The 57,450-nt window shown below is 62.4% G+C and carries 53 protein-coding genes (2 of these 53 cut by a window edge); 16 read left to right on the plus strand and 37 right to left on the minus strand.

All coding sequences use genetic code 11. From position 1 onward, the window contains the following. Positions 1 to 334: the 5' portion of an aspartate--tRNA ligase gene (gene aspS / locus PV760_RS06125; protein WP_018777750.1), read on the minus strand. Its footprint begins 1,460 nt before the window's first position; the window shows 334 of its 1,794 coding nt (coding positions 1-334); the start codon lies at positions 332 to 334; its stop codon lies off the left edge, out of view. 110 nt (positions 335 to 444) lie between these two features. Beyond that, positions 445 to 1,800, minus strand: a complete 1,356-nt coding sequence (gene hisS / locus PV760_RS06130) for a histidine--tRNA ligase (RefSeq protein WP_055975950.1) — start codon at positions 1,798 to 1,800, stop codon at positions 445 to 447. Between the two features lie 206 nt (positions 1,801 to 2,006). Here hisS and PV760_RS06135 point away from each other — a divergent pair, with 206 nt between their 5' ends. The 3 genes from PV760_RS06135 to PV760_RS06145 all read left to right on the plus strand — a co-directional run bounded on the left by PV760_RS06135 (position 2,007) and on the right by PV760_RS06145 (position 5,060). Next, positions 2,007 to 2,801: a peptidylprolyl isomerase gene (locus PV760_RS06135; protein WP_026267165.1), complete on the plus strand. Its 795-nt coding sequence runs from the start codon at positions 2,007 to 2,009 to the stop codon at positions 2,799 to 2,801. A 66-nt stretch (positions 2,802 to 2,867) separates the two neighbouring features. Continuing rightward, on the plus strand, positions 2,868 to 4,355 hold the full coding sequence (locus PV760_RS06140; protein ID WP_018777753.1) for a DUF349 domain-containing protein: 1,488 nt from the start codon (positions 2,868 to 2,870) through the stop codon (positions 4,353 to 4,355). Positions 4,356 to 4,448: 93 nt separating this feature from the next. Then, complete coding sequence (locus PV760_RS06145; RefSeq protein WP_110504694.1) at positions 4,449 to 5,060, plus strand: hypothetical protein; 612 nt, start codon at positions 4,449 to 4,451, stop codon at positions 5,058 to 5,060. A gap of 10 nt (positions 5,061 to 5,070) precedes the next feature. Here the strand turns inward: PV760_RS06145 and PV760_RS06150 are convergent, their stop codons facing one another. The 9 genes from PV760_RS06150 to pdxT form a co-directional block, all read right to left on the minus strand. Further along, positions 5,071 to 7,464 (minus strand): RelA/SpoT family protein, encoded by a 2,394-nt coding sequence (locus tag PV760_RS06150; protein WP_018777755.1) that lies wholly within the window; start codon positions 7,462 to 7,464, stop codon positions 5,071 to 5,073. A 162-nt stretch (positions 7,465 to 7,626) separates the two neighbouring features. Further along, a complete protein-coding gene (gene secF, locus PV760_RS06155; RefSeq protein WP_354627356.1) occupies positions 7,627 to 8,616 on the minus strand; it encodes a protein translocase subunit SecF in 990 nt (329 codons plus the stop codon). Next, complete coding sequence (gene secD / locus PV760_RS06160) at positions 8,616 to 10,367, minus strand: protein translocase subunit SecD (protein ID WP_055975962.1); 1,752 nt, start codon at positions 10,365 to 10,367, stop codon at positions 8,616 to 8,618. Before secD ends, secF begins: the two co-directional genes overlap by 1 nt. A gap of 114 nt (positions 10,368 to 10,481) precedes the next feature. Next, positions 10,482 to 10,865, minus strand: coding sequence for a preprotein translocase subunit YajC (gene yajC, locus PV760_RS06165; RefSeq protein WP_018777758.1), 384 nt, complete (start codon positions 10,863 to 10,865; stop codon positions 10,482 to 10,484). 145 nt (positions 10,866 to 11,010) lie between these two features. After that, positions 11,011 to 12,087 (minus strand): Holliday junction branch migration DNA helicase RuvB, encoded by a 1,077-nt coding sequence (gene ruvB, locus PV760_RS06170; protein WP_018777759.1) that lies wholly within the window; start codon positions 12,085 to 12,087, stop codon positions 11,011 to 11,013. Further along, on the minus strand, positions 12,080 to 12,724 hold the full coding sequence (gene ruvA, locus PV760_RS06175) for a Holliday junction branch migration protein RuvA (RefSeq protein WP_110504696.1): 645 nt from the start codon (positions 12,722 to 12,724) through the stop codon (positions 12,080 to 12,082). The genes ruvB and ruvA overlap by 8 nt, the downstream gene beginning before the upstream one ends. Before the next feature lie 90 nt (positions 12,725 to 12,814). Further along, positions 12,815 to 13,384 (minus strand): crossover junction endodeoxyribonuclease RuvC, encoded by a 570-nt coding sequence (ruvC, locus tag PV760_RS06180; protein WP_275779926.1) that lies wholly within the window; start codon positions 13,382 to 13,384, stop codon positions 12,815 to 12,817. Positions 13,385 to 13,428: 44 nt separating this feature from the next. Then, on the minus strand, positions 13,429 to 14,184 hold the full coding sequence (locus tag PV760_RS06185; protein ID WP_354627357.1) for a YebC/PmpR family DNA-binding transcriptional regulator: 756 nt from the start codon (positions 14,182 to 14,184) through the stop codon (positions 13,429 to 13,431). A 3-nt stretch (positions 14,185 to 14,187) separates the two neighbouring features. Then, complete coding sequence (gene pdxT / locus PV760_RS06190; protein WP_018777763.1) at positions 14,188 to 14,889, minus strand: pyridoxal 5'-phosphate synthase glutaminase subunit PdxT; 702 nt, start codon at positions 14,887 to 14,889, stop codon at positions 14,188 to 14,190. 102 nt (positions 14,890 to 14,991) lie between these two features. On the opposite strand from pdxT, the gene PV760_RS06195 reads away from it, so the two are divergent. Together PV760_RS06195 and PV760_RS06200 are read left to right on the plus strand one after the other, a co-directional pair. Then, positions 14,992 to 16,320, plus strand: coding sequence for a MurT ligase domain-containing protein (locus PV760_RS06195; protein ID WP_354627358.1), 1,329 nt, complete (start codon positions 14,992 to 14,994; stop codon positions 16,318 to 16,320). Next, a complete protein-coding gene (locus PV760_RS06200; RefSeq protein ID WP_039241699.1) occupies positions 16,317 to 17,090 on the plus strand; it encodes a type 1 glutamine amidotransferase in 774 nt (257 codons plus the stop codon). Before PV760_RS06195 ends, PV760_RS06200 begins: the two co-directional genes overlap by 4 nt. Positions 17,091 to 17,093: 3 nt before the next feature. Here PV760_RS06200 and PV760_RS06205 read toward each other — a convergent pair whose 3' ends face one another. Next, positions 17,094 to 18,359 (minus strand): CapA family protein, encoded by a 1,266-nt coding sequence (locus PV760_RS06205; RefSeq protein WP_354627396.1) that lies wholly within the window; start codon positions 18,357 to 18,359, stop codon positions 17,094 to 17,096. A 72-nt stretch (positions 18,360 to 18,431) separates the two neighbouring features. Between PV760_RS06205 and PV760_RS06210 the strand changes: the two genes are divergently transcribed. Beyond that, complete coding sequence (locus PV760_RS06210; RefSeq protein ID WP_354627359.1) at positions 18,432 to 20,444, plus strand: M3 family metallopeptidase; 2,013 nt, start codon at positions 18,432 to 18,434, stop codon at positions 20,442 to 20,444. A gap of 58 nt (positions 20,445 to 20,502) precedes the next feature. On the opposite strand, the gene pdxS is transcribed toward PV760_RS06210, so the two are convergent. From pdxS to PV760_RS06245, 7 genes are all read right to left on the minus strand, one after another. Further along, complete coding sequence (gene pdxS, locus PV760_RS06215; protein WP_020608520.1) at positions 20,503 to 21,429, minus strand: pyridoxal 5'-phosphate synthase lyase subunit PdxS; 927 nt, start codon at positions 21,427 to 21,429, stop codon at positions 20,503 to 20,505. Positions 21,430 to 21,642: 213 nt separating this feature from the next. Beyond that, complete coding sequence (gene pgsA, locus PV760_RS06220; protein WP_354627360.1) at positions 21,643 to 22,269, minus strand: phosphatidylinositol phosphate synthase; 627 nt, start codon at positions 22,267 to 22,269, stop codon at positions 21,643 to 21,645. After that, positions 22,259 to 22,852, minus strand: coding sequence for an HIT family protein (locus tag PV760_RS06225; RefSeq protein WP_055976090.1), 594 nt, complete (start codon positions 22,850 to 22,852; stop codon positions 22,259 to 22,261). The genes pgsA and PV760_RS06225 overlap by 11 nt, the downstream gene beginning before the upstream one ends. 18 nt (positions 22,853 to 22,870) lie before the next feature. Continuing rightward, positions 22,871 to 24,880: a threonine--tRNA ligase gene (thrS, locus tag PV760_RS06230; RefSeq protein WP_018777771.1), complete on the minus strand. Its 2,010-nt coding sequence runs from the start codon at positions 24,878 to 24,880 to the stop codon at positions 22,871 to 22,873. Between the two features lie 128 nt (positions 24,881 to 25,008). Next, complete coding sequence (locus PV760_RS06235) at positions 25,009 to 28,509, minus strand: DNA polymerase III subunit alpha (protein ID WP_306877347.1); 3,501 nt, start codon at positions 28,507 to 28,509, stop codon at positions 25,009 to 25,011. A 3-nt stretch (positions 28,510 to 28,512) separates the two neighbouring features. Then, the gene (locus PV760_RS06240) at positions 28,513 to 28,845 is read right to left on the minus strand and encodes a DUF6504 family protein (RefSeq protein WP_039241704.1); all 333 of its coding nucleotides are present in this window, start codon (positions 28,843 to 28,845) and stop codon (positions 28,513 to 28,515) included. A gap of 81 nt (positions 28,846 to 28,926) precedes the next feature. After that, positions 28,927 to 29,982: an FAD-dependent monooxygenase gene (locus PV760_RS06245; protein ID WP_354627361.1), complete on the minus strand. Its 1,056-nt coding sequence runs from the start codon at positions 29,980 to 29,982 to the stop codon at positions 28,927 to 28,929. A 58-nt stretch (positions 29,983 to 30,040) separates the two neighbouring features. Between PV760_RS06245 and PV760_RS06250 the strand changes: the two genes are divergently transcribed. Together PV760_RS06250 and PV760_RS06255 are read left to right on the plus strand one after the other, a co-directional pair. Continuing rightward, complete coding sequence (locus PV760_RS06250; RefSeq protein ID WP_354627362.1) at positions 30,041 to 30,577, plus strand: TetR/AcrR family transcriptional regulator; 537 nt, start codon at positions 30,041 to 30,043, stop codon at positions 30,575 to 30,577. A gap of 59 nt (positions 30,578 to 30,636) precedes the next feature. Continuing rightward, positions 30,637 to 31,026: a hypothetical protein gene (locus PV760_RS06255; RefSeq protein ID WP_018777776.1), complete on the plus strand. Its 390-nt coding sequence runs from the start codon at positions 30,637 to 30,639 to the stop codon at positions 31,024 to 31,026. A 3-nt stretch (positions 31,027 to 31,029) separates the two neighbouring features. On the opposite strand, the gene PV760_RS06260 is transcribed toward PV760_RS06255, so the two are convergent. Next, the gene (locus tag PV760_RS06260; RefSeq protein WP_018777777.1) at positions 31,030 to 31,776 is read right to left on the minus strand and encodes an SOS response-associated peptidase; all 747 of its coding nucleotides are present in this window, start codon (positions 31,774 to 31,776) and stop codon (positions 31,030 to 31,032) included. 168 nt (positions 31,777 to 31,944) lie between these two features. Between PV760_RS06260 and PV760_RS06265 the strand changes: the two genes are divergently transcribed. The 3 genes from PV760_RS06265 (at position 31,945) to PV760_RS06275 (ending at position 34,065) form a co-directional block, all read left to right on the plus strand. Further along, the gene (locus tag PV760_RS06265) at positions 31,945 to 32,202 is read left to right on the plus strand and encodes a mycoredoxin (protein WP_018777778.1); all 258 of its coding nucleotides are present in this window, start codon (positions 31,945 to 31,947) and stop codon (positions 32,200 to 32,202) included. A gap of 142 nt (positions 32,203 to 32,344) precedes the next feature. Next, positions 32,345 to 33,430, plus strand: a complete 1,086-nt coding sequence (locus PV760_RS06270) for an S-(hydroxymethyl)mycothiol dehydrogenase (protein ID WP_018777779.1) — start codon at positions 32,345 to 32,347, stop codon at positions 33,428 to 33,430. Continuing rightward, positions 33,427 to 34,065 (plus strand): MBL fold metallo-hydrolase, encoded by a 639-nt coding sequence (locus PV760_RS06275; RefSeq protein ID WP_110504704.1) that lies wholly within the window; start codon positions 33,427 to 33,429, stop codon positions 34,063 to 34,065. The genes PV760_RS06270 and PV760_RS06275 overlap by 4 nt, the downstream gene beginning before the upstream one ends. Positions 34,066 to 34,074: 9 nt before the next feature. Here the strand turns inward: PV760_RS06275 and PV760_RS06280 are convergent, their stop codons facing one another. From PV760_RS06280 to PV760_RS06295, 4 genes are all read right to left on the minus strand, one after another. Then, complete coding sequence (locus tag PV760_RS06280) at positions 34,075 to 36,402, minus strand: FdhF/YdeP family oxidoreductase (protein WP_354627364.1); 2,328 nt, start codon at positions 36,400 to 36,402, stop codon at positions 34,075 to 34,077. Positions 36,403 to 36,486: 84 nt separating this feature from the next. Next, entirely contained in the window at positions 36,487 to 37,236 is a 750-nt protein-coding gene (locus tag PV760_RS06285) for a lipoate--protein ligase family protein (RefSeq protein WP_018777782.1), read from the minus strand. After that, positions 37,236 to 38,039 carry a thioesterase family protein gene (locus tag PV760_RS06290; RefSeq protein WP_018777783.1) on the minus strand — a complete coding sequence of 268 codons (804 nt, stop codon included), beginning with the start codon at positions 38,037 to 38,039 and terminating at the stop codon, positions 37,236 to 37,238. The genes PV760_RS06285 and PV760_RS06290 overlap by 1 nt, the downstream gene beginning before the upstream one ends. A gap of 31 nt (positions 38,040 to 38,070) precedes the next feature. Then, positions 38,071 to 38,547: a DedA family protein gene (locus tag PV760_RS06295; protein WP_231375228.1), complete on the minus strand. Its 477-nt coding sequence runs from the start codon at positions 38,545 to 38,547 to the stop codon at positions 38,071 to 38,073. 92 nt (positions 38,548 to 38,639) lie between these two features. Here PV760_RS06295 and PV760_RS06300 point away from each other — a divergent pair, with 92 nt between their 5' ends. Next, positions 38,640 to 39,605 carry a coiled-coil domain-containing protein gene (locus PV760_RS06300; RefSeq protein WP_354627365.1) on the plus strand — a complete coding sequence of 322 codons (966 nt, stop codon included), beginning with the start codon at positions 38,640 to 38,642 and terminating at the stop codon, positions 39,603 to 39,605. Here the strand turns inward: PV760_RS06300 and PV760_RS06305 are convergent. Further along, positions 39,602 to 41,107, minus strand: coding sequence for an FAD-dependent oxidoreductase (locus tag PV760_RS06305; RefSeq protein ID WP_039241719.1), 1,506 nt, complete (start codon positions 41,105 to 41,107; stop codon positions 39,602 to 39,604). The genes PV760_RS06300 and PV760_RS06305 overlap by 4 nt on opposite strands. A 67-nt stretch (positions 41,108 to 41,174) precedes the next feature. Beyond that, positions 41,175 to 41,666: a DNA alkylation repair protein gene (locus tag PV760_RS06310; RefSeq protein WP_039241721.1), complete on the minus strand. Its 492-nt coding sequence runs from the start codon at positions 41,664 to 41,666 to the stop codon at positions 41,175 to 41,177. A 60-nt stretch (positions 41,667 to 41,726) separates the two neighbouring features. Here PV760_RS06310 and PV760_RS06315 point away from each other — a divergent pair, with 60 nt between their 5' ends. Further along, entirely contained in the window at positions 41,727 to 42,815 is a 1,089-nt protein-coding gene (locus PV760_RS06315) for a PDDEXK nuclease domain-containing protein (RefSeq protein ID WP_354627366.1), read from the plus strand. Positions 42,816 to 42,882: 67 nt separating this feature from the next. Beyond that, positions 42,883 to 44,208, plus strand: coding sequence for an HNH endonuclease (locus PV760_RS06320; RefSeq protein ID WP_502921427.1), 1,326 nt, complete (start codon positions 42,883 to 42,885; stop codon positions 44,206 to 44,208). 5 nt (positions 44,209 to 44,213) lie between these two features. On the opposite strand, the gene PV760_RS06325 is transcribed toward PV760_RS06320, so the two are convergent. From PV760_RS06325 to nrdH, 7 genes are all read right to left on the minus strand, one after another. Next, positions 44,214 to 45,380, minus strand: coding sequence for an ABC transporter ATP-binding protein (locus tag PV760_RS06325; protein ID WP_179128430.1), 1,167 nt, complete (start codon positions 45,378 to 45,380; stop codon positions 44,214 to 44,216). After that, a complete protein-coding gene (locus PV760_RS06330; protein ID WP_200942146.1) occupies positions 45,377 to 46,975 on the minus strand; it encodes an ABC transporter permease in 1,599 nt (532 codons plus the stop codon). The genes PV760_RS06325 and PV760_RS06330 overlap by 4 nt, the downstream gene beginning before the upstream one ends. Positions 46,976 to 46,979: 4 nt before the next feature. Further along, positions 46,980 to 48,038: an iron ABC transporter substrate-binding protein gene (locus tag PV760_RS06335; protein ID WP_018777792.1), complete on the minus strand. Its 1,059-nt coding sequence runs from the start codon at positions 48,036 to 48,038 to the stop codon at positions 46,980 to 46,982. 276 nt (positions 48,039 to 48,314) lie between these two features. Continuing rightward, positions 48,315 to 49,289, minus strand: a complete 975-nt coding sequence (nrdF, locus tag PV760_RS06340) for a class 1b ribonucleoside-diphosphate reductase subunit beta (protein ID WP_011775019.1) — start codon at positions 49,287 to 49,289, stop codon at positions 48,315 to 48,317. A gap of 121 nt (positions 49,290 to 49,410) precedes the next feature. Then, positions 49,411 to 51,552, minus strand: a complete 2,142-nt coding sequence (gene nrdE / locus PV760_RS06345; protein ID WP_018777793.1) for a class 1b ribonucleoside-diphosphate reductase subunit alpha — start codon at positions 51,550 to 51,552, stop codon at positions 49,411 to 49,413. 11 nt (positions 51,553 to 51,563) lie between these two features. After that, a complete protein-coding gene (nrdI, locus tag PV760_RS06350; protein WP_018777794.1) occupies positions 51,564 to 52,034 on the minus strand; it encodes a class Ib ribonucleoside-diphosphate reductase assembly flavoprotein NrdI in 471 nt (156 codons plus the stop codon). 63 nt (positions 52,035 to 52,097) lie between these two features. After that, positions 52,098 to 52,340: a glutaredoxin-like protein NrdH gene (nrdH, locus tag PV760_RS06355; RefSeq protein ID WP_011775022.1), complete on the minus strand. Its 243-nt coding sequence runs from the start codon at positions 52,338 to 52,340 to the stop codon at positions 52,098 to 52,100. Positions 52,341 to 52,736: 396 nt separating this feature from the next. On the opposite strand from nrdH, the gene PV760_RS06360 reads away from it, so the two are divergent. Together PV760_RS06360 and PV760_RS06365 are read left to right on the plus strand one after the other, a co-directional pair. Continuing rightward, positions 52,737 to 53,702 carry a LysR family transcriptional regulator gene (locus PV760_RS06360; RefSeq protein WP_018777795.1) on the plus strand — a complete coding sequence of 322 codons (966 nt, stop codon included), beginning with the start codon at positions 52,737 to 52,739 and terminating at the stop codon, positions 53,700 to 53,702. Between the two features lie 50 nt (positions 53,703 to 53,752). Then, entirely contained in the window at positions 53,753 to 54,256 is a 504-nt protein-coding gene (locus PV760_RS06365) for a DUF2004 domain-containing protein (protein ID WP_079582192.1), read from the plus strand. Between the two features lie 92 nt (positions 54,257 to 54,348). Here the strand turns inward: PV760_RS06365 and PV760_RS06370 are convergent, their stop codons facing one another. The 4 genes in view from PV760_RS06370 to PV760_RS06385 are tightly spaced (each overlapping or abutting the next) and all read right to left on the minus strand, a layout consistent with a single transcriptional unit that may run on beyond the window. Continuing rightward, on the minus strand, positions 54,349 to 55,059 hold the full coding sequence (locus tag PV760_RS06370) for a hypothetical protein (RefSeq protein ID WP_354627367.1): 711 nt from the start codon (positions 55,057 to 55,059) through the stop codon (positions 54,349 to 54,351). Beyond that, a complete protein-coding gene (locus tag PV760_RS06375) occupies positions 55,059 to 56,096 on the minus strand; it encodes a vWA domain-containing protein (RefSeq protein ID WP_018777798.1) in 1,038 nt (345 codons plus the stop codon). Before PV760_RS06375 ends, PV760_RS06370 begins: the two co-directional genes overlap by 1 nt. Then, positions 56,093 to 57,088, minus strand: a complete 996-nt coding sequence (locus tag PV760_RS06380) for a vWA domain-containing protein (RefSeq protein WP_018777799.1) — start codon at positions 57,086 to 57,088, stop codon at positions 56,093 to 56,095. The genes PV760_RS06375 and PV760_RS06380 overlap by 4 nt, the downstream gene beginning before the upstream one ends. Then, on the minus strand, positions 57,079 to 57,450 hold the 3' portion of the coding sequence (locus tag PV760_RS06385; RefSeq protein WP_018777800.1) for a hypothetical protein. 90 nt of this gene lie beyond the right edge of the window; only the last 372 of its 462 coding nucleotides appear in the window; its start codon lies beyond the right edge, outside the window; its stop codon occupies positions 57,079 to 57,081. Before PV760_RS06385 ends, PV760_RS06380 begins: the two co-directional genes overlap by 10 nt.

Genomic DNA, 57,450 nt, shown 5'->3' on the forward strand with positions numbered 1-57,450 from the left:
CGTGCTCGTCGATCTGGAACGGAAGGGGCTCGGAAGTGTTGAGGATAACCACGTTGTCGGCGATGACCTCAATTTCACCCGTCGCCAGGGCAGGGTTTTCGTTGCCTTCGGGACGCTTGTTGACCGTGCCCGTCACCTGGAGGACGTACTCGTTCCGGAGGCCGTGGAAGACCTCCTCCTCACGGACAACCACCTGAGCAACGCCGGACGCGTCGCGCAGGTCAACGAATGCAACGCCACCGTGATCACGGCGCCGGCCCACCCAGCCGGCAAGGGTAACGGTTTGTCCAATGTGCTCGGAACGAAGTGATCCGAGGTCATGTGTGCGCAGCACAGCATTCCTTTCAGCATGAAATTTAGAAGGACCACTGCAAAGGCGGTCCCGTCCGAGTTTACCCGCCCCGGCCGCGGCTCCCGCCAAGGGTGGGAGAAGCTATGGTCGGATCAGGCCGTGGTCACCCGGACATGGAGGTCTTCCTCCGGAGGAGTCCAGGTCGTGGGATCGGCATCAACCTGCTCGCCGGAACGGATGTCCTTGACCTGATGTTTTCCGTCGTTATCGGTGAACCAGACGAAGGGGATGCCGCGCCGGTCGGCGAACTTGATCTGCTTGCCGAACTTCTCGGCCTTGGCTGCGACCTCGGTAGCGATGCCGCGGCCACGCAATTGGGCCGCGATGTCCTGGGCCGCAGACCAGCTGTCGTCGCTATTCAAAGCAACCAGCACTGCAGTCGGCACAGCGCGTGAGGCCGTGGCAAGTTCCTGGCTGAGGATGCGGGACACCAGGCGCGTCACGCCGATCGAAAGCCCGACGCCGGGGAACTTGCGGTTGCCCTTGCTCGCCAGGGCATCATATCGGCCGCCGGAACAGATCGAACCGAGCTGCTCGTGTCCCACAAGGACGGTCTCGACGACGGTGCCGGTGTAGTAATCCAGGCCACGGGCAATGCTCAGGTCAGCGACCACCTTGCCCGGGGCACGCTGAACGGCTGCTTCGATGACCTGTTGAAGCTCGCTCAGGCCTTCTTCGAGGAGGTCATCCTTCACCCCGAGTGCGCGGACCTGTTCGACGAAGGAGGTGTCCTCGGTGCGGATCGTGGCGAGTTGCAGGGCCAGGGCCGCCTGCTCATCCGTGGCGCCGAGCTCAGACTTGAGCAAACCGGCTACCTTGTCGGCACCGATTTTTTCCAGTTTGTCGATGCTGCGCAGCACGCCGGCGGTGTCCGTCAGGCCAATGCCGCGATAGAAACCCTCGGCCAGCTTCCTGTTGTTGATCCGGAGCCGGAAGTCCGGAATGGGAAGGGCGCTCAGGGCCTCAGCGATGACCAGCGCAATCTCAACGTCATAGCGGAACGGCAGTTCGCCGTCGCCTACCACATCGATATCAGCCTGGGTGAACTCGCGGGCCCTGCCTTCCTGGGGGCGTTCACCGCGCCACACTTTCTGGATCTGGTAGCGGCGGAACGGGAAAGCCAGATACCCGGCGTTTTCCACGACATAGCGCGCAAACGGAACGGTCAGATCGAAGTGCAGTGCAAGCGCGTTGGGGTCGGACTTATCGGAACTGCCCTGCTTCGCAGCCTCGCCCTCATCATCCTGGAGACGGCTCAGGCCATAGACCTCTTTATCGATCTCGCCCTTGCGGAGCAACTGGCCGACCGTTTCGACCGCGCGTGTCTCAATGGAAGAGAAACCATGCAACTCGAATGTCTTCCGGAGCGTATCCAGCACATGGAGTTCCACCAACCGTTCCTGGGGAAGCCACTCGGGGAATCCGGACAGGGAGGCGGTACGTGCCATGGTGGAATTGTCTCCTCGAAGAAAGCTGACCCGGGCCTCGGCGCCATGCTTTAAACGCCCGTTCGGCGTTTAGAGGGCGGGCGTCCAGCCGGTCATGCATAAACTATGTGCGGCAGCCAGTTTATGCTTTCCGCGCGTGCACATCTAATGCAGCATGCCGGGTTCCTGTCGGCAGCCATCCGAAGCGGACACAATCAGGAGGACTCTTGGCAACAAGGTCGCGGGATGACCGCGAAGCGAAACGTCGCATCAGGCAAATGGAAGCCAAGCGCGCCCTGCGGCAGGAACAGGGAAAGCGCCGCAAACGCGACAACATCATTGCCATCGGCGCCGGTGCTGCCTCCGTGGTCCTTGCCGTGGTGCTCCAGCTGACCGTCTTCAGCTCCAACCCCACGGAAGACGAGTTCGCTGCCGCAGAGGCGGGCCTGAATTCGCCGTCGGCATCCCCGGCAGCGTCCAACGGTGCCGACATTCCCAGCCCGGATACAGCAGCCGGCAAAACGTTCACGGGCGAGCTTGCCTTGAACAGCGGCGTCGTGGGAGTCGAATTGAACGGTACAGCGGCACCGCAGGCGGCTGCTGTCCTGAAGTCGCTCGCTGATGCCGGTTACTACACAGGGGCCAACTGCCACCGGCTGACCACTTCCGAGACCTTTGGCCTCCTGCAGTGCGGCGCTAAATCAGAGGACGGCGCAGACGACCCCAACTATCGCTGGGGTCCACTCGAAAACACGCCGGCAGACAACAAGTACCCTGCCGGAACCATCGCCGTCGCCCGTACGGGCAACAATGCCTACGGCAACGGGCACCAGTTCTTCATTGTCTATAAGGACACCACCATCCCAGCCGACACGGCTGGCGGATACACCGTTGTTGGCAAGGTCACCAGCGGGTTGGACGTCGTGACGAAGATCGCCGCTGCCGGCCTCAAAGCCGGCGGAAACAGCAGCGACGGCGCCCCTGTGGCACCTGTCACGATAGACTCGTTTTCTCTGAAGTAACCAGCCCCGGGCCCAGGCCCGGGGTGCATTGCCTTAGCAGTCCCTCCAAGCGAAAGACTTTTAGCGGTGACAGACAGTCAGAAATCCGACGAAACAGCAGCAGTGGCCAACGATGAAGCGGTCGAGGTGATCGAAGCCACGGATGCCGGCGCTTCCCCCGAAGCAACCCCCGCTTCGGCTCCCAATGAACCCGCGGCACCCCGCCCCGCGCCGTCGGCAGCGCCGTCGCCCGCGGCTTTTGCGGCACGCCCCAAGGCACCCGCTGCTGTTGTTCCTGCCGCACCCGCAGTATCTGCCGCGTCGCTGGCAGAAGCAGCAAAGTGGGGACGGGCAGAAGGCGACGGCCACGTCTTCCTCACGCTCGATGGTGAGGAAATCGCCGTCGGACAGTACCCGGGAGTCAGCCCTGACGAAGCCCTGGGCTATTTCGCCCGGAAGTTCGACGACGTCATCGCCCAGGTAGTCCTCCTGGAGCACCGGGTGGAGTCCAAGGCGCCGGCAACAGACATGCAGAAGACGGTCACGCACCTGCGCGAGCAATTGGCCGAGCGCAACATGGTGGGCGATATCCGTTCCGCCGAGGCCCGCCTGGATGCCCTGTCAACGCAGATCGTGGAATTGGAGAAGTCTGAGAAGGCTGCCCACGAGGCCGTTCGGGCCAGTGAGCTTGCCGCGCGGGAGGCCATCGTGGCCGAGGCGGAGACCATTGCCGGTCAGGATCCTGCGCAGATCCAATGGAAGACCTCCAGCGCGCGGATGAACGAGCTGTTCGAATCCTGGAAGTCCGCACAGAAGAGCGGCGTCCGGCTCGGCCGCAGCAACGAGGACGCACTTTGGAAGCGCTTCCGCTCGGCCCGCACCGTTTTCGACCGCCACCGCCGCGCCTACTTCTCCCAGCTGGACAGCAACAATTCTGCTGCCAAGTCCGCCAAAGAGGCCCTGATCGCAGAGGCCGAGGCTCTTTCCTCGTCCACTGACTGGGGCTACGCCGCCGGTGAATACCGCAGGCTGATGGACCAGTGGAAGGCCACCCCGCGCGCCAGCCGCAAGGATGACGACGCCTTGTGGGGCCGCTTCCGTGCCGCCCAGGATGTCTTCTTCAGCAATCGCCAGGCCGCCAATGACCAGATTGACCAGGAATACACAGCGAATCTGGCCGTCAAGGAACAACTCGTGGTCGAGGCCCAGGGCTTGCTGCCCATCAAGGACCTCAACGCCGCCAAGAAGGCCCTCCAGTCCATCCGTGATCGCTGGGAAGATGCCGGCAAGGTCCCGCGTGCTGACATGGGCCGGATCGAGGCAGGCCTTCGCAAGGTGGAGGATGCTGTCCGTGAAGCCGAGGAAGAGAAGTGGCGCCGGAGCAACCCGGAAACCAAGGCACGCACGAACAGTGCCCTGACGCAGCTCGAAGCAGCCATCGCGGGCCTCAAGGACGACCTTGACAAGGCTGAAAAGGCCGGCGACCAGCGACGCATCAAGGCTGCTCGTGAAGCTTTGGAAGCACGCCAGGCCTGGCTCGACCAGATCCAGCGTTCGGCCAGCGACCTCGCATAATTCCTTCTGACGCTGTTGCAGGCTCCGATCCGGTTATCCACATAGCCGGATCGGAGCCTGTACTCGTAGGGGGCCCCACGAAATGATCGGTGGATGGTCCCCGCTCTCACATCCCCGCAATTGCTGGACCCGGTTATTCCGGAGCTCTATGCCCCTGGCCGCATCTTCACGTGGAATGAACTGCAGGGCATGGCGTTCGACGGCATCCTGATGCCCCTCTACGGCAAGAACTATTCCTCCCCTGGTGTGGCCATCACCCACCGGCTGCGCGCCCGCGCAGCCGCACTGAGCGTGCCTGAACGTATCCGCACCAAAGTTGTGGCCGGCAGGCTCACTGCCGCCTGGATCTATGGCTGTGCCAAACCGCCGGAGAAGTTGTCCCTGCTTGTGGATGCCAAGCACCGCATTTCCAGCCTTCGCGGCACCCTGCCCTGCAGCCTCCATGAAGTACGGCTGGGGCAGATGGATGTCGTCAGTCTCGGCGGGATGCTGGTGAGCACCCCGCTGCGTACCGCGGCGGACATTGCGCTCCACGTCGAGTCTGAACGTGCCCTGCCGGTGCTGCGTCGGCTCCTGGACAGACAGGAACTGGGCGTACGGCTAAGACTTCTTGTCCTGGCAGTCGAGGCAGCTCCCCGGGTCCCCCACAAGAAGCGCGCCCTGGCCACCCTGGCACAGTTGATGCCGGCAAATGCTATCGGCTAGCAGCAAACCGCTAGCTCCGGCGGCGGTTACCCGTGGTGCGGTAGACGTCGAAAACACCGTCAATGCGGCGCACAGCATTCAACACGTGGTGAAGGTACTTGGGATCACCCATCTCGAAGGCAAACTTCGAGATCGCCACCCTGTCGCTGGACGTGTGGACCGATGCAGCAAGGATGTTGACGTGGTTCTCCGAGAGGATCCGCGTCACATCCGAAAGGAGCGATTTGCGGTCCAGTGCTTCGACCTGGATCTCCACCAGGAACACGCTGGACTGCGTAGGTGCCCATTCGACGTCGACGATCCTGTCAGGCTGGTCACGCAGCCCCGAGACATTGGTGCAGTCTGTCCGGTGCACGGAGACACCGGAACCGCGCGTCACGAAGCCAAGGATGGGATCCGGAGGCACAGGTGTGCAGCACCGGGCCAGCTTGACCCATACGTCGCCCACGCCCCTGACGATGACGCCAGAGTCCGAGAATTTGGACTTCGCTACCTGGGTCGGGATGCTGACTTCGTCAAGATCCTCATCCGGAGTCTCATGGCCGCCCAACTGCTCCATGAGCTTTTCCATGACTGACTGGGCCGAGGTATGACCGTCACCAACGCCCGCATACAGTCCGGAGATGTCGACGTAGTGGAAATCCTCGGCGACGGAAGACAAAGCATCATGGGTCATGAGCCTTTGCAGGGGAAGGTTCTGCTTCCGCATGGCGCGGGTGAGCATGTCCTTGCCGCGGTCGATCGCTTCTTCGCGACGCTCCTTGGTGAACCACTGCCTGATCTTGTTGCGGGCACGCGCGGATTTGACGAAGTGCTGCCAATCCTGGCTCGGACCGGCACCTTCGGCCTTGGAGGTGAAGATCTCCACCCAGTCGCCATGGTTCAGTTCACTGTTCAGCGGCACCAGTTTGCCGTTAACCCGTGCACCGATGGTGCGGTGTCCCACTTCCGTGTGGACGGCGTACGCAAAGTCCACAGGGGTTGAACCCGCTGGCAGCGCCATGACTTCGCCCTTGGGTGTGAAAACGAAGACTTCGCGGGCGTTGATCTCGTAACGCAGGGAATCCAGGAACTCGCCCGGATCGGAGGTCTCCTGCTGCCAGTCCACCAGGGAACGAAGCCAGCCCATGTCGCCGTCGCGCGGGCTGCCCGGGCCCTGTGCCGTCCGGTTGGGCTGGTCCTTGTACTTCCAGTGGGCGGCCACGCCATACTCTGCGCGGCGGTGCATCTCGTGCGTGCGGATCTGGATCTCAACAGGCTTGCCGCCCGGACCGATCACCGTGGTGTGCAGAGATTGGTACATGTTGAACTTCGGCATCGCGATGTAGTCCTTGAACCTGCCTGGCAGCGGGTTCCAGCGCGAATGCAGGGTGCCAAGGGCCGCGTAACAGTCGCGGACGGAGTCCACCAGCACCCGGACGCCCATGAGGTCGTTGATGTCGTCGAAATCCTTATCCCTGACGATCATCTTCTGGTAGATGGAGTAGTAGTGCTTGGGACGGCCCGTGATGGTCGCTTTGATCCTGGCAGTCCGGAGATCGTCGGCGATCTGGTTCCGGATGACGCTCAGGCTCTTCTCGCGCTCCGGCGTGCGGTCCCCCACCATCCGGACGATTTCCTCGTACACCTTGGGGTAGAGGGCTGCGAACGACAGGTCCTCAAGCTCCCACTTGATGGTGTTCATGCCCAGGCGATGAGCCAGCGGGGCAAAGATCTCCAGCGTTTCACGTGCCTTGCGGGAGGAAGACTCGGCTGAAACGAAGCGCCAAGTGCGTGCATTGTGCAGGCGGTCGGCCAGCTTGATCATGAGGACCCGAATGTCCTTGGCCATGGCCACGACCATTTTGCGGACGGTCTCAGACTGGGCTGCCTCGCCAAAGCTGACCTTGTCCAACTTGGTAACGCCGTCCACCAGCATGGCAACCTCAGGGCCAAAATCCCGTGTCAGGTCCGCCAGGGTGTATGGAGTGTCCTCCACGGTGTCATGGAGGAGGGCAGCGGCCAACGTGGTGCCTGTCATGCCAAGTTCAGCCAGGATGGTCGCCACGGCCACCGGGTGGGTGATGTAAGGATCACCGCTCTTGCGCTTCTGTCCCTGGTGGCTGCGCTCGGCGACTGCGAACGCCCGTTGGATCAGGTCAAAATCTTCTTTGGGGTTGTTGGCCCTGACGGTCCGCAACAGCGGCTCGAGGATCGGAGAGTACGGAGCTACGCCCCGCCCGGTCAGGCGCGCGAGGCGCGAACGCGTGCGTTCCCGCCGGCCCGGAAACGTGGGACGGGCTCCCGGCATGTCCACCGGCACTGCTCCGGAGGCCCGGGCGGGCACGCCCGTTACAGGGACCGCCACAGCTTTGCGGTCGTCTTCCCCGCCCGCCGGTGGTGCCGACGTCGCACGTTCTTCCACAGAAGTACCCCTCACAACCGATTTAATTCTCCCAGTCTATTCCCGGAAGCGAATGCTTCTGCAACTGGACAGCACATGACGATCGGGCCGGCAAGTCAAAGAGCCGGCCACCGCACTGTGGCGGTGACCGGCTCCCTTGGACAAATACAGCTCCGTTGCCGCCTAAACGGTGGCTTCGGCGCGTCGGTGGGCTACCTTCTTGGCCTGCTTGACGAGCTCGGGCTCACCCTGGCGCAGCCAGGCGTAGAGCGGGGCCGCGATGAAGATGGTTGCCGCGGTGCCAATGAGGATACCCACAAACAAGGCCAGCGACAGGTCGCGCAGGGTGCCCGCGCCCAGGAGTCCTGCCCCAATGAAGAGGATCGCGGCCACCGGAAGGACAGCCACCATCATGGTGTTGATGGATCGGACCAGGGTTTGGTTGACGGCCAGGTTGACCTCTTCGCCGAAGGTACGGCGGGTGGACGTTGTGATGTCCGACGTGTTTTCGCGGATCTTGTCGAAGACCACGACGGTGTCGTAGAGCGAGTAGCTCAGGACGGTCAGGAAGCCGATAATCGCCGACGGCGTCACTTCGAAATCGCTCAGGGCGTAGACGCCCGCAGTGGTGAACATCGTGACGAGCATGCCGACGAGGGCCGACAAGGACATCTTCCAGGTCCTGAAGTACAGGGCCATGAGGACCGCGGCCAATCCGACGAAGACCACCAGGCCGATGAGTGCCTGACGGGTCACATCCTGGCCCCAGGTCGGTCCGACGAAGTTGGAGGTGACTTCGTTCTCCGTCACACCATAGGCGCTTGTGAGCCCGTCCTTGATGCGGTTGGTCTCGTCATCGGTCAGCTGGTCCGTCTGGATGCGCATGGTGTTGCCGGCCACGTTTGCGACACGCGGAATGGCATCAGGCACGACCTCGTGGACTGCCCGCTCCCCCAGCGCTGCGTCTGTGGTGCTCACGTTTGAAACCGTGAACTCCGAACCGCCGCGGAATTCGATACCGAGGTTGAAGCCACCCTTGACCACCGGGATCAGGATGGACAACGCCACGGCGGCGGCCGCGATGATGAACCAGATCTTCTTTGAATTGACAAAGTTGTAGGAGCGTTTGCCCGTGTAGAGCTCATGGCCGAAGGTTGCGAAGCTCGTAGTCATTACTTCTCCTCCTTGCTGCCGTTGGAAGAACCAGTCAGTTGGCCCTTCGCGGCAAGCCGCCGTTCGGCGATGGTCATGCGTCGTTCCGCTTCAGCGGCCGCCCCGGCGTTGCGGGGGCGGACCGGCGTCGGCTTGTCATCCGGGGTCCGGAGCCGTCCGGCCCCCCGGTACAGCGGTACCGCGCCCAGGCGGTCGGGCGACAGTCCGGAGAACCGGTGTCCTTCGCCGAAGAACTTGGTACGGGCCAGGACCTGCAGCATCGGGTGCGTGAACATGAACACGACAAGGAGGTCGGCAAGGGCAGTCAGGCCCAAGGTAAACGCAAAGCCGCGGACGTTTCCGACAGCCACGAAGTACAGGACCAGCGCGGCCAGAAGGTTGACGGCTTTGGAAGCCAGGACCGTGCGCTTGGCGCGCTTCCAGCCGTTCTCGACGGCGGACACCAGTCCGCGCCCGTCGCGCAGTTCGTCACGGATACGTTCGAAGTAGACGATGAACGAGTCGGCGGTCTGACCGATAGCCACAATCAGACCTGCGACACCTGCCAGGGACAACCTGTAGTTCTCGGTCCAGCCGAGGATTGCGATGGCAAGGTACGTCAGCAACCCGGCCACTACCAGGGAAGCGATGGTAACGAGTCCCAAAGCCCGGTACTGGAAGAGCGAGTAGACAACCACCAGCAGCAAGCCGATCATGCCGGCAAGCAAGCCAAGACGGAGCTGATCTCCGCCAAGGGTGGCCGAGATTTGCTCCTGGGACTGGATCTCGAAACTGATCGGGAGGGCACCGTAGCGCAGCTGGTCGGACAGGGCCTTGGCACTGGCTTGGGTGAAGTTGCCGGTGATCTGGGGCTTTCCGTCGGTGATGACGGCAAGGGCACGCGGTGCTGAAATCACTTTGTCATCGAGGACAATGGCGAACTGGGACTTCGGGTCTTCCGTGCCTTGCGCCTGTGCGGCCACGTAGAACTGGTTGAGCCGTTCGGTGACTGCCTTGAACTTCGCAGTGGCGTCACCGTTGAAGACGATGTTCACACCCCAGGAGTTGGTCACCGAACCCTGTGCACCCTGAACCTGGGAGAAGGTGGAATCGCTGATGTCCTGGCCCTTGACCTCTACCGGGCCAAGAATGTACTTGACGGCGGGAGTCTTGTCCGTGGCAGGCTCACAGGCCACCAGCGGCTTGGCTGGATCGGAGCGGTCGCGCTTCTCCGTGGAGGGATTGACGCAATCCAGCGCTTCGAATTCCTTGACGACATCGCCCGTGACCCAGTTGTTGTCGCTGGCGTTGGCCGGCTCTGCGGTCGGCTTGGGCAGCTTGTCATCCGGTGTCCGCTGTTCTGCGGGAACGGCGGCGGGGTCACCAGCGGCGATAACGGGGCGGAAGTTCATGTCCGCGGATGCCTGGATGAGGTCCCGGGTCTCCTTTGAGGGAGTGCCCGGCAGGCTGACCACCACATTGCGGCCGGACTGCGTGCTGATCTCGGCCTCGGCGACGCCGGAACCGTCAACACGCTGGCGGATGATCGCCACAGCCTGGTTCAGCTGCTCCTCATTGATGTCGCTTGCACCCTCCACCCGGGGTGCCAGGATCATCTGGGTTCCACCTTCGAGGTCCAATGCGAGCTTGGGCGCCCAGCTCGCATGGCCGGTCATCACCCCGCCAGCCAGGACAGCGGTGAGTACAACGAAAATTGCTCCAAGCCAGGTCAGCACCCTGCGGGCTGAGTTTTTGGGGCCGGTCCGTGCCATTATCGATCTTCCTGTTATCGCCGGACAGCCGCCGGCGGACGCTGGTAAGCGTCTGCCGGCGGCTCTCCGCTGCCGTAGAAGTTTCCTTGCGCGGTGATGCCGCGACTGACGGTGCTAGTTGTCCTTCTTGTCCTCTTTGTTGAGGCGCGCGATGGTCTCTTCCGGAGTCTCGACTGCCGAAGGGGTTTCAGTACCCGCAACGGTCAAGGAAGAAGCGTCATCGGGAACCACCGGGGCTTCCTCAGGAGCAGCCTCAACCACCTTGGTGACAGCCTGGCGGTGCACTGTGGCCTGGTTGCCCGGCGAAAGCTCGATAACGACCTTGTTTTCCGCTTCGTCGATGGACACGATCCGGCCGAAAAGGCCGAAGCTGGTCATGACGTCGACGCCCGGAGCGAACTTGGACTGCATCTCAGCCTGCTGCTGCTGGGTCTTCTTGTTGCGGCGGAACATCATGAAGACAAAAAGTCCAAGCATGACGAACAGCAATATGGTCATTGGATCCACAGGGAAGTTCCGTTCTGTACTTACGTTTTGGTCCACGGCAACGTCCCTGGCAGATCCGCGAGGCTGGCGCATGGATCAAGGACTCGAACGTGCCGAGCGTCATACCAGTCTAGAGGGAAAAGCTGAACACAGCGTGTTAACCGGCTGTATCGATGCTTTCGGCGTGGTTTTCGTCCTCGTCAAAGAGCGCAAGCGTCTCTTGTCCGAACACGCCGGTCGGTACCGCGTACCCCAGGTGGGTCCAGGCCGAAGCCATGGCGATCCGGCCCCGCGGCGTCCGCCCCAGCAGCCCTTCCCGCACCAGGAACGGCTCCGCCACTGTCTCGACAGTCTCCGGTTCTTCACCAACAGCGATCGCCAGGGTGGACAGTCCCACGGGGCCGCCGTTGAACTTGGTGATCAGGGCTTCCAGGACGGAACGGTCCAAGCGGTCGAGGCCGCGCTGGTCCACCTCATACATATCCAATGCAGCGGACGCTGACCGGGCGTCGATCTGATCAATACCGTGGACCAAAGCCCAGTCGCGGACCCGGCGAAGCAGCCGGTTGGCGATACGCGGTGTACCGCGTGACCTGCCTGCTATTTCCGTGAACCCGGCCGAATTGACCTTGAGGTCCAGCAAACCGGCCGACCGGCGGAGGACAAGCTCAAGTTCAGCCACGGAATAGAACTCGAGGTGCCCGGTGAAACCGAAACGGTCCCTCAACGGGCCGGGGAGAAGCCCTGCCCGCGTGGTGGCTCCCACCAGGGTGAAGGGCGGCAGCTCCAGAGGGATGGCGGTAGCGCCGGCACCCTTTCCGACCACGATGTCCACACGAAAATCCTCCATGGCCATGTAGAGCATTTCTTCTGCCGGCCTGGACATACGGTGGATTTCGTCAAGGAACAGCACCTCGCCCTCCGACAAGGAGGAAAGGATGGCCGCCAGGTCACCTGCATGCTGTATGGCCGGACCGCTGCTGATACGCAGCGGCGCGTTCATTTCCGCCGCGATGATCATGGCCAAGGTGGTCTTGCCCAGGCCCGGTGGACCGGACATGAGCACGTGATCGGCACTGCGTCCACGCATTTTGGACGCCTCGAGTACCAAGGCAAGCTGTTTGCGGACCCGGTGCTGGCCCACGAAGTCATGCAGGTTCTTCGGACGGAGCGCGGCCTCAATGACCCGCTCTTCCGGCTCCTCTCCCCCGCTGACCAGTGACTGCTCAGCCACGGGAGCCTACGCGGTTACCGGCGCGTGCACCGTCCTGGCCAAGCCAACGCAGGGTGGCCCGGAGGATCTGCGCGACGTTGCCGGCCTCCACGAGTTCGGGCGAATCAGCCATGGCTTTGTCGATGCTTCCGGTGGCGTCCTTCTCCGACCATCCCAGGCTGGTCATCGCAGCAACAACCTGCGGCTTCCACTCAGCCTTGATGGCGGTTTCCGGAGCAGCACCACTTCCGGTACCGTGCGGGACCAGCTTCCCGGCAAGTTCAAGGACAATCCTGCCCGCAACCTTGGGTCCGATGCCCGGCACCTTGGTGAAGGCCTTGCTGTCGCCGGTATGTGCCGCGACGCGGATGGCTTCGGGCTCGTGCACCGCCAGAACAGCGAGGGCCAAACGCGGGCCGACCCCGCTGACACTAAGCAGGACATCGAAAACTTCGCGTTCGTCGTCGTCCGCGAAGCCGAACAACGTGAGGGAGTCTTCCCGGACGATCATGGAGGTAAAAAGTTTGGCTTCAGTGCCCACGTGGAGGTGGCTCAAGGTCTGTGGTGTGGCGTAGACGCTCATGCCGGCACCGTTGAGGTCAATGACGGCGGTGGACAAACCAACGTGGGCAACGGTTCCACGAAGAAAACTGATCAAGACCCGGCTCCTGAGTTATTGCAGCGTTATTGCGGCTAAAGCGGACTATCCGAACATATCTACGAATACCCTAGCAAGCGCAGCCGGCAATCACCGCTTGCGGCGCGCTTTCGCTTCGGCGTCTGCCCAGGCTTTTTGCGCCGGCGTCAGGGATCCGGCGCCGGAGGCAGCACCCATTCCGTTGCCTGCACGCCAGGCATGCGTCAAAGCCAACGCGAGTGCGTCCGCGGCGTCTGCCGGCTTGGGCGGGGCGTCCAGGCGCAGGATCTTGGTCACCAGCTTGGTCACTGCGTCCTTGTTGGCTGTACCGCTGCCGGTCACCGCGGCCTTTACTTCCGATGGGGTGTGCAACGCCACAGGGATACCGCGGCGGGCCGCGGCGGCAATGACGACCCCGGAGGCCTGCGCAACGCCCATGACAGTGCTGACGTTCATCTGGGAGAAAACCCGTTCGACGGCGACGACGTCCGGCTTGTGCAGGTCAAGCCACTCATCGATGGCGTGGGCTATGACCAGCAGGCGCTTGTCCAGCGTTAGTTCAGCGGACGTACCCACCACTCCGACGGCGACCATGGTGGCCCGCCGGTTCCGCTCGATGTCTACTACACCGATGCCGCAACGGGTAAGGCCCGGATCGACTCCCAATACGCGAAGAGTCAAGTCCGGGCCTTCCTGTTTGTCATCAAAATCGGGTGCTGCCACGCCTACTCGGCGTCGAGGGCAGCCTGCACTTCCTCGCTGAAGTCCGCGTTGCTGTAGACGTTCTGGACATCGTCCAGGTCCTCGAGCGCGTCGACGAGCTTCATGAACTTCTTGGCACCATCGACGTCCAGCTCCACCTGCATGGAGGGAACGAACTCTGCTTCGTCGGTTTCGTAGTCGATCCCGGCTTCCTTGAGGGCTTCACGGATGGCCTGGAGGTCCGAGGGTTCGGAATGGATCTCCCAGTTGTCCCCGCTGTCCTTGACCTCCTCCGCACCGGCGTCCAGGACGGCCATCAGGATGTCGTCTTCGCTGAGACCGTTCTTCGGCAAAACCACCACGCCCTTGCGGGCGAACAAGTAGCTGACGGATCCCGGGTCTGCGATGGTCCCGCCGTTGCGCGAGATGGCCAGGCGCACCTCGGAGGCCGCACGGTTCTTGTTGTCGGTAAGGCACTCGATCAACAAGGCCGAGCCCTGCGGCCCACGGGCTTCGTACATGATCTCGGTGTAGTCGACGACCTCGCCGGTGAGGCCGGCGCCACGCTTGATGGCGCGGTCGATGTTGTCGTTGGGCACCGATGTCTTCTTGGCCTTGGTAACGGCGAGTTCCAGGCCCGGGTTGCCGGCCAGGTCCGGTCCACCCATGCGGGCAGCAACTTCGATGTTCTTGATCAGTTTTGCGAACGACTTTGCACGCCTGCTGTCAATGATGGCTTTTTTGTGCTTGGTGGTCGCCCATTTGGAGTGGCCTGACATGCTTTACGCTTCTCCTCTGATCATTCGAATAAAGAGTTCATGCACACGCTTCTCCCCTGTCACTTCCGGGTGGAAGGAGGTGGCCAGCAAATGGCCGGAGCGCACTGCAACAATTCTAGCCACTCCATGCAAAGCGGCGGTGTGGCCGGCATGGTCAGGATCGACCTGTGCCAGGACGTCTACTCCAGGACCTACCCGCTCAACCCAAGGTCCGCGGATGAACACGGCATGGACAGGGTCCACTCCGTCCTCGTCGGCGCTGAACTCCAGTCCCTTGAAATCGAGGTCCGTTTCGAAGGATTCCCGTTGCCGTCCGAAAGCGTTGCGGCGAACGGTGATATCCAGGCCGCCGAACGTCTGTTGCGGGTTTCCCTGCAGGTCGGTGGCAGGGTCTGCGATCTCTTCGGCCAGCAGAATCATGCCCGCGCAGGAGCCGTAGACCGGAAGGCCGTCGGCTATACGCTTTTGGATGGGATCACGGAGTTCAAAGATCCGGGACAGTTTGTCGATGGTGGTGGATTCGCCACCGGGGATGATCAGGCCGTCGATCCCGTCCAGCTCGGCAGGCCGGCGGATACCCACGCCTACAGCTCCAGCGGACTCGACGGCATGAATGTGCTCACGGAAATCGCCCTGGAGTGCCAGGACGCCGATCCGGAGGCCTGTACCCACGCGTGACGAAGCGTCGGAAAGGGGGTTGGTCATTGGACCATCATAGTGCTCCCGCCCGCACGGCCGGCTTCGGTCAGTGCTCTGCGACCTGAGGCGACCCGGGTTCCATGCCGCGTCTGGGATATATTACAGAGCATGCTTTCCTTCAGCGTTCCCCTCGGCAAGCTGGTCCGCACTCTGTCCCGGCTGCGGGGCGGCGGGTCGGCGTTTCCCGGGCTTGTGGTCGAGAAGATCGACCCCCGGTTCATGCAGCGAACGCTGGCGTCACTGCCGCACGGTGTCGCTGTTGTCAGCGGCACCAATGGCAAGACCACAACTACCAAGATGGTGGTGGAACTCCTCGAAAGCCAGGGCCTGAAGGTCTTCACGAACCGTTCGGGCAGCAACTTCACCCGCGGAGTAGCTGCGTCCCTGCTCGGAGAGGTCGACTGGCGGGGACGGCTTGACGCCGATATCGCCATTCTTGAACTCGACGAAGCGCATGCCGTCCACTTCGTTAATAAGGTTCCTCCCCGTTACAGCCTGTTGCTGAATGTCCTCAGGGATCAGCTGGACCGGTTCGGCGAGATCGACAAAACGGCCCGGCTCCTGGAGCACATTGCATCCAAGACCACCGACACCGTCGTCCTGAACCGGGAAGACCCCCGCGTTGCGCGGATAGCCAACATCGTCAACAGCCTCGATGCCGTTCATCACCCCGAGGTGCGGTACTTCGGTCTGGACGAGTCACTCCGCAGCACCTTCCCGAACGACGACGAAATGCGAACAGGCAGTGGACCCTCACCGTCCGGCACGTCCGTGGCCGCAGCGTCCGGTGAGGCAGTCGACTTGCCGGATGCCGACGTCGTGCTTCGCCGGGTAGGTGCCCAGGACGCAGACTTTGAGTTCGACGGCAAGACCGTGACCACAACCATGAAGCTGCGCGGCGTTTACAACATCTTCAACGCTGCCGCGGCGTTGTCGCTGACCCGCGCAGTTCTGGGAACCGGCCCCATTGACACCCCAAAGCTCGTCAAAGCCCTTGGCGACGTCGCCCCGGCATTCGGACGCGGTGAAAGCCTCACGGTGGATGGCCAACCGCTCGAACTCGTGCTGGTAAAGAATCCCAGCGGTTTCCGGCTCGGCCTGAAGTCGTTCCCGGCCGGCGGCTACGCAACCATGATCGCGATCAACGACAACTATGCCGACGGCAGGGACATGTCGTGGCTGTGGGACGTGGAGTTCGAGTCCCTGCGCGAAGGCGGAGTAGAGGTCCTTACGGGGGTCAGGGCCTACGACATGGCCCTCCGGCTGCAGTACGACGACGTGCCCTTCGGCACCGTGGAGCCGGATATAACAGCAGCACTTCGGACCTTTATCGACGGCTCCCGCGGCAAGCCCAAGCGCATTTTCTGCACGTACACATCAATGCTGGCCATCCGCCGCGAACTCGCCAAAATCACCATAGTTGAGGTGGTCTCATGACCTCGGAAACCCAGCCCACCGCCCATTCACCGGAGGAGCGTGCCCAGTCCACCAAGGGCACTATCCGCGTCCTCCAGCTGTACCCGCGCGAAATGAACATCTACGGCGACTGGGGCAACGCCCTGGTGCTGAAGCAACGGATCAAGTGGCATGGCTACACGCCGGAGCTGCTGGAGTACAACGTGGGAGATGATTTCCCGGACGACGTCGACATCATTGTGGGCGGCGGCGGGCAGGACAGCGGCCAACTTGTCATCCAGGATGACCTTCAGGCGCGCGCGGAGCAGTTGAGGGAGCTGGCCGACAACGGCGCCCCAATGTTGGTGATCTGCGGCCTTTACCAGCTCTTTGGAAAGTTCTTCAAGACCAGCACCGGACCCACTATCCCCGGGATCGGGATTCTGGATGTCGAAACCCAGGGTACGGATGAACGCCTCATCGGCAACGTGATCATGAAGTCCGCCGAGTTCGGCGACATCATGGGCTACGAGAACCACAGCGGTCAGACCACCTTGGGTCCTGGCGTACAACCTCTGGGGACAGTGACCAAAGGTGCGGGCAACAACAGCAAGGACGGCCATGAGGGCGCCAGGTACAACAACGTCGTGGCCAGCTACCTGCACGGTTCATTGCTGCCAAAGAACCCGGCCATCGCCGACTTCCTGATCCGCACGGCTGCGGAGCGCAAGTTCGGCACTTTCGTGCCGGGATCGCCCGACGACGACTACGCCCGCCTCGCGCGGGAACACGCCGCCCGCCGTCCCCGCTAGGGGCTATTTCTCCTTGGTGATCAGCAGTTCATGTGCACCTGCACTGGCTGCGCCCATGGATTCGACAACGGTTTGGGTCCTCTGGCGGGTTTCGGCGTCGGCCGCGGGTGTGGCACACACGCCTTGCGGGGCATCGCTGGCCACTGAACACCAACGGTAGGGGTCCCGGACAATCACCGAGGGCGCCCACGCGAGGTCGGAGGCAGTCCAGGTGCCTGCAGCGTTTTGGCTGAACTGTGCCCTGACCAGCAGCCCTTCGTTGTTGACCACGTACCACGGTGACAATTCCGTGATGCCGTTGCCTAGCCCGTACACGATCCAGGTGCCTTTGTAGTTCTCGATGGGCAGCACGGAGTGGGTGTGATGCCCATAGATCATGGTGAACTGCCCGCTGTCCACGAGTGCATGCGCCACATCCTGCTGTTGGGCATTGGGTTCGCTCGCGTATTCGTCACCCGCGTGCATGACTCCCAGGACAATGTCAGCACCGAGGGCCCTGGCTTGGGTTGCCTTGGCAATCATGGTTGCAGGGTCGAGTTCGTCCACAAGCCAGGGGTATTCCGGAATCTGTCCGTTGTGGCCATAGGTTCCGATGATGACCGCGACCTTGGCCGCGTCGGTCTGGAGCATCAGGATTTCCTTGGAGGCAGCCTCCGTCCGGTAGGAGCCGGTGTGCTTCAGCCCTGCGGCATCGAGGGCATCAAGGGTCCTGAGCAGACCCTCCGTGCCGCGGTCAATGGTGTGGTTGCTCGCGGTGGTGCAGGCCTGGTAGCCAATGTCCTTCGAAGCGGTGACAATCTGCGGCGGTACATTGAACGACGGGTAGGCCGAGAAAGGCCCTTCGGGCGTGGCCACCGGAGTCTCCTGGTGGCAGATGGCGAGGTCGCTGCTGTTGACGTAGCGCCGCTGTCCTTCGAGGAGCGGGACGAAGGTGTAGCCGGGCAAGCCAGCGGCGGCGGCGTCTGCCCTTGCCTGCTGCCATAACTGGGTGTGGACCAGCATGTCGCCCGTCACGGTGATGGAGGTACAGCGGAGTTCAGGGCAGGCAGGTCCCTTGCCTGGAGTTGGATTCGGAGCGGGAGTACGTGTGGGCATAGGCGACTCCGCCGCGGGAGACGTTGCTGCGGTGCTCCGGTCCGGATCTGTGTTCTCGGCTACGACGCCGCAGGCACCAAGGGTCATCGCAAGGGCGACCACTATGGCAGGCGCTGCCGATCGGCGAAGCCGGATCCATCTCGTCGCAGATGTGAGATTCCCCATGATTTTCATCCTACGGCGAAGTCGCACGGAACCAGGCGTGCCGCTCTTGAGGACACGATTCTTACGTGAAAGAGTCACTTCATGACCAATCCCCTGCTTGACCCCAGCCCCCTGCCGTACGGACTGCCGCCCTTCGCGCACATCTCTGCGGCCCACTATGCCGAGGCAGTGGAGGCCGGGCTGGCAGCTCACCTGGAGGAGATAGACGCGATCACCGGCAATGCGGACCCTGCCACCTTCCTGAACACAGCGGTGGCAATGGAGCGCTCCGGCCTTCTCCTGAACAGGGCAGCAGCGGCCTTCTTCACCCTTGTCTCAGCGGATGCGGGCGATGACATCAAGGCGCTTGAAACTGAACTTTCCCCCAGGTTTTCGGCCCACCAGGACGCCGTATACATGAACCGCGGCCTTTACGAACGCTTCTCTGCCATCGACGTCGACGGCCTCGATGCTGAGTCCGTCCGGCTTGTGCAGGAATACCTCAAGGAGTTCCGCCAATCCGGCATCCAGCTCGATGACGCCGGACAGGACCGGCTCCGTACAGTCAACGCCGAACTCTCCCGGCTGGGCACTGAATTCGGCCAGCGGACCAAGGAAGCCATGAAAGCCTCCGCCCTGCTTCTCGACAACCCGGCCGACCTTGCCGGCCTGCCGGAAGAGGACGTCGCAGGAGCCGCTGAAGCTGCGAAGGCCGCCGGTCACGACGGCAAGTACCTCCTCACCTTGATCCAACCCAGCAACCAGCCCGCTCTCGCGTCCCTCGAAAACCGGACCATCCGCCGTCGTTTGTTTGAAGCGTCCCTGTCGCGCGGCACTGATGGCGGACCACTGGACGTGCGGGAAATTGTGACGGCAACCGTGCGGTTGCGTGCGGAAAAGGCAGCCCTGCTCGGCTTCGCCAACTTTGCCGAACTCGTGGTGGACCAACAGACCGCGCCCGACTTCAGCAATGTCCAGGCCATGCTTCGCCGGTTGGCACCCGCAGCCGTCCGCAACGCACAAGCCGAGGCCGACGCCCTGGCCGGAACTGCGGGACATCACCTCGAGCCGTGGGACTGGGCCTACTACTCAGCCCGGGTCCGGAAGGAAAAATTCCAGGTGGACGAGCAGGCGATCCGCCCCTACTTCGCCCTGGAAAGCGTGCTGAACGACGGCGTCTTCCACGCTGCGACCCAGCTATATGGCATTACGTTCCATGAACGCGAAGACCTCGAGGGATACCATCCCGACGTGCGCGTATGGGAAGTCCGCGACGAAGACGGGACTGGCCTTGGCCTCTTCCTTGGCGACTACTACACCAGGGAGAGCAAACGTGGCGGGGCGTGGATGAACTCCCTCGTTGAACAATCCAGCCTCCTGGGTACGCGCCCCGTGGTGATCAACAACCTCAACATCACCAAGCCCGCTCCAGGCGAGCCCACGCTGTTGTCCCTGGATGAGGTCCGGACAGTGTTCCACGAATTCGGCCATGCACTGCACGGCCTGTTCTCCAGTGTTACGTACCCGCGCTTCTCCGGGACATCCGTGCCCCGGGACTTTGTGGAATACCCGTCGCAGGTCAACGAAATGTGGATCATGTGGCCAGAGGTCCTGGCCAACTACGCCCGGCACCACAGCAGCGGGGAAGCGCTCCCCCAAGTCATCGTGGATAAGCTCAACGACTCATTGTTGTGGGGCGAAGGCTTCGCGACGACAGAATACCTGGGCGCCGCTTTGCTTGACCTTTCCTGGCATGTGCTTTCCCAAGCCGACGTACCCGGGGATGTCCTGGCGTTCGAAGCCAAGGCACTTGCCGAGGCATCCATTGCCCACCCTTTGATCCCGCCGCGTTACCGCAGCGGCTATTTCCAGCACATCTTCGCCGGAGCGGGCTACGCAGCCGGGTACTACTCGTACATCTGGAGTGAGGTCCTCGATGCGGACACGGTGGAATGGTTCAAGGAAAACGGCGGGTTGACCCGCGCCAACGGTGACCGGTTCAGGTCCGAACTGCTCTCCCGGGGCAACAGCCGTGACCCTCTGGAGTCATTCCGCTTGTTCCGCGGACGCGACGCCGAACTGGCACCACTCCTGAAGCGCCGCGGCCTCGACTAGGAACGACGGCGGCCGACCACCCTTGGGGGGTGGCCGGCCGCCGCCGTACGGTTAGCTGTTACCAGCCGCGCTCTGCGAGGCGGTGGGGCTGCGGGATTTCGTCGACGTTGATGCCGACCATCGCTTCGCCCAGGCCGCGGGAGACCTTGGCAATAACATCGGGGTCATCGTAGAACGTGGTGGCCTTGACGACGGCGGCGGCACGCTCTGCCGGGTTGCCGGACTTGAAGATACCGGAACCGACGAACACGCCATCGGCGCCGAGCTGCATCATCATCGCAGCATCAGCCGGGGTCGCGATGCCACCGGCAGTGAACAACACCACCGGAAGCTTGCCCGTGGCAGCGATCTCCTTGACCAGCTCATACGGGGCCTGCAGCTCCTTGGCCGCAACATACAGCTCGTCCTCGGGCAGGGCAGCGAGCTTGGCGATCTCCGAACGGATCTTGCGCATGTGGCCCGTGGCGTTGGAAACATCCCCGGTACCGGCCTCGCCCTTGGAACGGATCATCGCCGCGCCCTCGTTGATGCGACGCAACGCCTCACCCAGGTTGGTGGCACCACAGACGAACGGAACAGTGAAGTTCCACTTGTCGATGTGGTTGATGTAGTCCGCCGGGGTCAGGACCTCGGACTCATCGATGTAGTCAACACCGAGGGACTGCAGGACCTGGGCTTCGACGAAGTGGCCGATACGGGCCTTGGCCATCACCGGGATGGACACGGCAGCGATGATCTGATCGATCATGTCCGGATCGGACATGCGGGACACGCCACCCTGGGCGCGGATATCAGCCGGGACACGCTCAAGCGCCATCACGGCGACCGCACCGGCATCCTCGGCGATGCGGGCCTGCTCGACGTTAACGACGTCCATGATGACGCCGCCCTTGAGCATCTCAGCCATGCCCCGCTTAACGCGGCTGCTGCCCGTGACGCTGTTCGCGGACGAACCGGCTTCGTTGCTTACATCTGGTGTAGACACAAAAACCCCTATGGGTAGATAAACGACCTTCTTGCCGGAGGCACGCGCAGCACACGACCGCGTTCAGCGCACACCGGGTTTCAGGTCAAGGTGACCAAGTACTAGTAATAGTAGTCGCACGTTGCATGGCGGCAGTACATTCATTACCGCCTTGCAGGGCAACAAACAGGGGTGTGGTAGGACACCTGCACAATCGGCGGGAGCCGACTCTGGTCAGATGCCAGTTCCCTCGGCCTCTGCCATGGCCTGCTTGCGGACCGTAGCCATTCTTTGGACTACCGTGACAACGCTGGCCAGTGCCAGCAGGACCAGGGTTGCAAACAGCACCACGGGTGGAAGTCCCAGGCCCGTGAGCCCGGCAACCAACAGGACCGATGCGAGTCGTTCGGCCCGTTCTGCAATCCCAACGCTGGCGTGGTAGCCAAGCGATTCGGCTTTGGCCCTCGCGTAGGAGACAACCATGCCGAGGACCAGGCAGACGACGGCGGCCGTCCCGATTGCGGTGTCCTTGCCTCCGGTGAAGAACCAGATAGTGAGGCCCGCGAAAATGGCGCCGTCGGCCAGGCGGTCCAACGTGGAATCAAGAAAGTTGCCCCAACCGCCGCTTCTGCCTTGCAGCCGGGCCATGATGCCGTCCACGACGTCCGAGAAAGCGAAGAACGCAACCACCACAGAACCCCACCACAAGTGGCCCAAGGGGTAGAGGATGAGTCCGCCCAGGATGACGCCGGCGGTGCCCGCAATAGTGACCACGTCAGGTGACACGCCGATCCTCAGGAGCCAGCGCGCCAAAGGGGTAAAGAGTGAAGTGAAGAAGCCGCGCGCATGCCTATTGAGCATTCGACTCCCCCGGCCAGGCTTCGGCCACTAGTTTGCGGACCTCGTCCAAGGTCTGCGTGATGGCTTTGGTCTGGGCGATGATGGGAAAGAAATTGCCGTCCCCGCCCCAGCGCGGAACTACGTGCTGGTGAAGATGGGCAGCGATGCCCGCCCCGCCGGTAACACCTTGGTTCATGCCCAGGTTGAAACCGCTGGGATTCGAAACCTTCCGGAGCACACGCATGGCGGTCTGGGTAAGATCAGCGAACTCCGCTGTCTCTTCCACCGTAATATCCGTGTAGTCGGGGACGTGGCGGTAGGGGCAGATCAGCAGGTGGCCCGGGTTGTACGGGAACAGGTTGAGCACGACATAGCAGGTCTTTCCCCGGTGGACGATGAGCGATTCCTCGTCAGAGCGGCTCGGCCCTACACAGAACGGGCAGTCATCCTTGTTCTTGAATTGATCCTGCCCGCCCTTGATGTAGGCCATGCGGTGGGGAGTCCACAGGCGCTGAAACGCATCCGGAACGCCTGCGAGTCCGAAATCATCGGTTACGTCTGCGTCGCCCGGAAGGTCAGCTGCCGCGCCTGTGTTCTCCTGCACCGTCACTTTTCCGTTCCGTCAGCTCTCGCGGTTCTTTACGGCGTCGACTATCCTGCGGACCGCTTCTTCCACGGGAACACCGTTATCCTGGCTGCCGTCCCTGAACCGGAATGACACGGCGCCCGCTTCGGCATCCTCACCGCCGGCAATCAATACAAAGGGAATCTTGTCCTTGCTGGCTGTACGGATCTTCTTCGGGAAGCGATCCGAGGAAATGTCCACCTCGGCACGGATGCCTGCAGCCTTCAACTGCCCGACGACGTCAAACATGTAGTCGTTGAATGCCTCGGCCACGGGAATGCCAACTACCTGGACCGGAGCAAGCCAGGCCGGGAAGGCCCCGGCATAGTGTTCGGTGAGCACACCCATGAAGCGTTCAACAGAACCGAAGAGCGCCCGGTGGATCATGACGGGACGCTGGCGCGTTCCGTCGGCCGCCTGGTATTCCAGTTCGAAGCGTTCGGGAAGATTGAAGTCCAGCTGGATGGTGGACATTTGCCAGGTCCGGCCCAGCGCGTCCTTCGCCTGAACCGAAATCTTCGGGCCGTAGAACGCGGCTCCACCCGGATCCGGCACGAGTTCCAGCCCGGAAGCGGCCGCAACCTCGGAAAGAGTACGGGTGGCTTCTTCCCAGGCGGCGTCGTCACCAACGAACTTCTCTTCGTTCTTGGTGGACAGTTCCAGATAGAAATCGTCCAGGCCGTAGTCCTTGAGCAGGCCGAGGACGAAGTTCAGCGTGGTAGTGAGCTCGTCCTTCATCTGCTCGCGGGTGCAGTAAATGTGGGCATCGTCCTGTGTCATGCCGCGAACACGTGTCAGTCCATGCACAACGCCGGACTTCTCGTACCGGTACACCGAACCGAACTCGAACAGGCGCAACGGAAGTTCACGGTATGACCGGCCGCGAGAGCGGAAGATCAGGTTGTGCATGGGGCAGTTCATCGGCTTCAGGTAGTAGTCCTGGGCCGGCTTGCGCACCGTGCCGTCCTCGTTGAATTCGGCGTCCACCTGCATGGCAGGGAACATACCGTCCTTGTACCAGTCCAGGTGGCCTGAGACCTCGTACAGGTGACCCTTGGTGATGTGGGGTGTGTAGACAAATTCGTAGCCGGCGTCCACGTGGCGTTGGCGGGAGTAGTCCTCCATCGCCTTGCGGATGATCCCGCCCTTGGGGTGGAACACCGGGAGGCCTGAGCCCAGTTCATCCGGGAAGGAGAACAGATCCAACTCGACACCGAGCTTGCGGTGGTCGCGGCGCTCAGCTTCGGCGATGCGCTCCTGGTAGGCCTTCAGCGCTTCCTTGGTAGGCCACGCGGTTCCGTAGATACGCTGCAATTGCTGGTTGTTCTGGTTACCCAGCCAGTAGGCGGCCGAAGAACGCGTCAGCGCAAAAGCGTTGGCGATGATCTTGGTGTTCGGAAGGTGCGGACCGCGGCACAGATCGCACCAAACGCTTTCGCCGCTCTTCCTGTCCACGTTGTCGTAGATGGTGATGTCACCGGCGCCGACTTCGACGTTGACGCCTTCAGCGGCGTCGGAGGCGTCGTTCTTCTTGCCGAGTAGTTCCAGCTTGTAGGGTTCGCCGGCCATGGCTTCGCGCGCTTCGTCTTCGGTGACCACGCGGCGGACGAACTTCTGGTTCTGGTTGATGATCTTCTGCATCATCTTTTCCAGCTGGCGCAGGTCTTCCGGAGTGAAGGGCTCGGAGACATCGAAATCGAAATAGAAGCCGTCAGTGATGTACGGGCCGATGCCAAGCTTGGCATCAGGGCGCAGTTGCTGCACGGCCTGGGCCATGACGTGCGCGGTGGAGTGACGGAGGACGTTGAGGCCATCGGGAGATTCGATGGTGACACCTTCGACGTCTGCGTCGGCGGGGAGGACCTGGTCGAGGTCCTTGAGTTCGCCGTTGACACGGGCTACAACGACGTCGCGGCGCTCGAAGAAGAGTTCCGCGCCGGTAGTCCCTTCCGTCACCTTTGTCTCTTCGCCATCGACGATGAGGGTGATCTGTTGGGCATCTGACACGGGTGTCTCCTATTCATAGTTAAGGCTTCATAGCTTGTGGCGTACGGGGACCACAGCCAGCCACCGTCAATCGTATCCGCTCCGGCGAGGGCGGCCAAAGCAGCACGCCGGGCCGGGATTCAGGGTGTTCAGCTTCCCAGCCCGGTAATGGCAAGGTTCCGTGAAATGCCGTGGAGGGGGCCGGGAATCGTGTATTCGTCCGTCGGCACTTCACCGCCGCGGATGAGTTCCGGATAAGGAAGCGATTCGGGCCGGCCAAGGTCCCAGGCCTTGCTCGCGCTCAGGCTGATTCCCCTGGGACCTGTCCTCCTGGTGGTTCCCCGGATCAGCAGCAAGCGTGTGCCGAACAGCAACGGTCCCGATTCTTCCTGGGCTTCGTGGAAGAAAACCGAATCCACACATCCAGTGCCGTCATCGATACTGATGAAGACCACCCGCCGCCCACCGCGCATGGGAGGGGTTTGGGTGGCAACGCGCACCCCGGCCACCAGGACCTCCGTTCCGTTGCGCAAGCCAAGGAGTTGGTCGGCCGTCGTCACTCCCAATTTCGCCAGGAGGGGCCGGTGGCTTTCCATCAAGTGTTCGCTGACATCCACGGCCATGAGGTCAAGCTCTGCCCTGACATTTTCAATCATTGTGGTGGGAGGAAGTTCCGGGGCGAGGTTCTTCAGCTCGACATCTCCCAGTGCAAACGACAACTGCCCTTCGATGACACCGTTCGGTTTTTTTGAGGGATTGTTCTGCATGGCTTGGAGATGCTGGACAAGGTCAGCACGGTTCGCCTTTCCACCGGAGTCTTTGTGCAGGGCATCGAAGGCGCCGAGTTGGGCCAGTCTTTTGATGTTTGGCTTGCTCACCCTGGCCCGGGTCCTCAGATCGGCCAAAGAATCGAAGGGCTGCCCGGCAACGATCCTCTTCAGCTCAGCCTTTGAGAGCCCGTAGATACCCGACAGGCTCAACCGGATGCCGAGTTTGCCATGGTCCGGGCCTTCCACGATTTTCTCAACCCTGTACTCAGCCTGGCTCCGGTTGATGTCCAGCGGCAGGATGGGAATACCGAGCCTGCGGGCTTCAGCCACCAATAGCCGCTTGGGGTACATCCCGGGATCATGCTCCCACAGGCCCGCCAGGAAGGCTTCGGGGTGATGGGCTTTCAGCCAGGCCGACTGGTAGGTAGGAACAGCAAAGGCAGCCCCGTGTGCCTTGCAGAACCCAAAGCTGCCAAAGGCCTTGAGCGTGCCCCAGACCTTGTCCACCACTTCAGGGGTGTAGTTCCTGATCGCTTCCCTACGGAAGTACTTCTCCACCTCGGGTTCACGGACTTCATCACCGAGTGCCCGCCGGAATTCATCAGCCCTTGCCAGTCCGCACCCGGTCATGACATCGAAGGTCTTCAGGATCTGCTCATGGAACACCGTCACACCATGGGTTTCCTCCAAAACTGGTTTGAGGTCCTGATGCGGGTACACCTCAGGTGCAAAACCGTGCCTGTGCTCCAGGAAGGGACGCACCATATCCGACTTCATGGGCCCGGGCCGGAACAAAGAAATATCAATGATGAGGTCGTTGAATTCACGCGGGGCCATCTTCCCGATGAGTTCCCGTTGACCCGGCGACTCGATCTGGAAACACCCCAATGTGTGGGTGCTGCGGATCAGTTCAAACGTTGGCTCGTCGTCGAAAGGAACGGCGTTGAGCTCAATCCTCCCGTCCTCGTCAATGAAGTCCGGCCCTGAGCCTTCCGGTCCTGCCGGGTGCCTTCCTGCAGCAACCACTTCGGCTTTGGAAGGATGCAGCCGGATTACCTCCCTTACGGCGAAGGCCATTGCGCTTTGCATCCGTACCCCCAGGACATCCAGTTTGAGCATGCCCATGGGATCCATGTCGTGTTTGTCGAACTGGCTCATGGGCAAACCAAGGCCGCTGGGCTGGACAGGGGTCCGGTCAAGGAGGGTGGCATCTCCCAGGATGACGCCACAAGGGTGCATGGAAATGTGCCGGGGCAGCCGGTCCAGCCTTTCGGTCAGGTCCACCAGGAGGTCGAGTTGCTGGTTCTCCTCCATTCCTCCGCGTTCCACCCGGCCGGCAAAGTCACGAAGCTCAGGCTTTTCCACCAGCGCTTCGCGGAATTTCCTTGCGGAGAATCTCCAGAGCTGCTTGGCGATATCGCTGACTTCGCCCTCATCCATCCCCAGCGCCATACCGGCATCCCTGACAGCACCACGCGCCCTGTACCCGTTCTGCATGCTCATGAGGGTCACCCGTTCAGACCCGAACCGATCAAAAATCTTCCGGTACACGTTGTGGCGTTCCGCGCTCTCGACGTCGATGTCAATGTCAGGAAGTGTTGACCGGCGTCCGGACAGAAACCGTTCAAAAATGAGGTCGTGGCGGATGGGATCAACCTGGCTGATGTCGATCAGGTAATTGACCAGGCTGGAGGCCCCTGAGCCACGTGCGGCAACCCTGACGCCCATGTCCAGGATCATCTTGGAAACCTCTGCCACGGTAAGGAAGTAGGACCCGAAGCCGAGCCTGCCAATGATCCCGAGTTCGTGCTCCAACCGCGAGCGCACCCGGTTCTCCGCTTCCGTGCTGAGGCCGGGGAAACGTCTGGTGATTCCTGCTTCGCAGCGTTGGGTCAGTTCCACCATGGGGTGGTTGTCGATGCCAATGATGGAGGCCTCGGGCACGACGGGTTGTTTCCATCCCATGTCCGGAACGGGGTCAATCCGGCATTTGTCGGCGAGCGCTTCAGTGTTGGTGAGCAGTTTGTTCAAGTCTGCTTGCCCAAGGCCTGCTGCGTTCATGATTTCTTTGCCGAGCTGGAGCATGTGGTGGCGGTTTTTCAGCCATCCCTGCCCGGTGGGTTGGAGCATGGGCGCGGTGGAGAGCTCGGGGAGGGATTTCAGGGTGCGTGCTGAGTCGAGGACGTCGGCGGTTGCCGCGCCGTCCTGGGCGCAATAGCGCACGGCGTTGCTGAGGATGGCCGGGACGTTGTATTCGAGGGCGAGTTTGAGCATGCGGACGGCATGGGCTGTGCTGAGGGGTTCGCCCGGTGCGCTGAGGTGGGACACGGTTTCAGCGACGATGGTGCCTGGTGGCATGGCGTCGATCCATTGTTTGAAGAGGGTTCTGGGCCTCAGGTATTTTCGTCCGCCCATGGCTCTTCCGACATCGGAGTCCGGTCCGATCATGACCGTGAGGACGGGTTTGAGGGTTGTGGGGTCCAGGGTCCTGGAGGCAAGTTCTCCCCTGGTTACTGCTACGGGGACTGCTCCTCCGGCTTTTCCCGAGGTGCGTGCGTGGGCATCCGATACCAAGCGGCACAGTGCCCGGTATCCGGCACCGTTGTTATGGCCGTGGGCCAGTACGACGACGCGGCCCGCGACCTGGGTGCGGTGGTCGCCGTCGTCGTCGAAGACTGCCAGGTCAACGCCGACGATGGGGTCGATGCCTGCGTCCATGCAGGCTTTGAGGTGTTTGACGGTGCCATAGAGGCCGTCCCTGTCTGTGCAGGCGAGCGCCGTTGCTCCGTCGGCTGCGGCTGTTTGGGCTAGTTCGTCGGGCCAGGAGACGCCGTAGTGCGCGCTGAAGGCGGTTGAGACGTGCAGGTGGGTAAAGCTCAAGGTTCACGCTGCTTCGTCTGGTTCGACGGATCGGGCCGGGGCGGCGTCGTGGATGCGGAGCAGTCTCCACCGGCCGCTGCCGAGGTGCCGAACCAGGTCCAGTGTGATGGCTTGGCCGCTCTGTTGTGGTTGAAGCTGGACCCGCCAGATCTCGTGGTCGACCAGGCCTGCGCCGCCGCCGATGGGTGCACGGTTTTCTTCGACCCACCATTGGCGGCGTTCGAACCAACGGACGGGCTCGTTGGTGACGGTGTAATGCGCCCCTTTCCATTGAACTTCCTGTGGCTGGCCTGTTTCCGTGCAGATCACTCCGACGGACTCGCTGAACAGCCCCATTTCACACCTCGTTACGCCGGTCCGGTTTGATTCGAAAGTATGTTCGAATAATTCCAGTTTACGCCGACGTACGGGCAAAACCTACTTCGAAGTTCCCGCCTGTGCAGAAGCCTTGGAGACACGCTTTCCAACCCGCCTCAGCAAGCCATCACGCCACGGTTGCATTCCTTGCGCCAGCGCGACTCTTCCCATAAGGGCCGAGGCGAGCCTTAGCTGCTGGGTGCGGAGGACGCGCTTTCTGCCATAGGCGGCGAGCGCGGAATCCAGGGGTTGTTCGTTGAGCAGGTCCCCTAACGTCACGGCATCGATGAGCGCTTCGCAGGCGCCCCTGCCCAGGTTTGGTGTCATGGCGTGGGCAGCATCCCCCACCAACACCACGTTGCCCCGGGAGTAGCGGGCCAATGGCGGGGTTGTCCAGATGCGTTGGGCCAGGGAGGTTTCCGGTGACGCCTGGGCAAGAACAGCCTTTACGGCCCCCGAGTATCCGGCATAGCGGCGCCGGGTAACGTCCAGGGCTTCGAGGACATCCACCTTGTCCGGTCCAAGATCCGACCGGTAGGAGGCATACCAGTTGGTTCCGCCTACCGCTGGTGCCAGGCCGAAGATCTCTCCCCTGCCCCAGTACTCGCCGACATCACCGGCCTGGGGCGTGCTTGGGACCACTCCCCTGACGGCCAGGTACGGGGTTGGCCTGGCGGCGCTCCGTTGGCCCCAATGGCTTCGCCGGACCACACTGTTGACCCCGTCCGCACCCACGGTCAGCCACGCTCCACCCGGAACACTGTCAACCCTGCCCACCACGCGGCTTACCGATGACGGCACCGCCGTGTTCAACAGCCTCAGCAGCTCGGGCCGGGATATGCCCACCAGCCCTCCCCCTTCCATGGACAGCACCGCTTCTCCCTTTGGGCTGCGCAGGGCTCCGGCTGTGATGACGGATCCCCGGCTCCGCACAGGACCGAGGATTCCGATTTTCGACAAGGCATCCTGGGCTCCGGGCCACATGGCCAGTGTTGTCCCCACGGTTGGCAGCTGGGGCCTTTGTTCGTACACCGTGACGTCGAACGCGCCCGGGTCCAGTCTTGCTGCGAGCGCCAGGCCGGCAATGCCCCCACCGATGATGTTCACCTTTTTCATGCCTACACTGTACTACTACATTTGTAGTAACAACAGGAAGTGAAGCTAGACTTTGGCCATGGCCGACCGACGAACCCAGCTAGCCGACGCCGCGCTCGCCGTCGTCGCCGAGCAGGGCCTCAAAGGACTGACCCACCGTGCCGTCGATGCCCGGGCCGGCGTCGCCCTCGGAACCACGTCGAACTACTTCCGCAACCGCGCCGCCCTGGTGGGTGCCGCCGTCGACCGCGTTGAAGAACTGGACAGCCTCCTGCTGCAAGGTGACCACAGGGAGCTTCCGACGACGACGGCGGCCTTGGCGGAGCAGCTCGCCGCTGCGGTCATGGGACTCACCGATACAAACGCCCCGCTCACCAGGGCGCGATTCGTCTTCGCCCTCGACCAGCCCGGAACAGTGGCCGCCGGTCATGAGCGGCTGGTCTCCGCTTTGGCGCAGCTGCTCGAACGCCTGGGATTATCCGATCCCCGGGCCCGCGCCGAAGCGGTATCCGATTACAGCGACGGCCTGGCCTTGCACCTGCTCACCGCACGCAAGGGCAAAGGCGTCGACAAGGCAGCTGTCGCCAAAAACATCCAACTGCTCCTGGAAGGGTGAGCGGCCCTGGATGACCCGGAGGGGTGGACGGCAGCCGGTCCGCAGAGCAGGATTGTGGCATGAGCACCAATGACGCACTCCTGAAGCAGGTCAACATCTCCGCCGCGGACGACCACCTCGTGGCCCGATTCGAAATTGACGGCAACATACCAGGCTCCGGCGCTTACGTCGTGGGCCTTGTTGCTGCCAGCGAAGACTACTCCTCACAGCGCCGACTCGGCATCGAGTTCATGAACGGCGAAGCGATTTCGTTCTATTCCTTCAACCACTCGCTCAGCGCGGAGGAAAACTACGACATCAAAGGCGTGGAGCATTCCGGCAACGTCATCACCGGGAACTTCCCCATGTCCGCCATCCACGGACTCAGCAAAGGCCACGTCATGACCGCCTTCAGCGAAGCTGACGGCCGGGAATTCCAGTCCGGCGTACCGGTGAACGAAGCACTCTGACTCTCAGAAGAGTCCTTCCACCGGTTCGATAAGTTCCGGTGAGTTGTTGCGGACATTTCCGACGGCGGTCCCCACCGGGTCCAGCGTCCAGTCAGCAGCAGCATCGTGCGCCCTCGAACGGACCATGTCCACCAGCCCTGCGGCGTCCTTCTCCCGCGGATCCAGCCATGCCTCCATTGTCTCTGTGCTCATCGGCAACGGAACACGGTCATGGAGCGCAGTAAGTTCGTCGAACACGGAGGCGCTGCGCCGTGTTCGGGCCGAGTCCGCCGTCGGAGTGTCTGCGGTGAGGATGGACATCGACAGCAGCCAGCGGCCCGGATCATCCGCCGGTGCCGCCTGGTCCCGCCACCACTCATACAAACCGGCAAACACCAGACCGTGCGCGTCGCCCGGATGAACATAATAGGGCTGCTTGTTCTTTCCCTCGCCTTTCTTCCACTCGTAATAGCCGTCAGCCGGCACAGCACACCGGCGGGCCACAGCAGCCTTCTTGAAGGAAGGCTTTTCCAGAAGGGTCTCGCTGCGGGCATTGATGAGCCGTGCCCCGCCCTTGGGATCCTTTGCCCAGGAAGGCACCAGCCCCCACTTGGCTACATGGAGCTGCCTCTTGACGTTGTCATCGACCAACCGCTCCAAAACGATCGGAACCGCGTCCGTCGGGGCAACATTCCAGGACTTCTCCAGGGCGATCTCGTTCTCAAGTTCGGCATCAAAATCGGCGAGCAGGTCTCCCACCGCACGGGCCATTACGTAACGTCCACACATGGCAACAGTCTGCCCTTTCCCGGGAAAACGCACCAGCGCGAGCGTGTGAGGCAACCCGTCTTCGTCGCCGGACGGGAATTATTCGGCACCGGGTTACCGTTGTTACGAACGAACCACTCCGTGCAAACGACAAATACTGAGGAGAGCTCTGTGGATTTCACTCCCGACTCCGGCACCATCACCATGTTCTCGACCACCTGGTGCGGCTACTGCAACCGCTTGAAGAAGCAGCTGGACGCCAAGGGCATCGGCTACACCGAGATCAACATCGAAGAAGTAGATGGCACGGCCGAACTCGTCGAGCAGCTCAACGGAGGCAACCGCACGGTACCCACCGTCCTCTTCCCGGACGGAACTGCCGCGACCAACCCCTCGGCGTCCGAGGTGGAAAGCCGCCTCGCCGCCTAGGTCCATCCGCATACAGCCGCTGGGCCCGCTCGGAACAATCCGCACACTGTCTGCCACCTGTGATAGACAGAATGGGAATCCGTAGCGGGCCCTGCTGCATTAACCGGGCCCGCCCTCCGCGAGCCCGAAGGGAACCACTCCAATGGTCCACGCAGTCAAAGGCGTCGTCGTCCGATCCAAAGGCGCACCCGCAACCCTCGAAACCATCCTTGTGCCCGAACCCGGCCCCGGCGAAGCCCTGGTGGACATCCTCACCAGCGGCGTCTGCCACACCGATCTGCACTACAAGCTCGGCGGCATCAGCGACGACTTCCCCTTCCTGCTGGGCCACGAAGCAACCGGCGTGGTCAGCGCGGTCGGCCCTGACGTCACGGAAGTAGCCCCCGGCGACCGCGTTGTCCTGAACTGGCGTGCCGTCTGCGGCAACTGCCGCGCCTGCAAACGCGGTCAGGCCCAGTACTGTTTCAACACCCACAACGCCACCCAGAAGATGACCCTCGAAGACGGCACCGAACTCTCCCCGGCGCTGGGCATCGGAGCCTTCATCGAAAAGACCTTGGTCGCCGCGGGCCAGTGCACCAAAGTAGACCCCGACGCTGACGCTGCCGCCGTTGGACTGCTCGGCTGCGGTGTCATGGCAGGGCTCGGCGCAGCCCTGAACACCGGCGGAGTCAAACGCGGCGATTCAGTCGCCGTCATCGGTTGCGGTGGCGTGGGTGTCGCAGCCATCGCCGGCGCCGCGCTCGCCGGCGCCACCACCATCATCGCCGTGGACATCGACGCCAAGAAGCTCGAACGCGCCAAGGACCTGGGCGCCACGCATACCGTTGATTCCTCCGCAGGGGACCCCGTCGAGGAAATCCGTGCTCTCACCGGCGGCTTCGGCGCAGATGTGGTGATCGACGCCGTCGGACGTCCCGAAACCTACAAGCAGGCCTTCTACGCACGCGACCTGGCCGGTACCGTCGTCCTTGTCGGCGTTCCCACGCCGGAGATGACCCTCGAACTGCCCTTGCTGGACGTTTTCGGCCGCGGCGGGTCCCTCAAATCCTCCTGGTACGGCGACTGCCTGCCGTCCCGCGATTTCCCCATGCTGGTGGACCTCTACAAACAAGGCAAGCTGGACCTGGATGCCTTCGTCACCGAACGCATCACCATCGACCAGGTGGAAGAGGCCTTCGACAAAATGCACCACGGCGCCGTCCTGCGATCGGTGGTTGAACTGTGAGCACCGATAACCTCAGCATCAGCAACGTCGTCACTTCCGGAACCTTCTCCCTGGACGGTGGCACCTGGGACGTGGACAACAACGTCTGGATCATCGGCGACGACTCCGAATGCATCGTCATAGACCCCGCCCACAACCCTGCCGCGATCTTGGACGCCGTGAACGGCCGCACGGTCACAGCAATTCTGCTCACGCACGGACACGACGACCACATCAGCTCGGCAGGCGAATTCCGCGAACTGGTCAAAGCACCCATCCACCTGCACCAGGACGACTGGATGCTGTGGGAAACGGTGTTCCCCGGGCAGAACCCTGACGCGGCCATCACGGACGGCCAGGAGTTCACTGTGGCCGGTGCGCAGCTCACGGCAATCCACACGCCCGGTCATTCACCCGGCTCGGTCTCCTTCCACCTGCCCAGCGAAGGCACGCTCTTCAGCGGAGACACCCTTTTCCAGGGCGGACCAGGTGCAACAGGGCGTTCCTACAGCGACTTCCCCACCATCATCGAGTCCATCAGGACCAAACTCCTGACACTGCCCGAAGAGACCGTTGTCCGCACGGGCCATGGCGACACCACCACCATCGGCGCGGAGAAACCGCACCTGGATGAATGGATAGCTCGCGGCCACTGACCCTTCGCCTCAAGCCTCCTTGCCGGCCGCCCCCTCGAACTCCGGGGCGGCGGCCGGCTCAAGGCGAATAATCACCGACTTCGAAGCAGGTGTGTTGCTTTCGTCTGCTGTCGAGTCCAGCGGGACGAGAACGTTCGCTTCGGGGTAGTATGCAGCCGCGCAGCCCCTGGCGGTCGGGTACGCAACCACCCGCAGTTGACGCAGAACCCGGTCCACGCCGTCATCGGCCTCGCTGTGAACGTCCACGTAGGAACCGTCCTCATGACCCAACTCCCCAAGGTCCTGGGGATTGACGAACAGAACCATGCGCCCCTTCCTGATACCCCTGTAGCGGTCGTTCAACGAATACATCGTGGTGTTGAACTGGTCATGGGACCGGATGGTCTGCAAAATCAGCCGCCCTTTCGGCAGCTCGATGGTCTCCAGATCATTGACCGTGAACATGGCCTTTCCGGAGGGGGTCGGGAACGTCCGGCTGTCCCTGGGTCCGTGCGGCAGAACAAAGCCATCTTTCTGGCGAATACGATCATTGAAGCCGTCAAAACCTGGCACAACGTGCGCGATATGGTCGCGGATGGCGTCGTAGTCGGACCGCAAACCCGACCAATCAACCGGCACCTTGCCGCCAAGGACCGCTTCAGCCAAACGGGTAACAATGGCGACCTCGGACATCACGCCGGCAGCGATCGGCTCCAACGTACCGGCGGAGCTGTGCACCGCGCAGACCGTGTCCTCCACAGTGACGAACTGCGCAACCCCACCCTGCCGGTCTATCTCCGTGCGTCCCAAAGCGGGCAGGATCAGCGCCTGCTCACCAACCACCACATGTGACCGGTTCAGCTTGGTGGAGATCTGCACGGACAAGCGCGTCCGCCTGACGGCTTCCTCCGCCACTGCGGTGTCCGAAATCGCGTGGACGAGGTTGCCACCGATCGCCACCAACACTTTGATCCTGCCGTCCCGCATACCGCGGATGCTGTCCACTGCGTCAACGCCGGGATTCCGGGGCGGATCGAAGCCGAACTCATCCCGCAGGGCGGCAAGGAACCGTGGTGGCATCTTTTCCCAAATGCCCATGGTCCGGTCGCCCTGGACATTGCTGTGGCCCCTGATGGGAGACGGACCGGCCCCCGGCTTGCCGATGTTACCGCGCAGCAGCAGGAGGTTAATGATCTCTTTGATGGTGGACACGGCCTTCTTATGCTGGGTCAGCCCCATGGCCCAGGTGATGATGACTTTTCCGGCGTGGAGGTAGCTTTCAGCGAGTTCATCGATTTCGTCGCTGCTCAGCCCTGTCGCGGCAAGGACTTCGCTTTCGCCCAGTGTTGCCAGGTGCGCGGCAAAACCCACGAAACCCTGGCATTGGGTATCGATGAAGGCCCTGTCCAGGACTGTCCCGGGCGCCGCGCTTTCAGCATCAAGGACCCGCTTGGATACTGCTTGCAATAACGCCATGTCGCCGGCCAAGCGGATCTGCAGGAACTGGTCCGCCAGGTCCGTGCCCTTTCCAACCAGGCCCCGGGGACGCTGGGGGTTCCGGAAATTGATCAGGCCCGCTTCCGGCAGGGGATTCACGGCCACGATCTTCGCGCCCGCCTGTTTGGCCTCTTCCAACGCGGTCAGCATCCGCGGATGGCAGGTGCCCGGGTTCTGTCCCATGATGATGATCAAGTCCGATGCCGCGAAGTCCTTGTACGTAATCGCTGATTTGCCTACACCGATCGTCTCGCCCATGGCAACGCCAGTGGACTCGTGGCACATATTTGAGCAGTCGGGAAGGTTGTTCGTCCCGAATGCCCGTACGAACAGTTGGTAGAGGAAGGCGGCCTCGTTGCTGGTCCGCCCGCTCGTATAGAACGTAGCCTGGTCCGGCGACTCAAGGGCGTTCAACTCCTGTGCGATGATTCCGAACGCCTCGTCCCAGCCAATGGGCACATACCGGTCCGCGCCTGCAGCTTTGTACACCGGTTCCACCAGACGGCCCTGCTGGCCGAGCCAATACTCCGGCCGGTGCGCCAACGAAGCCAAGGTATTTTCCGCCCAGAAAGCGGCAGGGATCCTGAGCGGCTCCGCCTCCCAGCCGATGGCTTTGGCGCCATTCTCACAAAATTCAGCACGTTTGCGTTCGGGGGGATCGGGCCACGCACAGCTCATGCAGTCAAAGCCGTCTTTTTGGTTGACAGCCCGGAGTGTCTTCCAGGCCCTCACCGGCCCCATGGACGACATGGCGTGCGGCAGTGTCTCAGTCAAGCTCGGCAAACCACCAGCGGACCGTTTGGGTGTACCGACGCTGAGTTCCGCGTCGGAATCCTCTATGGGGTGCTGTTTCCGGCCCATCGCTACACCGCGATTCGCGTGATTGGGTAACTGATCACCCCAGCCTAAACCCGGCGTGCAACAGGCTCAACGAAGCTGAGGCGGTCAACCCGCAAGACTGCGGAAGTCGCCGTCGACCACGTCCGCATAACCGCGGTAAGCCTCGACGACGGCGGCCTCCACGGTGGTGACATCCAGATGCGGCACCAGATCATTGGCAGCGCCGGCAGTTGCCGGGTCCCACTCCAGGCCGAGTGCGCCGTAACTGGCTGTGAGCACGTCCCGGATGGGCCCGGAGTTTTCCACCACGATCACCGAACTGAACAACCAGCCGCCGGAGACCACCCGCTGGGCGGTGCCGATGAGCTTGATCCGGTGAGCGGGAAAATCAGGGTCCTCGCCGTGCACGCTGAACTCACCCGGGCAGTACTCCCCCGGGATCTCGCCGACGGCGGCATGGACGCCAACGCTGCGAAGGGCACTGGCCAGCAGCTCCCCGAACTCCGCGAAGCGCGCCTTTGCACGGACAATGGCGTCCGGATGCGGCTCGATGTGGTCTATCACCAGGCTGCCTTGGTGATACGCGGCAGCACGGCCGCCTGCCTTGCGTATGAGTGGTTCGAAACCCAGCTCCCGGCAGGCTGTTTCCGCAGCGGCGAATCCCGGCAGGTTGGCGTCCCGCTGGCCGAACGCGACCGTGGGTTCGGGACGGTACAAGCGAAGGGAAGGGCCCAGCTGGCCACCGCGGGCACGCTTCAACAGTTCCAGGGCAAAATCGAGGTCGCCGGCAGCTCCGAGGGATTCCTGTTGCCGGTAAACCGTGAGCTGCTTACGGGTTTCGGCGGCTGCCTGCATCAGCTTTTCCTCAGCGTCAGGATCTGCTCGGCCCTGCCGAAGGGCCCGTGGACGTCATGAAGGACCGTGGAGGTCAACCCGATTCCATCGGCGCCAAACGAGACCTTGTTGTCCAGACCCAGCCATTCGCCGGAGGGCGAGCGATACATGTGGATCTGCAGGTCAACGTTCGGGAAGATGTAGCTGTCTTCGCCAGGCGGAACACGTGCCGCAATACCGTTGGCAGTATCCACGAGGCCCATCAGCCTGGCCAGGTCCGTGCTGTCCGCCTGGTCCGTCAGCGGATGGGACGTCCGGATCCAGACCTTTCCCGAACCGGGTCGGTGCCCCTCGGCAAGACGCATCTCCAGGGACCGGATATACCCGCCTGGCCAAACACTGGCACCATCCCAGGGCTTGCATTCGTCCGGGGCAGGCAGGGGTTCGTCCTCCACCGCCGCAACCGCGCTGGTATCGCTGGTGATCATCCGCCAGGCCGCAGCCCGAATGGCCACGCGACCGGCTGCTGAAAGTTCAGCCTGAATCAGTTCGATGGTCTTTCCCGGCCTCAGCGTCGAGGTGGTGACCTGAAACTCGCCACCGGGGATGAGGCCCAGGATTTCATAGCTGATCCGGGCAAGACGGACATCGTCCCTGGGCTCATGCCGAACCAGGGCATCGGCGAGGATGCCCGAGGCCGGTGCCATGTGTTGTTCGTGCGGATTCCAGGCGCCTTGGGCGTGGATCGTCGAGCGGAAACGGCCATCACCCAATGATTCGTAGTAGAAATCACCGTCCGCCAGTTCCGGTAATGCAGTAGTCAATCCGAGCCTTTCGCCGATCCAGCAGTAGAACTCAGACCACTGTATCCGCTGATTTGCGTGCCGCCCGACGCCTGCGGATCACAACTACCCAGACAACCGCGGCAGCCACCACAACCAAGCCGATGGCCGCTCCAAGCGGCGATGTTGCGGCGACAGCCAGCCATGCCTCAAGCGCTGCGAGCCCAATGGTCGCATAGAGGAAAGCCCAGATCACCGATCCCGCTATGGCGGCCGGCAGGTAACGCCTCAGTGGCATGCGCGCCACTCCGGCGGCCAGGTTGATGGCCGTCTGCAGGCCGATGGTCAGGAAAGAAAGAACGACGGCGTAGGGTCCCCATCGCTGTATGAGGGCTTGGGCGCGGGCCGCTTTGGGCCGCTCCAGCGATGCGCCGAAACGGGTATGGGAAAAGCCGGTAACTGCCCCGCGACCAATCCAGTACGTGACATTGACACGGATCATGACGATGGCGAACAGCGCTGCCAAGGCGACGCCGAAGGGCAAACTCATGATCTGGTCCACTCGACTTAGGCTACCCTAAGCCCCGGCGCTTTGAAGATTCGCTCACGGCAACGGCAGTAACGGAACCCTAGGATGGATCCATGGATCTCCATGAGGCCGCCCAGGAGCTGTATGCCGTGCTGCCTCGCGACTTCACCTCCGCACGGACGTCGTTGGTGCGCGCGGCCAAAGAAGACGGTAACAAGGAACTCGCACAAGAGATTGGCCGCCTGCCCAAGCCGGCCGCCGGCGCCTGGGCCATCAACATGCTGGCGGCCCACAGGCCGGAGGTGATTGACGGCGTCGTGCGTTTCGGCGCATCCCTGCGCGCCGCCCAGGAAGAATCGGATGCCGCGGCGTTCCGCGAACTCAGCCAGCAGCGGCAGGGGCAATTGACGTCCGCCGTCCACGCCGCAAAGGATCTTGCCGATGAATTGGGCGCGCCACTGAGCGCGGCCGCGGCATCGGACGTGGAACAAACGCTCAGGGCAGCCATGGCCGACGCCGGAGCTGCGCGGGCCGTAGGCACGGGGAGACTGGTGCGGGGGCTGAGCGGAAGTGGCTTCGAGTCCGTAGACCTGACGGACGCCGTCGCAGCGGCCTCTGCGGAGGACATCGCTGGCTCCGGCAGCGCGGCGGGGACCGAAGCAGGGCCGGCCGCGGAGCCAGTCCGGAAGAAAGCAGCTGCTGCCAAGGAAGCGGCAAACAAGGAAAAGAAACCCAAGGAACAAGCAACTTCCCTGGCCGATCGCCGCGCGGCAAAACGTCAGGCTGCCTTGAAGCAGGCCCAGGACGAATTCCAGGGCGCCGACAGGGAGGCACAGGACGCCGAGAAGAAAGCTTCCGAGGCTTGGGAAGCCGTTAACGAACTGGCTCGCCGCCGCTCGGACGTCGAGGCGGAAATTGCCGAGGTGAAGAAACGCCTGGCGTCGCTGGAAGCCGACCTCATTGGCCTTGCGCGTGATGCGGACTCCGCGGAGTCCGGCAAGAAGCTCGCAGTCAGGACAGCAACCCAACTCCGACGCAGCGCAGACCAGGCCCAGCGCCGCGTCGACCGGCTTGGCTAGTCCTTCGCTTTCTTGCCCACCGTCTTGTCCAGGTCATGGGTTGCCGGCCCCTCAAGATATGTCCCTTCGGGCGTGAACCTTGAACCGTGAAGCGGGCAGTCCCATGATTTCTCGGCGTCGTTCCAGGTCAGCAGGCCGCCCAAGTGGGCACAGCTGGCGGAGACCATGCAGACCTTGCCGTCCACGGTGGAAACCGCGGCGGGTTCGCCTTTGTACAACCCGACGACACCGGTCCCTTCGGGTGGACGCGTCTCGTCTGTAATTTCGGGGTTCTTTCTGACTTTCGCCTTATCCTCAATCATTCGTTTCGCGGTGCTGGCGTTGAGCCTCGCGGCTTGAAAGGCCCCTTGGGGTGACGTCACCCGGTGATGGATGGTAGTTGCCCAGTCAGACTGACCGCCCAGAATGTCAGAGGTGATGGACAATGCAGCGGCGACGCCGTTGCTCATCCCCCACTTGTTGTAGCCGGTGCCGAAGAAGATCCTTCCGCGCCCCCGGGGCAGCTTGCCGAAGAACGGCATGAGGTTGGTTGCCTGATAATCCTGTGCCGACCACCTGTGGGTGACCTCGGCGCCGGGGTAGTGCTGGTTGGCCCATCCCAGCAGGTCATCGAGATGCGACTGCGGCGACATCGCGCGGCCCGCGGTGTGGCCGTATCCGCCTACCAGGAGCAACTCGCCGTCAGGAGCGGGATAGGTACGCTGGGACCGGGTGGGCGCGTCAATGGACAGGTACATCCCTTGGGGTATGTGGCCTGGCATGCGAAGGGCGGCCGCGTAGGAACGGTTGGGTTCCAGCTTGGCGAAGTACAGGCCGCGGTCAAGGATGGGCGTTCCCGTGGCCACCACAACAGTGTCGGCCGTAAACGTTCCCCGGCTGGCGGAAACCCCAAGGGGCAGTTCTGAGCCCACATTCCGGACCTGCACGCCTTCGACGATCAGGCCACCGTGTTCCCGGATATCAGTGGCGAGGGTCTCCAGGACATCCATGGGGTGGATCTGGGCCTGGTCTTCCAGCTCCAGCGCCTCCACAACCGGGAACGGCAATCCGGGATCGCGGCTGAAATGGACATCCAAACCCGCGTCCCGCGAAACGGCAGCTTCCTTCCGGAGCCGCTGGCCGCCGTCGTCCGTGGTGGCGAAGGTGACCGCGGTCCGGCGCTGGAAGGGGACGCCCTGCTGCTCCATGTACTGGGTGAGCCACGCCTGCCCCGTCTTGTTGGCTTCGACATAGGCCCGGACCACCTTGAGCGGATATTGGCCGCGCAGGGCCGACAACGCTCCACCTTGCAGAAGGCTCACTTTGCCCGTGGTGTTGCCGGTGGTCACCGCCCCCAAGGTGCGCGCCTCGAAGACCACCACGCGCTGACCGGAACGGGACAACAACAAAGCCGCCACCATGCCCGTCAACCCGGCACCCACAACTATCGTGTCAAAGTGCTTTTCTTCGGGGACGGCATCGGATGCAAAGCGGGACTCCCTGTCCAACCACAGCGATTTCATGGATCGACCTGCCTCTCAATTCCGCTGGCACGCGGTAGGGAAACGCTAGGCCGGTCTCTGATGCTTATCAAGGGGTGGCAGCACCTGAGGCCAATGCCGCTGCTCGCCGAAGCTCAGGGTCGGGATCTTCAGCCCAGCGCTCCAGCACGCGTTCAGCGCGTTCCCTTGCCCGGCCTTCCAGCCGTGCCAGCAGCGGACCCACCACATCAGTGGCAAGCGGGTTCACCAGCTCCCTGGTGCCGGACTGCCTGATAAAGCCTTCGATCCGGGTGAGGTCTGTGTTAATGAGGACACCTACTTTGCTCTGCAGCAACACCACCGCGGCCAGACGGCGCTCAAAGACCGGCTGTTCCCACAATTCGGAGCTGAGCGCCGTGATCTCGTCATGGCCGAGGTTCTTGTAACGCTTCAGCGCATCCCGGATTGTCCCGCGAACGGCCCCCACGGAGGCGCCATACACTTTCAAGGCTTCGCCGAGACGCGCACTGGCCTCTTCTGCCCGCTCCCACGTCGATTCCATCTGCAGGGTGTAGTCCACGAATTCGCCAGCTTCACTCACCCGTCTATTTTGTCAGTGCCCGGTCTTAGCGTGATGACACCAGCAATCGACAGGAGCAACATGCCGTCCAAAGAGCTCGCAACCGAGGCCTCGTTTCCAGGCGTGCCGGCTGCGTCCTCCATGCCCGATTGGTACCCCACACTGCTCAACACCGTGGCCCGGGAAATCCGGGTGGGCAGGACCCGCGCCCAGGCCGCTGCCAACTCGGAGTTGCTGAACTCGTACTGGAGCATCGGACGCCAGCTCGCCGAGCGTGAATCCGAGCAAGGCTGGGGAGCAAAGGTGGTCACCCGCTTGTCCGCCGACATCCGCACCAGATTCCCTGAAGCCAAGGGCTTCTCCCCCAGGAACCTGCGCTACATGAAGAGCTTCGCCCAGGCATGGCCCGACTTTCCAATGTTGCAAGCGCCGCTTGCAACATTGCCCTGGTACCACCAGATCGCCTTGCTCGAAAAGCTCGACGACGCCGCAACGCGGCTTTGGTACGCAGCGGCGGCTGCCCGGCATGGCTGGTCGCGCAACGTGCTGACGCACCAGATCTCCACCCGCCTGCACGAGCGGTCAGGGCAAGCGATCACCAACTTCAAGGCCACCATGGTCCCCGCGGACTCGGACCTCGCCCAGCAGGCAACCAAGGACCCCTATGTCTTTGACTTCCTATCCATGACTGACCGTCACACCGAACGGGACCTGGAGCTGCAGTTGGTGAAGCACGTGGAGAAATTCCTTTTGGAACTGGGCCAGGGTTTTGCTTTTGTGGGCGAGCAGGTCCGTCTGGAGATTGCCGGTGACGAGTTCTTCGCCGACTTGCTGTTCTACCACCTGAAACTGCGCTGCTACATGGTGATCGAGCTGAAGGCCGTGAAGTTCGAGCCCGGCTTCCTCGGCCAGTTGGGTATGTACATGGCAGCGGTGGACGACCTCATGGCGCACCCGGACGACAAACCCACGATCGGGTTGCTGTTGTGCAAGGAGAAAAACAGCGTCGTGGCCGAGTACGCCTTACGCGGCTTCAACGCACCTGTGGGCATCGCGGAGTGGCGGACTTCCCTGGCCGACTCGTTGCCCGACGAGTTGGTTGCGAGCCTGCCCAGCATTGAGGCCTTGGAAGCCGAGCTGGCAAGTGAGGCTGCCCGGCTACGGGGTTAGCCCGTCGGCTAATAATGTCGGTGCCTCCTGTCAGAATTGGAACACGGGACGAAAGCCGGAGACACCAATGGGTGCAGGAGTCAGCGCCGCGCTGATGCCGGTTCCGTCTGACCGGGAGTTTCCCGCCGTTCCAGGCTCAGCCACTCCCGGCTCGATAAGCAGGGATCTGGTCAACCAACTGCGGCTACTGGAAGACATGAAGTCGGCCATCTCGGGACTTCAGGCCAAAATCACTGTGGCCTTCGACCTTGCCCAACGCGCTGAGCAGGCTGAGGCCGGAGTCCCGGCTTCCGAACGTGGCAAGGGTGTAGGCGCGCAAGTGGCGCTCGCCCGGCGGGAATCCCCAAACCGTGGCTCCCGACTCCTTGGCTTGGCCCGGGCATTGGTCACGGAGATGCCACACACCATGGCCGCCGTGGATGCGGGACTGTTGAATGAGTGGAGAGCCACCCTCCTCCTCAAGGAGACCGCCTGCTTGTCCGTTGAGGATCGGGCGGCCGTGGATGAAGAGCTCGCGCCGGATACCAGAACCTTCGAAGGCGCCGGGGACAAGGCCATCATTGCCGCTGCTAAAGCCGCAGCCTATCGCCGTGATCCGCGTTCGGTAACACAGCGGGCTGCACGTGCCGCGAATGAGAGAACCGTGAGTCTGCGGCCGGCACCTGACACGATGACCATCCTGACCGCCCTGCTTCCGGTAGCCCAAGGCGTCGCAGCCTACGCGGCACTCACGCGGGCCGCCGACTCAGCCCGGTCCCGTCCTGGTGGTGAGCAACGCCGTCGGGGCCAAGTTATGGCCGACACCCTGGTTGAGCGGATCACCGGTTCATCCGCCGGCTATTCCGGGATTGACCTGCAGCTGGTGATGACAGACCGCACCATCCTGGCCAACGACTCCGAACCGGCGCGGCTGACCGGCTATGGGGTTGTCCCCGCCCAGTGGGCCAGAGACCTTGTATCCACAACGAAGACCCTCGGCGATCCCGACAGTGATTTCCATGTTTGGCTTCGCCGCCTCTACACAGCCCCCGGCACCGGGGAGCTCATCGCCGAGGACTCGCGGTCCCGCTTCTTTCCGCAGGGAATGCGCCGCTTCATAGAGGTTCGTGACAACCTGTGCCGGACACCGTACTGCGACGCGCCCATTCGGCACATCGACCACATAGTCCCCTGGCGTCGTGGCGGATCCACCTCGTTGGACAACGGCGCCGGACTTTGCGAGGCTTGCAACCACACTAAAGAAAACCCGGGTTGGAGCAGCAAAACAGAGCCGGGCCGGAACGACACCGACTCCGTCCATACCTTGGAAGTCCGGACGCCCACCGGGCATAGCTACCGTTCCCAGGCCCCTCCCTTGCCGGGCCACCTGCGTGTCACGGCAGGCGGCACCTGAGCTGGCTACTCCCCTACAGGGAAAGCCACTCCTTCACCCACCACACGGAGGCAAAGTTCCGTGCCCGGCCTGGTGATCGACGCGTTCCAGTGCCGGATGGTAATGATCTCGCCACCGCCCGGGTAGCGATGGCTTTGGCCCTGCCCGGCCCCATCCAGGGCCGTGTAAGCGCCCAGCTTGATTCGCACCGTTGTCTCGGGGCCGAAGTAGTCGGTATCGACCACAACGCCACGGATCGGGCCATCCGGGGCAATCCGGATTTGTTCCGGGCGCAGCATGAGCTGGACCTTCCCCTGGGCCGGTGGTCGCCGGACGGCAATGCCACCGAGGGAACACGTCGCCAGGGAGCCCTCCATCCAAGCGTCGAGAATGACTGCTTCGCCCAGGAATTCTGCCGTGGCCCGGTCTGCCGGACGGGTGTACACCACGAAGGGGTTGCCAATCTGGGCCAGCCGCCCGCCACGCATGATGGCCACTTGGTCGGCGAAGGACAAGGCCTCGGCCTGATCGTGGGTGACCAGGATGGTGGTCACCCCTGCGGCGTTGAGAACTTTCGCCACGGCACGGCGGGTGGCCACCCTCAGGCCTGCGTCGAGGGCCGAGAAGGGCTCGTCCAGGAGCATCAGTTCCGGTTCGCGTGCCAGCGCACGGGCCAAGGCGACGCGTTGCTGCTGCCCGCCGGAGAGCTGATGCGGACGTCGCTTTGCCATGGCGGGGTCCAGGGAGACCATGTCCAACAGTTCTTCCACACGGGCTCGCACAGCCCGGCGGCCGCCGTCGAGCTTGCCGGCATCCAAACCGAAGGCGACGTTCTGTCCAACGGTCAGGTGCGGGAACAGTGCACCGTCCTGGGCAACGTACCCGACGTGGCGTTTATGCGCCGGGACCTTGACTCCTTCTCCCGCCACGGGAAGGCCGTTCAAGCTGATGGAACCGGTGTTCGGATGTTCGAAGCCCGCGATGAGCCGAAGCAACGTGGTTTTACCGGAGCCGGACGGGCCAACGATGGCGGTGGTCCCGCCGCGGGCGACCGAGAGGTTCACTCCTTTAAGGACAGCCTGGGAACCGAAATTCTTGGTGACCTCGGAAATGTCCAGGTGTGAGTTCGTGGTCGGGGCCACGGAGGGTGCCACCCGGGGCGACGGAAGTCGGGAAGGGGCTTGTTCTGTCACTGTCCGGCTACTTTCTTGGACTGTTGGAAAAGCAGGTACGTCATGGGAGCCGAGAGCAGGATCATCAGCAAGGCATAAGGAGCTGCCCCGGTGTAGTCGATCTCGCTGCTTTTGCTCCAGAATTCCGTGGCCAGGGTCCGTGTACCGTTGGGCGCCAGGAGCAGCGTGGCCGTCAGTTCATTGACAATGGCCAGGAATACCAGGGCCGCTCCCCCGGCAGCGGCCGGGGCCGTGAGCCGCAGCGTCACCTTGAAGAACGACACCAAGGGGGCCTTGCCCAGGGATTGCGCAGCTTCGTCGAGTTCCTTGGGAGCCTGCGCGAGGCCGGAGCGCAGGTTGACCAACGCCCGGGGAAGGAACAGCAACACGTAGGCCGCAACGAGGACTCCTGCCGTCTGGTAGACACCTGGCACCACCCGGATGCTGACGGTCACAAAGGCCAGGCCAACGACAATTCCCGGAAGGGAACTGGTGACGTAGTTGGAGAGTTCAAGCAGCTTGCTGAACCAGCTGGGGTGCCGGACAGCCAGATAAGCCATGGGGAAGGCAACCACAGTGGTCACAGCCGCTCCAACAGCCCCGTACAGGAGGGTCTGAAGAAGTGCCGGAAGGAATTCCTCCGCCTCCCAGACCTCGGCGCCTCCTGCCATCACCCACTTCAGGACAAACCAGAGCGGCAAACCGAATGCCAGCGCAGTGAGCGCCAAGAGGCTCAGTTGGGCCGGCAGCTGGTAACCACCCAGCGGCAGCTGCGTGGTCTTGCCTTGGGCACCCGATCCGATGCGTGCATAGCGCGCCGTTCCTCGGCTCTTCACTTCAGCGAGGAGCAGGAAAAGGCAGAGGACTACGAGAACGCTGGCCAGCATGTTGCCGGCGGCACCGTTGAACGTCGACTGGAACTGGACCATGATCGCCGTCGTGAAAGTGTCGAAGCGGATCATGGCGAAGGCGCCGTACTCGGCCAGGAGGTGCAGTCCAACGAGCAGGGCCCCGCCCGTCATGGCAATGCGGAGCTGGGGCACGACCACCCGGAAGAACACTGCCCACGGACCCAGCCCAAGGGAGGCGGCGGATTGCTCGATCGCCGGGTCCAGGCGGCCAAGCGTGGCAGCGGCGGGTATGTACACCAGCGGGAAGTAGGAAAGGGTCGCTATCAGCACCCCGGACCACAGCCCCTCAAGGGACGGCACGGCCGAAACCCAGGCGTAGCTGTTGACGAATGCAGGGATAGCCAACGGGGCAGCCAATGCAACGGCCCACCAGCGGCGCCCCCGGAGCGTTGTCCGCTCCACCAGCCACGCACCACCGACCCCCAGCAGCAAGCACAGCGGGATGGTGATGACGGTCAGCAGGATCGTGTTGAGCAGCAGCTCACCCACGCGCGGGCGGACGATGAGCTCGACGGCGGTTTCCCAGCCGGTTGCGACGGTCATGTAGACCACGTAGCCCAGCGGAAGAAGCGAAAACAGGGCTATCAGCACTGCCAGGATGGACACGGTGGAAACGCCGAAAGGCGGGCGAGGGCGTTTGCCCTTGCCCGCCGTCGTCGTGCTTTCCGTTCCTTGTGGTCGGGAAGCCGGGAGGTCGGTGATCACAGAACTAGAGGAGCCCTGCCTTGGTCATCAGCTCGGTGACCTTGGCGGAGTTCAGCTTGGCCGGGTCCACGGTGGGAGCCTGCAGGTCCTTGATCGGGACGAGCTTGGCGTTGGCATCCACCTGAGAGGCGATGGCGTACTCGAAGGACGTGCCGTTCTTCAGGACTTCCTGGCCTTGCTTGCCGGTGATGAACTTCAGGAATGCCTGGGCAGCGGCCGCGTTCTTGGCGGACTTGAGGACGCCGCCACCGGAGACGGAAAGGAAAGCTCCCGGGTCCTGGTTCTTGAAGAAGTACGGGGTGACGTTCTTTGAGTTTTCGCCGGTCTTGGCTTGGTCGCCGTAGTAGTAATAGTGGTAGATCAGCGCGGCGTCGACTTCACCGGCATTGACTGCCTTCATGGCCGTGCTGTTGCCCTTGTAGGCCTTGAAGTTTTCCTTCATGCCCTTGAGCCATTCCTCGGTTGCTGCTTCGCCCTTGAGCTCAAGCAGCGCGGCAACAATAGCCTGGAAGTCGGCGCCGGACGGCGACGCTGCCCACTTGCCCTTCCACTCCGGCTTGGCCAAATCGAGCATCGACTTGGGCAGCTGGTCGTCGCTGATCTTGTTCTTGTCGTACACCAGGACGGTGGAGCGGGCAGCGATGCCGGTCCATTTGCCGGTGGACGGACGGAATTCAGCGGGGACCTGGTCAAGGGTTGCCTTGTCCACGTCGGCGAAAAGCCCTGCGTTCTCTACCTGCGCCATTGCCGGAGAGTTCTCAGTCAGGAAGACGTCAGCCGGGGAAGCCTGGCCTTCCTGGACGATCTGGTTGGACAATTCCGTGTCCGAGCCCTGTCGGATGGTGACCTTAACGCCGGTCTCCTTGGTGAAGGCATCCACCCATTCCTTGGTCAGGGTGTCGTGCTGGGCGTTGTACACGGTGATTTCACCGGAGACTGCGCCTCCGGAGGCGGAACCGGAAGAAGCGGGGGCACTGCCGGCGTTGGAGCCGCAGGCGCTGAGGCCAAGTGCTGCGGTTGCCGCGAGGGCGATTCCGGCCAGCGCTTTCTTGGGGATGTTCATGGGGGGACTTCTTTCTGCGAACAAAAACTCTTGGGGGACCTTCGTCCGTGCAGGCCTGAGTGTTGGGAAGGCGCGCTTCTGTAAGAGTAGGTAAGGCTTGCCTACCTGCAAAGCCGGATGGCCTAAAAGTGATCAGTATCACCATAATTACGCAAGTCTTACATAACCTAATACTTCAAACGCTTGGCGGTCACCGGGCCGCTCAGAGCACAAAAAAACTCGGGACCAGCCGCTTCCGCAGCTGATCCCGAGCAGATTTCCGATCACTTGGACGAACTAGAACTCCCAGTCCTCATCTTCCGTGTTGACGGCCTTGCCGATCACATAGGAAGAGCCCGAGCCGGAGAAGAAGTCGTGGTTCTCGTCAGCGTTCGGGGACAGGGCCGACAGGATGGCCGGGTTCACGTCGGTGACCGAAGCCGGGAACATGGCCTCGTAGCCAAGGTTCATGAGGGCCTTGTTGGCGTTGTAGTGCAGGAACTTCTTGACGTCCTCGGCCAGGCCGACACCGTCGTAGAGGTCGTGGGTGTACTGGACTTCGTTCTCGTACAGCTCAAAGAGAAGTTCGAAGGTGTAGTCCTTGATTTCCTGCTTGCGGGCCTCGGAAACCTTCTCCAAGCCCTTCTGGAACTTGTAGCCGATGTAGTAGCCGTGCACGGCCTCGTCACGGATGATGAGGCGGATGAGGTCAGCCGTGTTCGTGAGCTTGGCGCGTGAGGACCAGTACATGGGTAGGTAGAAGCCCGAGTAGAACAGGAAGCTTTCCAGCAGGGTGGAAGCGACCTTGCGCTTCAGGGGATCGTCGCCCTGGTAGTAATCCATGACGATCTGCGCCTTCTTCTGCAGGTTCTCGTTTTCGAGCGACCAGCGGAAAGCGTCGTCAATCTCCTTGGTGGAGCACAGGGTGGAGAAGATGGACGAGTAGGACTTCGCGTGCACGGATTCCATGAAAGCGATGTTGGTGTACACGGCTTCTTCATGAGGAGTGATCGCATCCGGGATCAGCGAGACAGCGCCCACCGTGCCCTGGATGGTGTCCAGCAGGGTGAGGCCGGTGAAAACACGCATGGTGAGCTGCTGCTCATCCGGCGTGAGCGTGTGCCACGACTGGACGTCGTTGGACAGCGGCACCTTCTCCGGAAGCCAGAAGTTGTTGACCAGCCGGTTCCAGACTTCCACGTCCTTGTCGTCCTGGATCTTGTTCCAGTTGATGGCCTCGACGTGTGTCAGCAGCTTGACCTTTTCGGTCATTTCATCCCCTTTTAGCGTTGGGTTCTTAAGGTAAGCGTACGACGGCGGGTGGTGACCCGCCGTCGTGCTTTTCAGTTATGAGCGCGGCAACTGCCGCAATTTATCAACCGTTGAAGGTCGATCACAGCATGCAGCTGACGCAACCCTCAACCTCGGTCCCTTCCAGCGCGAGCTGGCGGAGACGGATGTAGTAGAGCGTCTTGATGCCCTTGCGCCATGCGTAGATCTGAGCCTTATTGATGTCACGCGTGGTGGCGGTGTCCTTGAAGAACAGCGTCAGGGACAAACCCTGGTCCACGTGCTGCGTGGCAGCGGCGTAGGTGTCGATGATCTTCTCGTAGCCGATTTCATAGGCATCCTGGTAGTACTCCAGATTGTCGTTGGTCAGGTACGGAGCCGGGTAGTAGACGCGACCGATCTTGCCTTCCTTGCGGATTTCGATCTTGGCGGCCACCGGGTGGATCGACGAGGTGGAGTTGTTGATGTAGCTGATGGAACCGGTAGGCGGAACGGCCTGGAGGTTCTGGTTGTAGATACCGTGCTCCATGACGGATGCCTTCAGCTCGCGCCAGTCATCCTGGGTGGGGATGTGGTGGCCGGCGAAGAGCTCGCGGACACGCTCCGTTGCCGGAACCCATTCCTGCTCGGTGTACTTGTCGAAGAACTCGCCGCTTGCGTAGGTGGACTTCTCGAAACCGCCGAACTTCTGGCCGGTCTCGATGGCGAGGCGGTTGGACGCGCGCAGGGCGTGGAACAGCACCGTGTAGAAGTAGATGTTGGTGAAGTCCAGGCCCTCTTCGGAACCGTAGTGGACGTGCTCACGGGCAAGGTAGCCGTGGAGGTTCATCTGGCCGAGGCCAATCGCGTGGCTCTGGGCGTTGCCCTGGGCGATCGAAGGCACCGAGTTGATGTACGACATGTCCGAGACAGCGCTGAGGGCGCGGATGGATGTCTCGATGGAAAGCCCGAAGTCCGGCGAATCCATGGTCTTGGCAATGTTCATCGAGCCCAGGTTGCAGGAGATGTCCTTGCCCACGGTCTCGTAGCTGAGGTCCTCGGCGTAGATGGACGGCGAGGAAACCTGCAGGATCTCCGAGCACAGGTTGCTCATGGTGATCTTGCCGTCGATCGGGTTGGCCCGGTTCACGGTGTCCTCGAACATGATGTACGGGTAGCCGGACTCGAACTGGATCTCCGCGAGGGTCTGGAAGAACTCGCGGGCGCTGATCTTGGTCTTCTTGATCCGGGAATCGTCGACCATCTCGTAGTACTTCTCAGTTACCGAGATGTCGGAGAACGGAACACCGTAAACCTTCTCGACGTCGTAGGGCGAGAAGAGGTACATGTCCTCGTTCTTCTTTGCGAGCTCGAACGTGATATCCGGAACGACGACGCCCAAGGAGAGCGTCTTGATGCGGATCTTCTCGTCAGCGTTCTCGCGCTTGGTGTCCAGGAAGCGGTGGATGTCCGGGTGGTGCGCGTGCAGGTACACGGCACCTGCACCCTGGCGGGCGCCGAGCTGGTTGGCGTAGGAGAAGCTGTCTTCGAGGAGCTTCATGACGGGGATGACACCGGAGGACTGGTTTTCGATCTGCTTGATCGGGGCACCGTGCTCACGGATGTTGGTGAGCGAGAGTGCTACACCGCCACCACGCTTGGACAGCTGAAGGGCGGAGTTGATGGCGCGGGCGATCGACTCCATGTTGTCTTCGATGCGGAGCAGGAAGCAGGAGACGAGCTCGCCACGCTGGGCCTTGCCGGCGTTCAGGAACGTCGGGGTAGCAGGCTGGAAGCGGCCGTCGATGATTTCGTCGACGAGGCGGTTGGCCAGCTCTTCATTGCCGCGGGCAAGGTGCAGGGCAACCATGCAGACACGGTCCTCGTAGCGCTCCAGGAAACGCTTGCCGTCAAAAGTCTTCAGCGTGTAGGACGTGTAGAACTTGAACGCGCCAAGGAAGGTCTCGAAGCGGAACTTCTTCTTGTATGCGCGGTTGAAGAGCTCGCGGATGAAGTTCATCGTGTACTGGTCGAGGGTCTCGCGCTCGTAGTACTGGTTCTTGACCAGGTAGTCGAGCTTCTCTTCGAGATCGTGGAAGAACACGGTGTTGTTGTTCACGTGCTGCAGGAAGTACTGGTGCGCAGCTTCGCGGTCGGCTTCGAACTGGATCTCACCGTTCGGACCATACAGATTGAGCATGGCGTTGAGCTCGTGATAGCCCAGACCCTTATAGGCCTCAGGCAGCGGCTTCTTGGCCGTGTCCACAGCGCCCCCGGTTACTTCTGTTTCTGCGACAGTTGTGTCCAAAACTTTTCCAGCCCTTCGTTGACCCGTTGGACGTCTTCCGGCGTCCCCATGAGTTCAAATTTGTAAAGATGCGGCACTTTGCATTTCACGGAGATGATGTCTCCGGCTGCGCAGTAGTTGTCCGCGAAATTGGTGTTCCCTGCTCCGATAACACCGCGGATCAGTTCCCTGTTCCGGGGATCGTTCAGAAACCTGATGACCTGCTTCGGTACGGAACCTTCACCGTTGGTACCTCCATACGTCGGAAGTACCAGGACGAAGGGCTCCAGCGCCTGAAGCGGAGCGTCCTGGGCATAAAGCGGGATGCGGGCTGCGTCCCTGCCCAGTTTTTGGACGAATCGTTTGGTGTTCTCGGAGGTTGAGGAAAAGTAGATGAGGTGACTCCTCGTGGTGACAGCTTCCACAGCTCTGCGTGCGGTTGCCGCGGCCAGCGGTGCCATGGGAGTCACCTCAACTACATAGGAATTCTTGGTGTGGCGTGGTGGCGAAGTTTGAATGGAAACTTAGGCCACGGAGGAAACGGCCTGGGCCAGTTCCTCGATCTTGTCCGGGCGGAATCCGGACCAGTGGTCCTGCTCGGTTACGACAACGGGGGCCTGCATGTAACCCAGCGCCTTGAGGCGTTCAAGGGCCTCGGCGTCCTGGGAGATATCGACACTCTGGTAGGCGATGCCCTTCTTGTCGAGTGCCCGGTAGGTTGCGTTGCACTGAACACAGGCCGGCTTCGTGTAAACCGTTACGGTCATGATCCCTGTCCCCTAAGTTGAAGTCTGATTCTCTTCGTATCTGGCGGGCTCAACCGGAACTAACTACTGAATCCGATACCGGCCCGCAGGCTGCCGTGACAGCCAACACGCTCTTATTTAGTCTTGTGCTGGTTTCCCGCTCAATCCGTAAATCGATACTACATGTAGTGCAAGCGCCTCGCCGGAACCCCAAGATGATGTATTACAAGTATGTCATTCAATCCACCGCTCGTCCACAGGGCAAGGGGTTCAAAATGTCCGCAATTCCGCCAAACTGAGAGATGTCATCCACACCCTGTGGACTACTTAGCCACATTTAATCTTCAGCGTGTCGCCCCCGTCCGGCGTGTCGTGACACTTTGAAAATGTGGCGTGGCGAACAGCTAAAATCTGCTGATGGTCAACCTTCTCCACCTCCGGACGCTGATGGAGGTAACCCGGCTGGGTTCCTTCGCAGCCGCCGCCGCCCAACTGGGCTACACAGCCTCGGCAGTCTCCCAACAGATGGCCGCGCTGGAACGCGATACCGGCGTCGAGCTCTTCCAGCGCTCAGCACGAAGCGTGGTGCCGACGGAAGCCGCAGTGACCATGACGCGGCACGCCTCGAAGGTGCTGACAGACGTGGAAGCCCTCATGGCTGCAGCGTCCCGGACCAACGACTCCCCCGCCCAGGAACTGCGCCTGGGCATCTTCCCCAGCCTGGCAACCTATGTCTTGCCGGACATCCTCAGGAATGAAAGATGGAACGGGCTGGGCATCGAACTCAAAGTGTCCGTAGCCGAACCGGCGCAAACCATCCAGGGACTCCGGAGCGGTGGCGAGCTCGACGTGGCCCTCGTGTACCAGGTGGGACAGTCCGGTTTGGCGTGGCCGCATTCGCTCGAACGGCAGTGGATCGGCGACGACGACTTCCGCGTAGTCCTGCCGGCCTCCTGGAAAATCCGCGAGGATGCAGAGATCGAAGCCGCCCACCTCTCCGACATGCCGTGGATCGTCCACCACCCCGGCACCAGCGATGCATTGGTCATTGAGCGCCTGTTCGCCAGCTGCAACCTGCATCCCCGGGTGGTGGCCTACAGCGACGACTTCCACGCGAGCCTTGAAATGACCGCGGCGGGGCTTGGTGCCTCGCTGGTACCGGAACTGGCACTGCGGAACCGGCCGGCTGGCGTCGTGGTTCTTGATGTTCCGGACATCCGGCTGGCACGAAACGTCTTCGCCTTGTTGATCAACGAAAAGCGGACTGCCCAGGTGCAACTCTTCACCCAGCTACTGGCAGATACCCTCCGTGGCACGGCAGGCAAGAGCGGTCTCCACCCCCTGAAAACCACTCCTGTCAAGGGTCCGCAACGGCGCACGTGAAATATCCCCAAGTGCTGGAACGCACTGGATGTAGGGGTTAGATTGATCACATGGGCAAGGTAGCGAGCAAACATTTTGGGGAGATAGAGCTCAATCACGGGCGCGACCATTGCTTCGTCGCCAGACATGAGCTCGGCGGCAACCAGCTGGAACTGGACCTGAATGTCACCGCGCATGACCACTTCGACGAGGCGGCCCTGCGCAAGGTGGACTACCGTTTGCGTTTCCTGCCCGAACTGGTGGACCAGGTCCGAGAGATGATCGCCGACGAACTTGACCAGGACGGTACCAATCCCCAGCAGTTCCTGCATTTCCACTGTTCCCAGCTCAAAGAGGAACAGCTCGAGTCAGTCTTTGGTGTCCGCGACAAGGGCCAGCTCACCAATGACGTCTTCCTTAAAGCCCTCAAGCTCGGCCATGTGGCCATCTATCCCGGACAGCCCGAGCGCTATTTCGTCCTCGATTTCACCCTCGGCTCGCATTTCACGGACGAACTGCTGGTGGCCGCCGCGGACGAAGACGGCGTGGTGGATGACGAGATTTTGTGGGAGTAGCACGAGGCGTTTGACGCCCGACGGCGGGTAGGAGCAGATGGCAGTTTAACGACACCGGTCCCGCGGATGGTGAATCCTCGACGCCGGATCGGTCACCAGGGCTTCTCCACACCGGTACTGTCGTCGGGTCCGCGCAGATACTCGTCACGCTCCTGGCCCTCTCCCCGCTCGAGTTGGACCTTCCGGGCACTCTCTTCGAGCTGCTGGAGTTGCTTGTCCTGCGGCGGCGCGGACGATTGCGGCGTGGACTGTTGCGGTGCGTTGTCCTTCGACTCGTCGCCTCGGTCCTTCTGTCCGTTGAGCCGGTCCTTGGCTGCCGCAAGGGCGTCCCCCTCCCCCGCCGCATTCGCAGGTCCGGGCTGCTGGCATTGGGCGGGCGCTGCGTCGATCACCGCCAAGGCTTCGCGGACAAGCCTGTCCTTGGCCTGCGGATCAGGTGCCGAATCCGCGAGCTTCTCCACACTCAGCACGAGGTTCACGCGGATCCTGCACTCGTCCACTCCGCCGCCGGCCCTCAACGCAGCCTCGAAGTCCGCCCGTGCAGCAGCAAAGTCGCCGGCCAGGACCTTTGCATCTCCGGAAGCGAACGGGGCCTTATGGGGTTCAAGCACGTTGGCCACCCCAAGCCAGGATGCCGCCTGCGCCACCCCGCCCTGCTTTCCTGCCGTGAAGGAGCTTTCCGCCGCGCCACCCAATATGCCCACGCTCAGGAGTTTCGCAGCGACTGCGAGCGCCAGGAGGGCAAAAGGAGCCGACCAGAGCGCGAGGCGACGGTTTCGGCGTCGTGGATTCATGGCGGTCATCAGCTTTGCTCTTTCGACTGCGGACTCCGGGCCGCCCGAAGCGCGCCCAGGTGCCTGAATGGTTCCGGGAGGGCCAGGACGAAAGCCGCCAGTGCGAGCAACCAGTAGAGCTCGATCCTGCCCGGCACATCCGCGTCACCCGCGGAGACAGCTCCGGGCTGCGCTTTTTCGAGCATGTCGGATACGGGTCCGGTGCCGGTCCGGTGGGTGTAGGGGACATTCAGTTGACCTGCGATGGTGCGCAGTTGCGTTTCGTCGATCGTCGAGATCGCGTCCTGGCCTCCGCCGGAGCTTCGATCCTTCACGTAGGTGGGGGCGCTCTTTGAGGAGTCCTTCATGCGCCCTCCAGCGGCAGTCCCGTATCCAAGGACTGCTCCCCCGGCCACGTTGGCTCCATCCATGGGCGACGGAGCCGTATTACTGGTGTTCTCGCCGTCGCCTGCATAGAAGACCAGGGCTGGCCGCCCCGGGTGCTGTTCCTGCGCGGCGGCGAGCCTTTCCTTGAGGAGTTGACCGGCTCCGCTCACGCTGCTGCCCTTGGCGTAGCGGGGATTCTGGGGCTGGAGCGTAGCCATGCTGCTTTGCAGTGCACTGGCATCCTGGGACAACGGCATGCGGACGGTGGCTTTGTCATCGAAGGTGATCAGGGAGAATTTGGCTCCGGCGAGCTCCTCTGCGATCGCCATGACGTCCTGCCGGACTCCCGCCAGCCGGGTGCCGGTTCCGTTGTAGTCTTCGGCTGCCATGCTGGTGCTGCTGTCCACGACAAAGAAGACGTCCAGGTCCGCGGACGTGGTGTTGGCCTGCCCGCCGGCCCAGCCCGGCCGCAGGGCGGCAAGCAGGAGGAGCACGACGACGACGCACCGGATCACCGCCTGGCGCACGGCGCGCCGTGACCGGCTTTGCACCGGGCTGCCGCCGTTGTCCCTGATAAGGGGGAAGGCCGTCCAGACAGTGAACGCGATGGCGCCCAGGCCGAGGGCTGCGAGGACAGGCCAGGGCAGGATCGGGGCCAAGGTCAGGGCGTTGTTCATCATCGATCGAGCCTCCTTCCCAGTACCAGCATTCCCAGCCCGGCCAACAGCGCGACGCCCAGGGGCCAGGCGGGTGCATCGGCAACAACGGAGCGCGGGGCCGACAAGTAGGCGGTGGCCTCGGTCTCCTGGACCTGCCGGACGATACGCGGCACGGCATCTGGGCTATCCAGGGTGGAATAGGTGCCGCCTGTCGCCTCCGCGGTCGCCTTGAGTTGCGCACCAGGTTGTCCGGAATCATCCCCGTAGTCCATGTCGCTGGGATTGAGGGCGTGAACCTTCACGTTCTTGCCGGCGGCCAAGGCGCCCGCTTCGGACAGGGAGAAGATCGACGCACCGGAAACAAAGTTATCGGTGGCTAGCACCACGGACCGCGAGCGCTTGGTGTCCTCCGCGGTGACGCCATTGCCGGCTGTGTCCGGGAAGCTCTGGACACAGGAGGCGAGTCCATCACCGATGAGTGATGAGCCTTCCCCGTTCCAGGTGCCGTCGAAGAACGAGCCCGCACCGTCCGCCAAGGCTTTTTCGGCTTGGGTGAGCTGCTCCTCGGCATAGTCGTAATCATCGGTGAGGGGAAACAGCTGGACACTGCTGCTGTCGAAGATGACCATGCCGATCCTCTCCCCGTCGAACTCCTTGGCGAGGTCCTTGAACACAGCTGCCAAGGCCGCATCGGTGCTGGTCATTGATCCGGAGACATCCAGACACAGGACGATGTCCCTGTTGCGGATCTCCGGTTGTTCGGTGGAGCGCTGGGCCGGGCGGGCGGCAGTGATCGCCGCTGCTGCCAGGAACAGGCCTGCCAACAGTGCGGCGAGGACCAGCCGGACCCGGTAGCGGCGGAGGGCATGCCGGTATTCGGGCAGGCCGATGAGCCGGTCGCCATGGGCAATAGCCCGGGTCAGCACTGGCCGCCGGCGCCGGAGGTACAGCAGGGTACTGACCGCCACCGCTGCGGCTGCCAGCGGCAGGATCCACCAGTAGGTCAGTTCCATGCCTGAACCACCTGGCGGGCAATATCGGCAGAGTGGGTTACTGATTGAACCGGCAGGGCCGAAAATTCACTGGGATAGATTTCCGCGATCCCGTCGGCCAGGCCATGCAAGCCCTGACGGCGCAGCTCAGCCAGGGTCATTGAGGTGACGGGAAGTGCTGTGGCAGCTCCCGCGAACTCCCTCACGAGGAAGCTGAGCCTCTGGTGGGCGTCGCGCTCCGGCACCCGCCTGGCGTCGGCATCCCTTGCGGTTGCCTCTATCGCGTCCAGGCAGGATGACCGCAGTGCTTCCAGGTCCGGTTGTCCACCCGTCTGCCTGGCGGGCCCGGGTGCCCGTCGTGGCCGGAAAAGCCATCCGTACCA

Origin of the sequence: Paenarthrobacter sp. CC6 (assembly GCF_040560085.1) — a bacterium.
In the GTDB taxonomy this organism is placed as follows: Bacteria; Actinomycetota; Actinomycetes; order Actinomycetales; family Micrococcaceae; genus Arthrobacter; species Arthrobacter nicotinovorans.

What these genes read in the sequence shown, in the direction of transcription:
- PV760_RS06375 (WP_018777798.1), bottom strand. Translation starts at nt 56,096, where the DNA reads ATGATGAACAACGCCCTGACCTTGGCCCCGATCCTGCCCTGGCCTGTC.
- PV760_RS06315 (WP_354627366.1), top strand. Translation starts at nt 41,727, where the DNA reads ATGCCGTCCAAAGAGCTCGCAACCGAGGCCTCGTTTCCAGGCGTGCCG.
- PV760_RS06285 (WP_018777782.1), bottom strand. Translation starts at nt 37,236, where the DNA reads ATGCAGGCAGCCGCCGAAACCCGTAAGCAGCTCACGGTTTACCGGCAA.
- pdxT (WP_018777763.1), bottom strand. Translation starts at nt 14,889, where the DNA reads ATGACCAACCCCCTTTCCGACGCTTCGTCACGCGTGGGTACAGGCCTC.
- PV760_RS06250 (WP_354627362.1), top strand. Translation starts at nt 30,041, where the DNA reads ATGGCCGACCGACGAACCCAGCTAGCCGACGCCGCGCTCGCCGTCGTC.
- nrdF (WP_011775019.1), bottom strand. Translation starts at nt 49,289, where the DNA reads ATGACCGAAAAGGTCAAGCTGCTGACACACGTCGAGGCCATCAACTGG.
- PV760_RS06370 (WP_354627367.1), bottom strand. Translation starts at nt 55,059, where the DNA reads ATGACCGCCATGAATCCACGACGCCGAAACCGTCGCCTCGCGCTCTGG.
- PV760_RS06320 (WP_502921427.1), top strand. Translation starts at nt 42,883, where the DNA reads ATGGGTGCAGGAGTCAGCGCCGCGCTGATGCCGGTTCCGTCTGACCGG.
- PV760_RS06245 (WP_354627361.1), bottom strand. Translation starts at nt 29,982, where the DNA reads ATGAAAAAGGTGAACATCATCGGTGGGGGCATTGCCGGCCTGGCGCTC.
- pgsA (WP_354627360.1), bottom strand. Translation starts at nt 22,269, where the DNA reads ATGCTCAATAGGCATGCGCGCGGCTTCTTCACTTCACTCTTTACCCCT.
- secD (WP_055975962.1), bottom strand. Translation starts at nt 10,367, where the DNA reads ATGGCACGGACCGGCCCCAAAAACTCAGCCCGCAGGGTGCTGACCTGG.
- PV760_RS06255 (WP_018777776.1), top strand. Translation starts at nt 30,637, where the DNA reads ATGAGCACCAATGACGCACTCCTGAAGCAGGTCAACATCTCCGCCGCG.
- PV760_RS06145 (WP_110504694.1), top strand. Translation starts at nt 4,449, where the DNA reads ATGGTCCCCGCTCTCACATCCCCGCAATTGCTGGACCCGGTTATTCCG.
- PV760_RS06280 (WP_354627364.1), bottom strand. Translation starts at nt 36,402, where the DNA reads ATGGGCCGGAAACAGCACCCCATAGAGGATTCCGACGCGGAACTCAGC.
- hisS (WP_055975950.1), bottom strand. Translation starts at nt 1,800, where the DNA reads ATGGCACGTACCGCCTCCCTGTCCGGATTCCCCGAGTGGCTTCCCCAG.
- PV760_RS06300 (WP_354627365.1), top strand. Translation starts at nt 38,640, where the DNA reads ATGGATCTCCATGAGGCCGCCCAGGAGCTGTATGCCGTGCTGCCTCGC.
- yajC (WP_018777758.1), bottom strand. Translation starts at nt 10,865, where the DNA reads ATGACCATATTGCTGTTCGTCATGCTTGGACTTTTTGTCTTCATGATG.
- PV760_RS06380 (WP_018777799.1), bottom strand. Translation starts at nt 57,088, where the DNA reads ATGGAACTGACCTACTGGTGGATCCTGCCGCTGGCAGCCGCAGCGGTG.
- PV760_RS06205 (WP_354627396.1), bottom strand. Translation starts at nt 18,359, where the DNA reads ATGAAAATCATGGGGAATCTCACATCTGCGACGAGATGGATCCGGCTT.
- PV760_RS06360 (WP_018777795.1), top strand. Translation starts at nt 52,737, where the DNA reads ATGGTCAACCTTCTCCACCTCCGGACGCTGATGGAGGTAACCCGGCTG.
- PV760_RS06210 (WP_354627359.1), top strand. Translation starts at nt 18,432, where the DNA reads ATGACCAATCCCCTGCTTGACCCCAGCCCCCTGCCGTACGGACTGCCG.
- nrdI (WP_018777794.1), bottom strand. Translation starts at nt 52,034, where the DNA reads ATGGCACCGCTGGCCGCGGCAACCGCACGCAGAGCTGTGGAAGCTGTC.
- PV760_RS06295 (WP_231375228.1), bottom strand. Translation starts at nt 38,547, where the DNA reads ATGAGTTTGCCCTTCGGCGTCGCCTTGGCAGCGCTGTTCGCCATCGTC.
- PV760_RS06240 (WP_039241704.1), bottom strand. Translation starts at nt 28,845, where the DNA reads ATGGGGCTGTTCAGCGAGTCCGTCGGAGTGATCTGCACGGAAACAGGC.
- PV760_RS06260 (WP_018777777.1), bottom strand. Translation starts at nt 31,776, where the DNA reads ATGGCCCGTGCGGTGGGAGACCTGCTCGCCGATTTTGATGCCGAACTT.
- PV760_RS06185 (WP_354627357.1), bottom strand. Translation starts at nt 14,184, where the DNA reads ATGTCAGGCCACTCCAAATGGGCGACCACCAAGCACAAAAAAGCCATC.
- PV760_RS06335 (WP_018777792.1), bottom strand. Translation starts at nt 48,038, where the DNA reads ATGAACATCCCCAAGAAAGCGCTGGCCGGAATCGCCCTCGCGGCAACC.
- PV760_RS06305 (WP_039241719.1), bottom strand. Translation starts at nt 41,107, where the DNA reads ATGAAATCGCTGTGGTTGGACAGGGAGTCCCGCTTTGCATCCGATGCC.
- PV760_RS06270 (WP_018777779.1), top strand. Translation starts at nt 32,345, where the DNA reads ATGGTCCACGCAGTCAAAGGCGTCGTCGTCCGATCCAAAGGCGCACCC.
- PV760_RS06200 (WP_039241699.1), top strand. Translation starts at nt 16,317, where the DNA reads ATGACCTCGGAAACCCAGCCCACCGCCCATTCACCGGAGGAGCGTGCC.
- nrdH (WP_011775022.1), bottom strand. Translation starts at nt 52,340, where the DNA reads ATGACCGTAACGGTTTACACGAAGCCGGCCTGTGTTCAGTGCAACGCA.
- PV760_RS06365 (WP_079582192.1), top strand. Translation starts at nt 53,753, where the DNA reads ATGGGCAAGGTAGCGAGCAAACATTTTGGGGAGATAGAGCTCAATCAC.
- secF (WP_354627356.1), bottom strand. Translation starts at nt 8,616, where the DNA reads ATGACTACGAGCTTCGCAACCTTCGGCCATGAGCTCTACACGGGCAAA.
- PV760_RS06195 (WP_354627358.1), top strand. Translation starts at nt 14,992, where the DNA reads ATGCTTTCCTTCAGCGTTCCCCTCGGCAAGCTGGTCCGCACTCTGTCC.